The organism is Azospira sp., assembly GCF_030247495.1.
GTDB classification, from domain to species: domain Bacteria; phylum Pseudomonadota; class Gammaproteobacteria; order Burkholderiales; family Rhodocyclaceae; genus Azospira; species Azospira oryzae.
The window spans coordinates 57,405-110,914 of record NZ_JAOTRW010000010.1 but is presented as its reverse complement, the minus strand read 5'-3'; the positions used below and the strand labels follow the sequence as shown (position 1 = coordinate 110,914).

At 66.7% G+C, this 53,510-nt stretch carries 59 protein-coding genes and 1 riboswitch (1 of these 60 only partly in view); of the genes, 33 read left to right on the top strand and 26 right to left on the bottom strand.

The features are described 5' to 3' along the window. Positions 1-54: 54 nt before the first annotated feature. From OEL49_RS15380 to OEL49_RS15360, 5 genes are all read right to left on the bottom strand, one after another. Positions 55-459 (bottom strand): YchJ family protein, encoded by a 405-nt coding sequence (locus tag OEL49_RS15380; protein WP_014237380.1) that lies wholly within the window; start codon positions 457-459, stop codon positions 55-57. Positions 460-610: 151 nt separating this feature from the next. Next, positions 611-850 carry a hypothetical protein gene (locus OEL49_RS15375; RefSeq protein WP_014237381.1) on the bottom strand — a complete coding sequence of 80 codons (240 nt, stop codon included), beginning with the start codon at positions 848-850 and terminating at the stop codon, positions 611-613. Positions 851-940: 90 nt separating this feature from the next. Continuing rightward, positions 941-1,411 (bottom strand): putative toxin-antitoxin system toxin component, PIN family, encoded by a 471-nt coding sequence (locus OEL49_RS15370; protein ID WP_014237382.1) that lies wholly within the window; start codon positions 1,409-1,411, stop codon positions 941-943. 76 nt (positions 1,412-1,487) lie between these two features. Further along, positions 1,488-2,345: a UDP-2,3-diacylglucosamine diphosphatase gene (locus tag OEL49_RS15365; protein ID WP_014237383.1), complete on the bottom strand. Its 858-nt coding sequence runs from the start codon at positions 2,343-2,345 to the stop codon at positions 1,488-1,490. Positions 2,346-2,402: 57 nt separating this feature from the next. Continuing rightward, positions 2,403-3,530, bottom strand: a complete 1,128-nt coding sequence (locus OEL49_RS15360) for an NAD(P)/FAD-dependent oxidoreductase (protein WP_287875500.1) — start codon at positions 3,528-3,530, stop codon at positions 2,403-2,405. 131 nt (positions 3,531-3,661) lie between these two features. Between OEL49_RS15360 and OEL49_RS15355 the strand changes: the two genes are divergently transcribed. Further along, positions 3,662-4,510, top strand: coding sequence for a 3-hydroxybutyryl-CoA dehydrogenase (locus OEL49_RS15355; RefSeq protein ID WP_014237385.1), 849 nt, complete (start codon positions 3,662-3,664; stop codon positions 4,508-4,510). A gap of 97 nt (positions 4,511-4,607) precedes the next feature. Here OEL49_RS15355 and OEL49_RS15350 read toward each other — a convergent pair whose 3' ends face one another. Genes OEL49_RS15350 through upp form a run of 3 tightly spaced genes read right to left on the bottom strand, consistent with a single transcriptional unit; the run spans position 4,608 to position 7,676 of the window. Continuing rightward, entirely contained in the window at positions 4,608-5,759 is a 1,152-nt protein-coding gene (locus OEL49_RS15350; protein WP_014237386.1) for an META domain-containing protein, read from the bottom strand. Positions 5,760-5,797: 38 nt separating this feature from the next. Further along, positions 5,798-7,039, bottom strand: a complete 1,242-nt coding sequence (locus OEL49_RS15345; RefSeq protein ID WP_014237387.1) for a uracil-xanthine permease family protein — start codon at positions 7,037-7,039, stop codon at positions 5,798-5,800. Between the two features lie 10 nt (positions 7,040-7,049). Then, positions 7,050-7,676, bottom strand: a complete 627-nt coding sequence (gene upp / locus OEL49_RS15340) for a uracil phosphoribosyltransferase (protein ID WP_014237388.1) — start codon at positions 7,674-7,676, stop codon at positions 7,050-7,052. 151 nt (positions 7,677-7,827) lie between these two features. Between upp and OEL49_RS15335 the strand changes: the two genes are divergently transcribed. Beyond that, positions 7,828-8,790 carry a tRNA dihydrouridine synthase gene (locus OEL49_RS15335; protein ID WP_014237389.1) on the top strand — a complete coding sequence of 321 codons (963 nt, stop codon included), beginning with the start codon at positions 7,828-7,830 and terminating at the stop codon, positions 8,788-8,790. Between the two features lie 29 nt (positions 8,791-8,819). Here OEL49_RS15335 and OEL49_RS15330 read toward each other — a convergent pair whose 3' ends face one another. After that, positions 8,820-9,269 carry a bactofilin family protein gene (locus tag OEL49_RS15330; protein ID WP_014237390.1) on the bottom strand — a complete coding sequence of 150 codons (450 nt, stop codon included), beginning with the start codon at positions 9,267-9,269 and terminating at the stop codon, positions 8,820-8,822. After that, positions 9,266-9,859 (bottom strand): DUF6776 family protein, encoded by a 594-nt coding sequence (locus OEL49_RS15325; protein ID WP_014237391.1) that lies wholly within the window; start codon positions 9,857-9,859, stop codon positions 9,266-9,268. Before OEL49_RS15325 ends, OEL49_RS15330 begins: the two co-directional genes overlap by 4 nt. Positions 9,860-10,242: 383 nt before the next feature. Between OEL49_RS15325 and OEL49_RS15320 the strand changes: the two genes are divergently transcribed. Together OEL49_RS15320 and OEL49_RS15315 are read left to right on the top strand one after the other, a co-directional pair. After that, entirely contained in the window at positions 10,243-10,584 is a 342-nt protein-coding gene (locus OEL49_RS15320; protein WP_014237392.1) for a YkgJ family cysteine cluster protein, read from the top strand. Positions 10,585-10,654: 70 nt separating this feature from the next. Beyond that, positions 10,655-10,750, top strand: a riboswitch (cyclic di-GMP riboswitch). An 88-nt stretch (positions 10,751-10,838) separates the two neighbouring features. After that, positions 10,839-11,750 (top strand): HDOD domain-containing protein, encoded by a 912-nt coding sequence (locus OEL49_RS15315; RefSeq protein ID WP_014237393.1) that lies wholly within the window; start codon positions 10,839-10,841, stop codon positions 11,748-11,750. Between the two features lie 4 nt (positions 11,751-11,754). Here the strand turns inward: OEL49_RS15315 and OEL49_RS15310 are convergent, their stop codons facing one another. The 4 genes from OEL49_RS15310 to OEL49_RS15295 are packed head-to-tail and all read right to left on the bottom strand — an operon-like array spanning position 11,755 to position 15,349. After that, entirely contained in the window at positions 11,755-12,888 is a 1,134-nt protein-coding gene (locus OEL49_RS15310) for an ABC transporter permease (protein ID WP_014237394.1), read from the bottom strand. A gap of 4 nt (positions 12,889-12,892) precedes the next feature. After that, complete coding sequence (locus OEL49_RS15305) at positions 12,893-13,825, bottom strand: ABC transporter ATP-binding protein (protein ID WP_043799240.1); 933 nt, start codon at positions 13,823-13,825, stop codon at positions 12,893-12,895. 13 nt (positions 13,826-13,838) lie between these two features. Beyond that, positions 13,839-14,804 (bottom strand): HlyD family secretion protein, encoded by a 966-nt coding sequence (locus OEL49_RS15300; protein WP_014237396.1) that lies wholly within the window; start codon positions 14,802-14,804, stop codon positions 13,839-13,841. Further along, complete coding sequence (locus OEL49_RS15295) at positions 14,801-15,349, bottom strand: TetR/AcrR family transcriptional regulator (protein WP_014237397.1); 549 nt, start codon at positions 15,347-15,349, stop codon at positions 14,801-14,803. The genes OEL49_RS15300 and OEL49_RS15295 overlap by 4 nt, the downstream gene beginning before the upstream one ends. A gap of 157 nt (positions 15,350-15,506) precedes the next feature. On the opposite strand from OEL49_RS15295, the gene OEL49_RS15290 reads away from it, so the two are divergent. After that, a complete protein-coding gene (locus tag OEL49_RS15290; protein WP_014237398.1) occupies positions 15,507-15,728 on the top strand; it encodes an RNA-binding S4 domain-containing protein in 222 nt (73 codons plus the stop codon). A 94-nt stretch (positions 15,729-15,822) separates the two neighbouring features. Here OEL49_RS15290 and OEL49_RS15285 read toward each other — a convergent pair whose 3' ends face one another. The 5 genes from OEL49_RS15285 to OEL49_RS15265 form a co-directional block, all read right to left on the bottom strand. Next, entirely contained in the window at positions 15,823-16,791 is a 969-nt protein-coding gene (locus OEL49_RS15285; protein ID WP_287875494.1) for a hypothetical protein, read from the bottom strand. 341 nt (positions 16,792-17,132) lie between these two features. Further along, positions 17,133-18,500 carry an EAL and HDOD domain-containing protein gene (locus tag OEL49_RS15280; protein WP_014237400.1) on the bottom strand — a complete coding sequence of 456 codons (1,368 nt, stop codon included), beginning with the start codon at positions 18,498-18,500 and terminating at the stop codon, positions 17,133-17,135. A 396-nt stretch (positions 18,501-18,896) separates the two neighbouring features. After that, a complete protein-coding gene (gene acnA, locus OEL49_RS15275) occupies positions 18,897-21,593 on the bottom strand; it encodes an aconitate hydratase AcnA (protein WP_287875492.1) in 2,697 nt (898 codons plus the stop codon). A gap of 202 nt (positions 21,594-21,795) precedes the next feature. Then, positions 21,796-22,164 (bottom strand): hypothetical protein, encoded by a 369-nt coding sequence (locus tag OEL49_RS15270; protein WP_014237402.1) that lies wholly within the window; start codon positions 22,162-22,164, stop codon positions 21,796-21,798. Positions 22,165-22,458: 294 nt separating this feature from the next. Next, a complete protein-coding gene (locus OEL49_RS15265; protein ID WP_287875490.1) occupies positions 22,459-23,427 on the bottom strand; it encodes an MBL fold metallo-hydrolase in 969 nt (322 codons plus the stop codon). A 141-nt stretch (positions 23,428-23,568) separates the two neighbouring features. Between OEL49_RS15265 and OEL49_RS15260 the strand changes: the two genes are divergently transcribed. The 3 genes from OEL49_RS15260 (at position 23,569) to OEL49_RS15250 (ending at position 25,172) form a co-directional block, all read left to right on the top strand. Then, complete coding sequence (locus tag OEL49_RS15260; protein ID WP_287875488.1) at positions 23,569-24,033, top strand: MerR family transcriptional regulator; 465 nt, start codon at positions 23,569-23,571, stop codon at positions 24,031-24,033. Further along, the gene (locus OEL49_RS15255) at positions 23,966-24,358 is read left to right on the top strand and encodes a carboxymuconolactone decarboxylase family protein (protein WP_287875486.1); all 393 of its coding nucleotides are present in this window, start codon (positions 23,966-23,968) and stop codon (positions 24,356-24,358) included. The genes OEL49_RS15260 and OEL49_RS15255 overlap by 68 nt, the downstream gene beginning before the upstream one ends. A gap of 121 nt (positions 24,359-24,479) precedes the next feature. Next, entirely contained in the window at positions 24,480-25,172 is a 693-nt protein-coding gene (locus tag OEL49_RS15250; protein ID WP_287875484.1) for a hypothetical protein, read from the top strand. A 6-nt stretch (positions 25,173-25,178) separates the two neighbouring features. Here the strand turns inward: OEL49_RS15250 and OEL49_RS15245 are convergent, their stop codons facing one another. After that, on the bottom strand, positions 25,179-26,078 hold the full coding sequence (locus OEL49_RS15245) for a LysR family transcriptional regulator (RefSeq protein ID WP_287875482.1): 900 nt from the start codon (positions 26,076-26,078) through the stop codon (positions 25,179-25,181). A 121-nt stretch (positions 26,079-26,199) separates the two neighbouring features. Here OEL49_RS15245 and OEL49_RS15240 point away from each other — a divergent pair, with 121 nt between their 5' ends. The 7 genes from OEL49_RS15240 to OEL49_RS15210 all read left to right on the top strand — a co-directional run bounded on the left by OEL49_RS15240 (position 26,200) and on the right by OEL49_RS15210 (position 32,261). After that, positions 26,200-27,045: a DODA-type extradiol aromatic ring-opening family dioxygenase gene (locus OEL49_RS15240; protein ID WP_287875480.1), complete on the top strand. Its 846-nt coding sequence runs from the start codon at positions 26,200-26,202 to the stop codon at positions 27,043-27,045. A 14-nt stretch (positions 27,046-27,059) separates the two neighbouring features. Continuing rightward, complete coding sequence (locus OEL49_RS15235) at positions 27,060-27,599, top strand: cytochrome b (RefSeq protein ID WP_014237409.1); 540 nt, start codon at positions 27,060-27,062, stop codon at positions 27,597-27,599. A 50-nt stretch (positions 27,600-27,649) separates the two neighbouring features. Further along, complete coding sequence (locus tag OEL49_RS15230; protein WP_287875477.1) at positions 27,650-28,228, top strand: YceI family protein; 579 nt, start codon at positions 27,650-27,652, stop codon at positions 28,226-28,228. Between the two features lie 75 nt (positions 28,229-28,303). After that, on the top strand, positions 28,304-28,870 hold the full coding sequence (locus OEL49_RS15225; RefSeq protein ID WP_287875475.1) for a YceI family protein: 567 nt from the start codon (positions 28,304-28,306) through the stop codon (positions 28,868-28,870). 98 nt (positions 28,871-28,968) lie between these two features. Next, positions 28,969-30,405, top strand: a complete 1,437-nt coding sequence (locus OEL49_RS15220; protein ID WP_130458427.1) for a HAMP domain-containing sensor histidine kinase — start codon at positions 28,969-28,971, stop codon at positions 30,403-30,405. Positions 30,406-30,444: 39 nt separating this feature from the next. Next, positions 30,445-30,897 carry a hypothetical protein gene (locus tag OEL49_RS15215; RefSeq protein WP_287875473.1) on the top strand — a complete coding sequence of 151 codons (453 nt, stop codon included), beginning with the start codon at positions 30,445-30,447 and terminating at the stop codon, positions 30,895-30,897. Between the two features lie 2 nt (positions 30,898-30,899). Next, positions 30,900-32,261 carry a sigma 54-interacting transcriptional regulator gene (locus OEL49_RS15210; protein WP_287875471.1) on the top strand — a complete coding sequence of 454 codons (1,362 nt, stop codon included), beginning with the start codon at positions 30,900-30,902 and terminating at the stop codon, positions 32,259-32,261. Between the two features lie 35 nt (positions 32,262-32,296). Here OEL49_RS15210 and OEL49_RS15205 read toward each other — a convergent pair whose 3' ends face one another. Further along, positions 32,297-32,509, bottom strand: a complete 213-nt coding sequence (locus OEL49_RS15205) for a hypothetical protein (protein ID WP_287875469.1) — start codon at positions 32,507-32,509, stop codon at positions 32,297-32,299. On the opposite strand from OEL49_RS15205, the gene OEL49_RS15200 reads away from it, so the two are divergent. The 5 genes from OEL49_RS15200 to OEL49_RS15180 all read left to right on the top strand — a co-directional run bounded on the left by OEL49_RS15200 (position 32,508) and on the right by OEL49_RS15180 (position 37,735). Beyond that, positions 32,508-32,822 (top strand): hypothetical protein, encoded by a 315-nt coding sequence (locus OEL49_RS15200; protein WP_287875467.1) that lies wholly within the window; start codon positions 32,508-32,510, stop codon positions 32,820-32,822. The two genes, OEL49_RS15205 and OEL49_RS15200, sit on opposite strands and share 2 nt — an antisense overlap. Positions 32,823-32,849: 27 nt before the next feature. Further along, the gene (locus OEL49_RS15195) at positions 32,850-33,434 is read left to right on the top strand and encodes a glycine zipper 2TM domain-containing protein (RefSeq protein WP_014237416.1); all 585 of its coding nucleotides are present in this window, start codon (positions 32,850-32,852) and stop codon (positions 33,432-33,434) included. Between the two features lie 27 nt (positions 33,435-33,461). After that, positions 33,462-33,683, top strand: a complete 222-nt coding sequence (locus tag OEL49_RS15190; RefSeq protein WP_130458429.1) for a glycine zipper 2TM domain-containing protein — start codon at positions 33,462-33,464, stop codon at positions 33,681-33,683. 185 nt (positions 33,684-33,868) lie between these two features. Then, positions 33,869-34,810: a substrate-binding domain-containing protein gene (locus OEL49_RS15185; RefSeq protein ID WP_287875464.1), complete on the top strand. Its 942-nt coding sequence runs from the start codon at positions 33,869-33,871 to the stop codon at positions 34,808-34,810. Next, positions 34,811-37,735 carry a putative bifunctional diguanylate cyclase/phosphodiesterase gene (locus tag OEL49_RS15180; RefSeq protein ID WP_287875462.1) on the top strand — a complete coding sequence of 975 codons (2,925 nt, stop codon included), beginning with the start codon at positions 34,811-34,813 and terminating at the stop codon, positions 37,733-37,735. An 84-nt stretch (positions 37,736-37,819) separates the two neighbouring features. Here the strand turns inward: OEL49_RS15180 and OEL49_RS15175 are convergent, their stop codons facing one another. Further along, complete coding sequence (locus OEL49_RS15175; RefSeq protein ID WP_014237420.1) at positions 37,820-38,623, bottom strand: inositol monophosphatase family protein; 804 nt, start codon at positions 38,621-38,623, stop codon at positions 37,820-37,822. Positions 38,624-38,724: 101 nt separating this feature from the next. On the opposite strand from OEL49_RS15175, the gene OEL49_RS15170 reads away from it, so the two are divergent. From OEL49_RS15170 to OEL49_RS15115, 12 genes are all read left to right on the top strand, one after another. Then, positions 38,725-39,504: an RNA methyltransferase gene (locus OEL49_RS15170; protein ID WP_130458431.1), complete on the top strand. Its 780-nt coding sequence runs from the start codon at positions 38,725-38,727 to the stop codon at positions 39,502-39,504. 54 nt (positions 39,505-39,558) lie between these two features. After that, entirely contained in the window at positions 39,559-40,314 is a 756-nt protein-coding gene (gene cysE, locus OEL49_RS15165) for a serine O-acetyltransferase (RefSeq protein WP_014237422.1), read from the top strand. A gap of 60 nt (positions 40,315-40,374) precedes the next feature. Further along, positions 40,375-40,851 (top strand): Fe-S cluster assembly transcriptional regulator IscR, encoded by a 477-nt coding sequence (iscR, locus tag OEL49_RS15160; RefSeq protein WP_014237423.1) that lies wholly within the window; start codon positions 40,375-40,377, stop codon positions 40,849-40,851. A 16-nt stretch (positions 40,852-40,867) separates the two neighbouring features. After that, a complete protein-coding gene (locus OEL49_RS15155; protein ID WP_287875459.1) occupies positions 40,868-42,025 on the top strand; it encodes a cysteine desulfurase family protein in 1,158 nt (385 codons plus the stop codon). Positions 42,026-42,068: 43 nt separating this feature from the next. Further along, positions 42,069-43,277 carry an IscS subfamily cysteine desulfurase gene (locus OEL49_RS15150; RefSeq protein WP_130458434.1) on the top strand — a complete coding sequence of 403 codons (1,209 nt, stop codon included), beginning with the start codon at positions 42,069-42,071 and terminating at the stop codon, positions 43,275-43,277. Positions 43,278-43,299: 22 nt separating this feature from the next. Continuing rightward, a complete protein-coding gene (gene iscU / locus OEL49_RS15145; RefSeq protein WP_014237426.1) occupies positions 43,300-43,689 on the top strand; it encodes a Fe-S cluster assembly scaffold IscU in 390 nt (129 codons plus the stop codon). 34 nt (positions 43,690-43,723) lie between these two features. Further along, a complete protein-coding gene (iscA, locus tag OEL49_RS15140; RefSeq protein WP_014237427.1) occupies positions 43,724-44,047 on the top strand; it encodes an iron-sulfur cluster assembly protein IscA in 324 nt (107 codons plus the stop codon). A gap of 160 nt (positions 44,048-44,207) precedes the next feature. After that, positions 44,208-44,738: a Fe-S protein assembly co-chaperone HscB gene (hscB, locus tag OEL49_RS15135; RefSeq protein ID WP_014237428.1), complete on the top strand. Its 531-nt coding sequence runs from the start codon at positions 44,208-44,210 to the stop codon at positions 44,736-44,738. Beyond that, entirely contained in the window at positions 44,738-46,618 is a 1,881-nt protein-coding gene (gene hscA / locus OEL49_RS15130) for a Fe-S protein assembly chaperone HscA (protein ID WP_014237429.1), read from the top strand. Before hscB ends, hscA begins: the two co-directional genes overlap by 1 nt. Continuing rightward, positions 46,615-46,956, top strand: coding sequence for an ISC system 2Fe-2S type ferredoxin (gene fdx, locus OEL49_RS15125; RefSeq protein ID WP_014237430.1), 342 nt, complete (start codon positions 46,615-46,617; stop codon positions 46,954-46,956). Before hscA ends, fdx begins: the two co-directional genes overlap by 4 nt. A 10-nt stretch (positions 46,957-46,966) precedes the next feature. Then, entirely contained in the window at positions 46,967-47,161 is a 195-nt protein-coding gene (gene iscX / locus OEL49_RS15120) for a Fe-S cluster assembly protein IscX (RefSeq protein ID WP_014237431.1), read from the top strand. A 76-nt stretch (positions 47,162-47,237) separates the two neighbouring features. Then, positions 47,238-47,555, top strand: coding sequence for a hypothetical protein (locus OEL49_RS15115; RefSeq protein ID WP_014237432.1), 318 nt, complete (start codon positions 47,238-47,240; stop codon positions 47,553-47,555). Positions 47,556-47,632: 77 nt separating this feature from the next. On the opposite strand, the gene serB is transcribed toward OEL49_RS15115, so the two are convergent. The 4 genes from serB to OEL49_RS15095 all read right to left on the bottom strand — a co-directional run bounded on the left by serB (position 47,633) and on the right by OEL49_RS15095 (position 52,855). Beyond that, complete coding sequence (gene serB, locus OEL49_RS15110; RefSeq protein ID WP_287875454.1) at positions 47,633-48,475, bottom strand: phosphoserine phosphatase SerB; 843 nt, start codon at positions 48,473-48,475, stop codon at positions 47,633-47,635. Positions 48,476-48,502: 27 nt separating this feature from the next. Continuing rightward, complete coding sequence (locus OEL49_RS15105; protein WP_287875452.1) at positions 48,503-49,045, bottom strand: gamma carbonic anhydrase family protein; 543 nt, start codon at positions 49,043-49,045, stop codon at positions 48,503-48,505. Between the two features lie 19 nt (positions 49,046-49,064). Further along, entirely contained in the window at positions 49,065-50,141 is a 1,077-nt protein-coding gene (locus OEL49_RS15100; RefSeq protein ID WP_287875450.1) for a 3-deoxy-7-phosphoheptulonate synthase, read from the bottom strand. 137 nt (positions 50,142-50,278) lie between these two features. Next, positions 50,279-52,855 carry a PAS domain-containing hybrid sensor histidine kinase/response regulator gene (locus OEL49_RS15095; RefSeq protein WP_287875448.1) on the bottom strand — a complete coding sequence of 859 codons (2,577 nt, stop codon included), beginning with the start codon at positions 52,853-52,855 and terminating at the stop codon, positions 50,279-50,281. A gap of 171 nt (positions 52,856-53,026) precedes the next feature. Between OEL49_RS15095 and OEL49_RS15090 the strand changes: the two genes are divergently transcribed. Next, positions 53,027-53,510, top strand: partial view of an ABC transporter substrate-binding protein gene (locus tag OEL49_RS15090; protein WP_287875446.1) — the start only. It continues 707 nt past the right edge of the window; 484 of the gene's 1,191 nt are visible here — the first part of the coding sequence; its start codon is at positions 53,027-53,029; its stop codon lies beyond the right edge, outside the window.

Below are 53,510 nucleotides of genomic sequence, written 5' to 3'. Positions count from 1 at the left end.
GGCAACGAAATCGCACCAGGCCCGGGAAAGTTTCCCGGGCCTTTTTGTTCCGCCCTAGAGCGTCACTTCCCCATCCACGTAGAACCAGCGGCCGTCCCGGCGCTGGAAGCGGCTCGTTTCGCCCATGCGGAAGGCGCGGCCGTTGTCCTTGCCCCGGGCGGTGAAGCGGACCCGGCCCCAGCAGCCGTCCTGGTCCCCTTCCTGGCTGGCCTCATGCACCGTCAGCTCCAGCCACTTGGGCTGGGGCGGGGTGTGGGCGTCCAGGTCCGGCGGGCAGGTTTCCGCCGCCCAGGTGGCCACCAGGTAATCGCTCAGGCCCAGGGCGTAGGCGCTGTAGCGGGAGCGCATCAGGGCTTCCGGCGTCCCTGCCGGCTGGCCGCCGTGATAGACGCCGCAACAGCGGGCGTAGGGCTGGCCGGAGCCGCAGGGACAGGTGCGAACGGGAGCGGGCTTGGACATGGGGAGCAGGCGGGGAAAGGCGGAGTGGGCGGAATGAAAAAGCGGCAGGGCAAGTGCTGCCGCGTCAGGCGCAAGGTTGATGGTGCCAACTGCAAAAGGCAGAAACAACACTGCCGCCCATGGGCGGCAGCGCTGGCGGCGGCGCAAAGCCTTACATCATGCCGGCGACGGAGGCGTACATCTGGGTCGGCGACCGGCTGGGAGCGACGCTGCCGGACGGGCCTTGCTGCCCCAGGCTGACCTTGGTGGATTCTTCCACCGGCTCCCGGCGATCCTCGGCCTTGCTTTCCTGCTCCTTGCGCTCGACCTGGCGGGTCTCGGCCGTTTGCTGGGTCTGCTGCAACTGCTGGGTCTGGAGGGAGCTGCTTTGACTGCTGACTGCCTGAACCATGGGATGACTCCTGCGAGATAACACTTAAATCATAGGCCTATTTGCGACGGCGGCCAGGAGAATTTTCGCCGGCGGGCGGCAGGCCAGTCCCTAGGCGGCTTCCGGCGGGGCCGCCAGGCGCGCCAGGGCGGCCTGGGGGGTGAGTATCTGCAACTGGCCCAGGGCGCTGCGGCGGCGGGCCAGCTTGAGCACCAGCTTGTCCTTGGAGAGCAGCCAGTGGGCGCCGGCGGTAACCGCCAGTTCGATGAACTTCTGGTCGTCCCGGTCCCGGCACTTGGGCAGGGGCGGCGCTGTCACGTCGTCCGGCTGGCGCTGGGCCAGGGCGGCGTAGGCGGCGTAAATGGCGGCCTGCCGCGCCGGCTCCACCTTGAACTGGGGATAGGCCAGCACCCGGGCCAGTTCGTCCAGGGTGGCGCCGTTGGCCAGGGCCACGGCCCGGCCGGCGGCCAGTTCCCGGGCCAGGGGCTGCACCGAGGGTTCCTCGAACATGTAGAGGTCGAGGACCACGTTGGTGTCCAGCACCCAGCGTTGGGGCACGGACGGGGAATCGGTGGCGGGCATGGCGGCGGGGCAGGTCCAGAGCGGCGGAGGGCGACATTCTACCGGAGGGGCGCCGGCGACGGCCGTCCCAGCCTGCCTATTCGCCGGAGCGGGTGAGGCCGGGCACGGGCAGGGGCAGGTCCGGGAGATCGACTATCGGCGCGCCTTCCGGCTTGCCCTCCAAGCCGTCGAGCAGCGGCTGGCGGGCCTGGGCGGGACGGGCATTGCCCCATTCCACCAGCTCCAGGCTGCCGTCCAGGTGTTCGACGATGGCGGTGCAGGAATCCACCCAGTCGCCGCAGTTGATGTAGGTGACGCCGTCCATGGGGCGCAGGGCGGCCCAGTGGATGTGGCCGCAGATGACGCCGTCCAGGCCCCGCTCCCGCACCGCCCGGATCACCGAGTCCTCGAAGTCGAAGATGAAGTTGATGGCGGTCTTGACCTTGCGCTTGGCGTAACCGGCGAGGGACCAGTAGCCGCTCATGCCAAGCCGGCGCCGGACCCAGGAGAGGCTGGTGTTGATGCGCACCAGGGTGTTGTAGGCCATGTCGCCGAGGACGGCGACCCAGCGGTGGTAGCGGGTCACCTGGTCGAACTCGTCGCCGTGGATGAGCAGGAAGCGCTGGCCGGCGGCGGTGGTGTGGATGTGCTCATTGCGTACCTGGATGCCGCCGAAGTCGGTGCCGTCGTGTTCCCGCAGGGCCTCGTCGTGGTTGCCGGGGATCAGCACCACCTTGTCGCCGTGGCGGGCCCGGCGCAGTACCTTCTGCACCACCGTGTTCTGGGCCGTGGTCCAGTACACGCCGCGGCTCATGGACCAGAAGTCGATGATGTCGCCCACCATGTACAGGTATTCGGAGGGGTGTTCGCGCAGGAAATCGAGGAGGCGGTCCGCCTGGCACGCCCGGGTGCCCAGGTGGATGTCGGAGATGAAGATGGCTCGTACTTGCGGCATGGTTGGACGCAAGTGTGCCGGCCGAAAATGACGGTCTTGTGACGTTTCGGCGGCGTTTCAGTGAAGCCCGGGCAGTTGGGCGGCGACGGCTTCGGCGATGGCCAGGGAGGCGGTGAGGCCCGGGGATTCGATGCCGAACAGGTTGATCAGGCCGGCCAGCCCGTGCTGCTCCGGCCCCTGCAGGCAGAAGTCCGCCGCCGTCGCACCGGGGCCGCTGATTTTCGGGCGCACGCCGCTGTAGGCCGGCTGCAGGGCGTTGTCGGCCAGCTGCGGCCAGTAGCGCCGTACTTCGGCGTAGAAGGCATCGGCACGGCGGGGATCGACCCGGTAGTCCAGGGCTTGCGGGTCCCGGGTCGCCAGCCATTCCACATCCGGGCCGAAGCGGGCCTGGCCGCCCAGGTCCAGGGTCAGGTGCACGCCCAGGCCGCCGGGCTCGGGCAGGGGATAGACCAGGCGGGAAAAGGGGGCGCGGCCGGCCAGGGAGTAGTAGTTGCCCTTGGCGTAATGGGCCGGGGGGATGGCCGCCGGGGCCAGCCCTTCGATGCCGGCCGCCACCTGGGTGGCGTGCAGGCCGGCGGCGTTGATTAGGATGGCCGTGTCCAGTTCCAGGGGCGCTTCGCCGCCGATGCTGATCCGCCAGAGGCCGCCGTGGCGCCGGGCTCCCCGAAAGGGGCTGCGCAGGGCCAGGACGGCGCCGGCGCTTTCGGCTTCGCCCAGCAGGGCCAGCATGAAGCCGTGGCTGTCCACGATGCCGGTGGCGGGGGAGAGCAGGGCGGCGCTGCAGCGCAGGGCCGGTTCCAGGACCCGGGCCTGGGCGGCGTCGAGACGGCGCAGGTCCGTCACACCATTGGCCTCGCCCTGGCGCTGCAGGGCGTCGAGGCCGGCTTCCTGGGCCGCCGAGGTGGCGACGATGAGCTTGCCGCAGGCCCGGTGGGCCACCTGGTGGGTGCGGCAGAAAGCGTAGAGCAGTTCCCGCCCCCGCAGGCACAGGGCCGCCTTATGGGAGCCGCTCGGGTAGTAGAGGCCGGCGTGGATGACTTCGCTGTTGCGGGCGCTGGTCTCCTGGCCGAAAGCGGCGTTCTTTTCCACCATCACCGTGTCGATGCCGCGCCGCGCCAGTTCCCGGGCGCAGGCCAGGCCCACCACCCCGGCGCCGATCACCACTGCTCCCGTCCGTTCCGTCATCGCCCGCTTCCTGTCACTGGATCGGCGGATTCTAGCCGAGGGCTGGATTGCTGCGGTGCACTGCGGTAGAGTAGCGGCTCGCCATACGTCACAGTATGGAAATTACCCACAACGCATTCAGAGGGAAATACATGGAACTGAAGACTATCGGTATCGTCGGCGCCGGCACCATGGGCAACGGCATCGCCCAGGCATTCGCCGTCTCCGGCTTTGACGTCATCCTGACCGACATTTCCGAGGCCGCCGTGCAGAAGGGCGTGGCCACCATCTCCGGCAGCCTGGACCGCCTGATCAAGAAGGAAAAGATGACGGCCGAGCAGAAGGCCGCCGCCCTGGCCAAGATCCAGACCGCCATCGACGTGGCTGCCCTGAAGAGCGTGGACCTGATCATCGAGGCCGCCACCGAGAACTTCGAGCTGAAGACCAAGATCTTCAAGCAGCTGGATGAGCTGGCCAAGCCGGAAGCCATCATCGCTTCCAACACCTCCTCCATCTCCATCACCAAGCTGGCCGCCACCACCAAGCGTCCCGCCCAGGTCATCGGCATGCACTTCTTCAACCCGGTGCCCATGATGGCCCTGGTGGAAGTGATCCGCGGTCTGCAGACCTCCGATGCCACCTACGCCGCCGTGGAAACCCTGTCCAAGGCCGTCGGCAAGACTCCGGTGGAAGTGAAGAACAGCCCGGGCTTCGTGGTGAACCGCCTGCTCTGCCCCATGATCAACGAAGCCATCTTCGCCCTGGGCGAAGGCCTGGCCGATGCGGCCGCCATCGACGACGCCATGAAGCTGGGCTGCAACCACCCCATCGGCCCCCTGGCCCTGTGCGACATGATCGGCCTGGATGTGGAACTGGCCGTGATGCAGGTGCTGTTCGAAGGCACCAAGGACCCCAAGTACCGCCCCGCCCCCCTGCTGGTGGAAATGGTGGAAGCCGGTTACCTGGGCCGCAAGACCGGCAAGGGCTTCTACACCTACTGAGCCGCGGTCGCCATGGCCTGAGCGCAGCCGGGCTGCGGTCGTAAAAAAGGCGGCGGGGAGTTCGACTCCCCGCCGCCTTTTCTTTTGCCTGCCGCTTTTACTTGCCGACGCTGCCGGCCTGGAACACGGCAATGGCCTTGCCGTCGCCGTCCCGCAGCAGCAGGTGGCGGTCGCTGATCTGCCAGCTTTGCGCCCAGCCCAGGGCGTTGAGGAAGGCCTGCTCCTCGTCCATGTGGTGCATGCAGGCCATCAGGGTGCCGCCCATCTGGGAAAAGCCGATGCGCTGGCCCTTCAGTTCGTAGCTGCCGAGAATCCTGTTGCAGCCGCCGGCGCCGCTGACCCGGCCGTCGGCCTGGAGCAGCAGGTGGGGCGCCAGGTTGCCCCGGTGGCGGCTGAGGGGCTTGCCGTCCAGCTGAACCAGGCGCCAGGTGGTGCCGACCAGGGGCAGGGGCGCCGATGCTGCCGCCGGGCTGGCGGTGCCGCCGGCACCTGCCTTGGCCGTCGCCGGGGAGGCGGCCGGCCGGGCTGCTGCCACGGCGTCGCTGCCGGGGCAGCCGGCCTGGGGCCAGACGCCGTAGAAGCGGTCCACCACCACCTTGACCTGGCCGTCGCGACGGCTTGCCAGGTGGCCGGCGAAGCGCACCAGCTGGGCTTCTCCCACCTCCCGGCCGAGCTTGCCGGCCGCCGACTCCAGGACCCCGTAGGCCGCTTCGGCGGCGACGGGGAACTGGGGCGAGCCCGGAGCGCAGAGGCGGATGCTGCCTTCCTTGCCCTGGCGGCTGTAGAGGCCGGTGAGGGTGCCCGAGACCCGGGCCGGCAGGGCCTGGGGCAAGCGCACCAGTTCGTAGTTGTGACGGCTGGCGATGGAGCGGCTCTCGCCGTCAAGCAGACGCAGGCGTTCCGGGTTTTGCACGGAAAGGCGGGTGCTGTCGCTACCGGGGGCTTCCAGGGTCAGGACGTCGCCCTTGGCATCCAGGCTCCAGCGGCCGTTGCGGCGCACCGCGGCGGTGACGCCCTTGCCCCGGTAGGCCTGGCTCAGCTGGAAGCTGTGGTCCGCCTCCAGGTCCAGCTGCCAATCCACGCCGACACAATTGGCGCAGGGCATTTCCCCGATGTAGGTGGCGGGCAGGGCCGGCGGCGCCGCCTGGGCGGCGAGGCCCCAACCCAGGCCCAGCCCCAGGAGGACGAGGCGCAGAGGCTGAAAGGGGCGGCAGGAGGTCGGGACGGCAGGTTTTGACGGATGACCCATGGCTTTCCTTGTGCGGATGGCAGGACGGTTGTAAGGGATCAGATGGCCGGATCGGTGCCTTCCGGCGCCTGGGGCAGGATCAGGTTGAGCAGCACCGCCAGCACGCCGCACAGGCTGATGCCCTGCAGGCTGAAACTGCCGATGGTGACGCTCAGGCCGCCGATGCCGGTGACCAGGGTGACGGAGACGATGCACAGGTTGCGCGGATTCATCAGGTCGGTGCGGGCATCCATCAGGGTCTTCAGGCCGATGCCGGCGATGGAGCCGAACAGCAGCACCATGATGCCGCCCATGACCGGCATGGGAATGGTCTGCAGCAGGGCGCCGAACTTGCCGACGAAGGCCATGAGGATGGCAAAGCCGGCGGCCCAGGTCATGATCACCGGGTTGTAGTTGCGGGTCAGCATGACGGCGCCCGTGACCTCGCCGTAGGTGGTCACCGGAGGGCCGCCGAAGAGGCCCACCACATTGACCGCCAGGCCGTCCCCCAGCAGGGTGCGATGCAGGCCGGGGGATTGGGTGTAGTCCTTGCCCACCACCGAGCCCACCGCCAGGATGCCGCCGACGTGCTCGACGATGGGGGCGATGGCCACGGGAATCATGAAGAGGATGGCGGCCAGGTTGAACTCGGGGCTGCCGAACTGGGGCACGGCCAGCCAGGCGGCCTCATGTACCTTGGTGAAATCGACGATGCCGAAGAAGAAGGCGGCCACATAGCCCACGGCCACGCCCACCAGGATGGGCACCAGCTTGAGCAGGCCCCTGGCGCGGATGGCGGTGAGCATGGTGGCCACCAGGGCGATGGCGGCTACCGCCAGGGCCGTGTCGTAGGGCACCACCTGCTGCTCGCCGGCCTTGCCGGTAGCCATGTTCACCGCCACCTGGGCCAGGCCCAGGCCGATCACCATGACCACGGGACCGATCACCACCGGCGGCAGCAGGCGGTGGATGAGGCCGACGCCGCGCCACTTCACCAGGGCGGCGGCGACGTAGTAGAAGAAGGAGGCGGAGGCCAGGGCGCCCAGGGTGGCGGGCATGCCCCAGGTCTGCACCGAATAGATCACCGGGGCGATGAAGGCGAAGGAGGAACCCAGGTAGATGGGCACCTGGCGCTTGGTGCAGATCTGGAAGATGAGGGTGCCGACGCCGGCGCCGAGCAGGGCCAGGCTGGGGTTGAGGCCGGTGAGCAGGGGCACCAGCACGGTGGCGCCGAAGGCGACGAAGAGAATCTGGGCGCCGGAAAGGGCGGTACGCCAGGTCGGATCGGGTTTCTGGGTCATGGTCGCCGCCTTACTTGGTACCGAAAATCTTGTCGCCCGCATCTCCCAGGCCCGGGATGATGTAACCGTGCTCGTTGAGGTGGCTGTCGATGGCCGCCACATAGACGTCCACGTCGGGGTGGGCGGCCTGCAGCTTGGCGATGCCTTCCGGCGCCGCCACCAGGCAGATGGCGCGGACGTGGGCGCAGCCCTTGCGCTTCAACATGTCGATGGTGGCGATGAGGGAGCCGCCGGTGGCCAGCATGGGGTCGATGATGAGGGCCAGACGCTCGTCCAGGGAGCCGACGAAGCGCTCGAAATAAGGTTCCGGCATGAGGGTTTCCTCATTGCGGGCGATGCCCACCACGCTCACCTTGGCGCTGGGAATGAGGTCCAGGACCCCGTCCAGCATGCCCAGGCCGGCCCGCAGGATGGGCACCACGGTGACCTTCTTGCCCTTCAGGCGCTGCACTTCCACCGGTCCGGCCCAGCCGTCGATGGTGACGCTTTCCACTTCGAAGTCGCGACAGGTTTCGTAGGTGAGGAGGCGGGCCAGTTCGGCGGTGAGTTCGCGGAATTTCTTGGTGCTCATGTCGGCGGCGCGCATGAGACCGATTTTGTGCTGGACCAGGGGATGCTGGACTTCGATGACGGCCATGGTGATCTCGTAAAAACGGGGGCAAACCGCGCAAGGATAATCCATTGGCGTGTCCCTGGCGCGTGGCGCCGCGGAGATTCCGGACATTTCCTGCGCCGGGCGGCTGCGCCTTGGGTAGAATACGCCCTCTTTTTTCCGGTAAATCAGCGACATGGCAAGACTGGCGCTGGCCCCCATGCAGGGCCTGGCAGACGACGTGATGCGGGAGGCGCTGACGGCCATCGGCGGTTACGACTGGTGCGTCACCGAATTCATCCGCGTCACCGATGCCCTCCTGCCCGCCCGCGCCTTCCGCCGCATGGCGCCGGAACTGGACAACGCCGGCCGCACCGGCGCCGGCACGCCGGTGGCGATCCAGTTGCTCGGTTCCGATCCTGTCTGCCTGGCCGAGAACGCCGCCCGGGCGGCAGAGTTCGGCCCCCTGGCGGTGGACCTCAACTTCGGCTGTCCGGCACCCATGGTCAATCGCCACGGCGGCGGCGCCATCCTGCTCAACGATCCGGAACTGCTGCATACCATCGTCGCCACGGTGCGCCGGGCCATGCCGCCGGAAGTGCCGCTGACGGCGAAGATGCGTCTGGGGGTGAAGGATACGGCCCGCACCCTGGACTGCGCCCGGGCCCTGGCCACGGGCGGCGCCGCCGAACTGGTGGTGCATGCCCGGACCAAGGAGGAGGGCTATACGCCGCCGGCCCATTGGCACTGGATCGCCCGCATCGCCGAAGCGGTGGCGGTGCCGGTGGTGGCCAACGGCGAGGTGTGGAACGTGGCCGACTGGAAGGGAATCCGGGAGGTTTCGGGCTGTGCCGATGTCATGCTCGGCCGCGGCGCGGTGGCCGATCCGCTGCTGGCGCGGCGCATCAAGGGGGAGGCGATTGCCGGGGCCGAGGCCTGGGCGGTGGTGGAGCCGGCCCTGGCCGACTTCTGGCGGCGGGTCACCGCCAAACTGGAACCCCGGCATTGCCCGGGGCGTATCAAGCTGTGGCTGGGATTGCTGCGGCGGACCTGGCCCGAGGCCGAAGCCTTGTATCAGCGCATCCGCCCCGCCCGGGACTGCGCCGCGGTGGAGGCCGGCCTGGCTGCCGCCGGCATCCTGCCCGCGCCGGTGGCCTGAGGCCGAGGTCCGGCGTCGGCCATGGGCGCTCAGCCCGTGGAGCGCACCTTGGTGACGCGGCGGGGAGCCGCTTCGTCCTGCTCGACCTGGACCTCGGCCACCTTGTTGCACACCAGGTGGCCGGTGAGGGTGGCGCCTTCGCTGATGGTCAGCTCGCCGTAGCGCACGTGGCCGCCCTTGACCTTGGCGGAGGGGCCGAGGAAGAGGGTTTCCCGGGCCTCGATATTGCCGCTGACGGTGCCATAGACCACCACGTGGTCGGCCAGCAGGTGGCCTTTGACGAAGGCCTGCTGGTTAACCACGATGACCGGGGTCTCGCCTTCCTTGCCGCGCAGGTCGCCGCGCACGTTGCCGTCCACCCACAGGCCGCCGCAGAAATCGACTTCGCCGTGGACCGTGGTACCGGTGGGGATGACGCCCTTCATGGCGACGTCGGGCAGACCGTTGGCGCCGAAGCGCAGGGGTTTGGAATTTTTCATGATGTACGTCCCATCCTTGTCTGTTGGCTCAAGCGAACCCCGCTGGGTTCGAGAAGATCTACCGTGACGTTGCGCGGCGTGAAGCCGTCCGGTAGGGGGATGACACCTGCAGTTCTGAGGAAACGGCTGACTTCCACTTTCAACTTCGGGTCCGGGGCATCGCCGGCGGCGGGATAGCGCCAGGTCGCCGGTTTGCCCTCTTGTTCTCCGGCCACTGCGAATTGCAGGGTGCCGTTGAATTTGCGGCCGCTATTGGCCAGGGTCAGGCGGTAACGCAGCTGGCCCGGCAGTGCCGGGTCCTGGGCCACGCTAAAGGCCTTCAGTTCCAGTCCGTCCTGCTCGGCCGGGGAGGCATCCGGCGCTGCCGGGGGCAGGGGTGCGGGAGCTGCCGCCACGGCGGGCTCCGGCGGTGCCGGCACGGCCATGGCCACCGGGACCGGCTCCGCTGCCGGAGGCAGGGGGAAATGCTGACCGGCGCGGAAGGCCAGGGCCAAGGCCAGCAGTACGCCGCCGGCCATGGCCAGCTTCTGCAGCACGCGGTGCCACAGGGGTTTGGGGACTTCGATCCGGACGGTGGGGGTCGGCAGCATCGGTCGCGAACGGTCGTAAAAGTTTTATCAGTCAGTTAACCGCGGCCCGGATGGCTTGGCGGTTCAGCAGGGTGCGGCTTCCTGGCTGGGCACGAATTTCGGCTTGGCTGAGAAGACTTTGGGGGGCGGATTGTTTCCCAATTGACCCCATGCTTCAAGCTGTTTCTCAAGATATCGGCAGCATAGCCATGAAATTAAATGTTTTTTTCAAAAAAAACTACCTAGGGTGATTCCTAGGGGGAGAGGACGGTCGCTGCCGGCGGTGTTTTTTGCCCCAATGCTCCTGCTTTCAAGCGGCCCGGGCTTGGGTATGATGGGCGCCCGCAAGCCCTTGCGGCGCGTTCCCCGGGCCCGGTTGCGGTCCTTCTGATCCGAGTCATGTCATGGTCTGTCAGTCCTGCGGCGCCTGCTGCGCCGCCTACCGCGTCGATTTCCATCCGGCCGAGCTGGAGGGCGGGAATTTCGCCTGGGAGGGCGGCATTCCCCTGGCCCTGACGGTGCCCGTGACGCCCCATCTGGTGCGCATGACCGGCACCGATGCCAGCCCGCCCCGCTGCGTCGCCCTGAGCGGCGAGGTGGGGGTGGCCGTCTCCTGCAGCCGTTACGCCCAGCGGCCCTCGCCCTGCCGCGAATTCAATCCCCTGGCAGAACTGGGTATCACCGACGAGGCCTGCGCCCGGGCCCGGCAGAAGCACGGTTTGCCGCCCCTGGCGGACCCTGCCTGAGACCTTTGCCGCGGCGCTGGCGGGCCGCTCCCGATTGCCCCCCCGCCGGCCCCGGTGCTAATGTTGGCGCCATTGATAAAGGCAAACCCGTACGAAAGGCGGGGGCGCAAAGTCACCGGTCTACCGGGCGTCGGCAAGGGCGCTCCATGACGGCGGGACTGCCATAAGCAACGTGCCATCCCGGGCCGGTTGCGAGGAGACTTCGGCGCAAGCCACGTGTATTCCCTCTAACCATTGAGTTTGGGAGGTTGGTCATGTTTGCTGAAGTTCCGGAGCTTTCCCCGGGGGCGTCCGCTCCCCTTGCCATGGCAGCCAGCATCGAGCTGGAGACCGTCAACGGCATCCTCAGTACCGTCACCATTCCGCCGTGCCCCAGCGTGGTCCTCTCCCTGATGGAAGAGGCGCGCCAGGACGACGTGGATTTCCAGCGCATCAACCGTCTCATCAGCGGCGACGTCAGCCTGGCGGCGTCCATGATGAAGACCGCCAATTCCCCCTTCTTCGCCCTGCGCTCCAAGGTGCAGTCGGTGCAGCAGGCGGTGGCCGTGCTGGGCCTGAAGAACATCCTCAAGGTGGTGACCGGCCTGGAGCTGCAGCGCAGTCTGGGTAAGGGCGGCGGGGTCAGCATGGAGCGCTTCTGGGAACGCTCCAACCTGCACGCCGCCATCTGCGGCTGCCTGGCCCGGCGCCTGCCCGGCACCTCGGTGGAGGATGCCTACACCTTCGGCCTTTTCCACGACTGCGGCATTCCCATCCTCATGCAGCGTTTCCCCGACTACAAGGAAACCCTCATGGCCGCCAACCATTCCAGCCTGCCGGTGCCCGAGGTGGAGTTCGAGCGCCATGCCACCAGCCACGTCATGGTGGGCGCCATGCTGGCCCACAATTGGCAGCTGCCGGAGAAGATCGTCCGCGCCATCCGCGGCCACCACGATCTGACCCTGCTGGAGGACGAGCGGGAGCCGGCCGAGGTGCGCACCCTGATCGCCCTGTCCCTGCTGGCCGAGCACCTGGCCGCCCGCTACCTGGGCGTGGCGGAGGAGTCCGAGTGGCAGCTGTGGGGCGAGCAGGCTTTTGCCTACCTGGGTTTCGACGACGGCGAACTGGAAGAGCTGTACCCGGAACTGCTGGAGGAACTGGGCGACGTCATCGCCGCCCGGGGCTAGGTTTTCAGTCCAGGGTGCGGCGGAAGGTGCGCAGGCCGATACCCAGCACCACGGCGATGAAGGCCAGGATCGGCCAGACGCTGCTCCACACCATGTCGATGCCGTTGCCCTTGAGCAGGATGCCCCGCACCAGCACCAGGAAATGGGTGAGGGGCAGGACATTGCCCACCACCTGGGCCCACTCCGGCATGCCGCGGAAGGGGAACATGAAGCCCGAGAGCAGCATGGAGGGCAGGAAGAAAAAGAAAGTCATCTGCATGGCCTGCAGCTGGTTGCGGGCGATGGAACTGAAGGTGATGCCCAGGGTCAGGTTGGCGCAGATGAAGAGCAGCACCACGGCGTAGAGCAGCAGCAGGTTGCCGTGCATGGGCACGTCGAAAATGAAGCGGGCGGCGAGCAGGATCAGGGTCACCTGGATCAGGCCGATGAGGATGTAGGGCACGATCTTGCCGGTCATCACCTCCACCGGGGTGGCCGGCGTCGCCAGCAGGTTCTCGAAGGTGCCCCGTTCCCGTTCCCGGGTCATGGCCAGGCCGGTCATCAGCACCATGGTCATGGTCAGGATCACCCCCAGGAGGCCCGGCACCACGTTGTAGGAGGTGAGCCCTTCCGGGTTGTAGCGGCGGTGCACCCGCAGGTCCAGGGGCGGCGTCGCGGTCTTTTCCAGCCCCGGCAGGTCGGGGGCGAAAACTTCCAGTCCCAGTTTGTTGAGTACCGAAATGGCGCCGCCGGCGGCCATGGGGTCGGTGGCGTCCGCCTCCACCAGCAGGGTCGGCGCCTTGCCCCGCACCAGGTCCCGGTGGAAGCCGGGTGGGAAGGTGACGACGAACTGCACCTGGCTGCGGTCCAGCAGGGCGTTGGCCTCTTTTTCGTCCACGCTGCCGACGATCTTGAAATAGTCGCTGTTCTGCATCGCCGCCACATAGGAGCGGGCGAAAGGGCCCGGGTCGGCCATGACGATGGCGGTGGGCAGGTGCTTGGGGTCGGAGTTGATGGCGAAGCCGAACAGCAGCAGCTGGATGATGGGAATGCCGACGATCATGCCGAAGGTGAGCCGGTCCCGCTTCAGCTGGATGAACTCCTTGAGCAGGATGCCGAACCAGCGGGAGAGGGAAAACGAGTGGGAGAGTTGATTCATGGCATCACCCCTGGAACGGATCCGGACTGCCCTGCATGAGGTGGATGAAGGCATCCTCCAGAGAGGCAGGAACGACGGCCATCTCCAGGGGCTTGCCCTGGAGGAAGGCTTCCAGACTGGCTTGCAGCCTGGCCTCGTCGCGGCCGCTGACGTGGAGCACGTTGCCGAAACTGGCCACCAGATCCACCCCGGGCAGGCCGCGCAGTGCCTCCCCCAGGCCGTGCAGGCTGGCGCCGCTGATTTCCCGGGTGTGCAGGCCCTGGGCTGCCACCACCTGCTCCGCCGTGCCCGAGGCCAGCAGGGTGCCGTAGGCGATGTAGGCGAGACGGTGGCAGCGCTCGGCCTCGTCCATGTAATGGGTGGATACGAGCACCGTGATGCCGGCGGCGGAGAGGCGGTGGATTTCCTCCCAGAAGTCGCGCCGGGCCTTGGGGTCCACCCCGGCGGTGGGCTCGTCCAGGAGCAAGAGCCGGGGCCGGTGCAGCAGGCAGGAGGCCAGGGCCAGACGCTGCTTCCAGCCACCGGAAAGGGTGCCGGCCAGCTGGCTGCGACGGCCGCCCAGGCCCAGTTCCTCCAGGGCCCGGTCCACCGCCTCCCGGCGCCGCTCCATGCCGAACATGCGGGCGACGAAATCCAGGTTCTCGCCGATGGTGAGGTCGTCCCACAGGGAGAACCTCTGGGTCATGTAGCCCACCTGGCGCTTGATGGCGGCGCTCTCCCGTAACACGTCCAGACCCAGGCAGGTGCCCTGGCCGCTGTCCGGCGTCAGCAGGCCGCACAGCATGCGGATGGAGGTGGTCTTGCCGCTGCCGTTGGGGCCGAGGAAGCCGAAGATTTCCCCCTGCCGCACCTGCAGCGCCAGGTCCTTCACCACGTGCTTGTCGCCGAAGTGCTTGTTGATGCCGGTGACGTCGATGACCAGCGGGGGGGCGTTCATCCCGGCTTCCATCTCAGCGCTCCAGCAGGCGCACATCCACCGGCAGGCCGGGACGCAGGCTGGCGGCCTGCTCCGGGGCCGGCGCCGCCTCGATGCGGAACACCAGCTTTTCCCGGCTGCCCCGGCTGTAGATCACCGGCGGCGTGTATTCGGCCTGGGGCGCGATGAAGTCGATGCTGGCGCGGATGGGCTGGGTGCAGCCGTCGCAGGCCGCTTCCACCGCCTGTCCCGGCTTGAGCCCGGCCAGGGCCGTTTCCGGCACGTAGAAGCGCAGCTTGCGGCGGTTATCCGGCAGCAGGCTGGCCACGGCGGCGCCGGCGGGCACCCATTCGCCGGGACGGTAGTAGGTCTCCGTCACCTCGCCGGCGGCAGGCGCGCTGACGGCCTTCCGCTCCACCACCCAGCGCTTCTGGGCCGCCAGGGCGGCGGCGGCCTGCAGGTCGGCCTCGGCGCCTTTGACCTCGGCCTGGCGGCCCAGGGTGCTGCGGTAGGTGGCCAGCTGCTGGCGGGCCGCCTCCTCCTGGGCCACGGCCTGGTCGAAGGCGCTCTGGGCTTCGTCCAGCTTGGCCTGGGCGACGAAGTTCTGCCGCGCCAGGGCCTGCTGCTGGTCGAGGCGGGTGCGGGCCAGGCGGCGGCCCGCTTCGGCCGCCCGCAGATTGGCTTCCAGCCCGGCGATCTCCGGCGCCCGGCGCGGTTCCTTGAGGTTTTCCGCCTTTTCCCGGGCGGCGGCGATGCGGGCCTCGGCCTCGGCCAGGGCCTGGGCATCCGGGTCCGCCGCCACGGCAAAAAGGGCCTGGCCCTGGCTCACCCGGCTGCCCCGGGGCGTCTCCAGGGACTTCAGGTAGCCGGCCTGGGGTGCCGCCAGGTAGAGGTATTCGCCTTCCACGTAACCCGGGTAGGCGGGGGCGGCATCGCGGCCGCAGGCAGCCAGCAGGGGCAGGGCGGCGGCGAGCAGCAGGGGCAGGGTGGCGCTTTTCATGGTGCGGGACTCCCCGGGGCGGTGGGATGGGGCAGGAGGGCCAGAAGCTGGCGCAGGCCCACGGCCAGCTCCGCTTCGGATTGGGGGCTCTGGCGGCCCAGGTTCATCACCGCCAGGCCGACGATGGCGGCGTGGAAGACCAGCACCTGGGGCGCCTCCGGCGCGTAGCCCAGGTGGCTCAGCAATTGGGCGATGGATTGGCGCACGTGCTCCACCAGGCGGCTCACCGCTTCCCGCAGGGACGGTTCCTGATCGGCGGCGGCCACCAGGCCCAGCAGCATGCGCACCCGAGGCAGGAAGCGCATGGCGGTGGACAGGGCCTGGGCCGGGTCGGCCTCCGGGCTGCCCAGCTGGCGTGTCAGGGCGTCATTCACCGACTGTTCGGCGATGGCCAGCAGCAGTTCGTTGCGGGTGGGGAAGTAATAGGTGAGATGGCTCTGGCTGACCCCGGCCGCCTTGGCGATGCGGGGCTGGGTGAGGGCCGCCAGGCCCTGTTCGTGGAGCAGGGTGACGCCGGCGGCGAGGAGCCGTTGCTTGACGCTCATGGTCGGTGGATGCCGTGGGTGAATACTGTTTGGTAACTCTACCAAAATTTGGTGGGCTTACCAAAAATATTTCGCCCGGGCCGGTGGTGGCTGCCGGTTGAGTCTGGGACAATGCGGCCCTTGGCTTTAGCGGCCGTTATTTTCTGAAGGATTTTTCATGGCCATCGTTTTTCCCGTGCGCGGCGAATACATCCAGCTTGATCAACTGCTCAAGGCGGCCAGCCTGGTGTCTTCCGGCGGCGAGGCCCACATCATGGTGGACGAGGGCCAGGTGAAGGTGGACGGCAAGGTGGAAACGCGCAAGCGGGCCAAGCTGCGCCCCGGGCAGAAGGTGCAGTTCGGCGGCGAGACCATCCAGCTGGTGGCCGAGGAGGCCTAAGCGACCCTAGAGCGATTCAATTACCCGTTCCTTTAATGCATAGCTATGAAAAGCTAACGTTACGAACGACAGACCTGTATGGCACCAGCGAGAGTTATCCGATTCTCCATGCCGCCAACCCGGGTGTTCTTGCTATCGCCTCATTCAGCAGCCGTTGAAATTCAAGGATGTCATTACCTCGAAAGTCGATTACGGCGACATTTCCATCTACGTTACGCACATTGAGTCGTAACACGCTTTCATCACGAATGGTCTGCACGGAGAAAGAGAACTCTTTGAAATGCCATTTGTTATTTACAACCAGCATTCCTGGTTGCGGCAAAATATTTTCTGGAAGCTGCCCGAACAAGAAGTCTGGGAGACTAGCATGTATAGACAAGTGTTCATTGATAGCCATGGTTGTCAGTTCGACAACCTCGCTTAACTCAAGACCTGGCAGAGCTAGATCGGGCGGAGAAAATAACTGGATCCTCGTCCCTGCTCCTTTAGTTGGAACATCAAGGGCCCAATACATAAAGATGAGTTGCAGATGGGGAAACTTGAAGCAACGCACCTCTCTCGGAAACGACTGTGGGAAAACCACCGAAACTTCTGGGTTGGCGACAAAAAGACAATACCCTAGCGATTGAATTGACCAGTCGAATACCTGCCCAGGCCATAAATCGATAAAAAACGTTTTCCCATATTTTGGCTTCTTAGGATCAATAGTTAGTCTCGGACTTCCAACGTTTTCACCAACGTCTAGCAGTATCGGAAAAAGCCTCAACCCATGTTTTACATCTAGAGCACTTTGAACCTCTCGGGATTCTTCTTTCCCATCTCTCAGTGTTTTGTAATTGACACTGATTGAGCCGATTTTTGATTTCAAATTGGGATGAATCGTGATGGCCATTCCCCTGATTTTTTGGAGATCGGGAGTCTGGGATGTTTTTAGATCACCATTCAAATCGAGGGCCTCAGAAGACAATCGCGAAGAAACGATTACGTCGCCACTACTGCGGCTCTCAATCTTTAGAAAATTTTGGACCCCGTTAGCCGTATTCACGACAAAACGATATTCCATCTATCTTCCCCTCTACATGAAACCATTAGATTAAACGATGCCTTTGGTATTTGACTATGCAGTTGACCTGCAGAATCCAAATAGAAATCAATGAGCAGGCGATAGTCTGATCGGCTAGTTGCGTGAGAGGAAGGAACTAAAGAGCTATATAGAAAAGACCGGAGGTTAGGCTCAGTTAGGGCCGATCCTTTTGGTTTGGTACTGCTTTGGTTGCTAGTGACTTCGTAGGCCAAGTCCCGCGTGGCGAAGAAGCACTGAAGCAAGACAAAGGGCCGGCAACTTGCGTTGCCGGCCCTTTGTCTTGCGGCCTGCCGGATTGGCAGTTGACCAATCGACCGAGGCTAGAGGTCGGGGGCGCTGATGCCCAGGGCTTCTTCGGCCCAGGCCAGGGCCAGCTGGCTGGTGTTGCCGAGGCTCGCCGGATCGATGCCCAGTTCGCCGGCGATGTCCGCCGCCTGGGCGCTGCGGCCGTGCTCCACGGCCAGGGCCAGCTGCAGGAAGCGGGCGTAGGGCCCCTCGCTGCGCAACAGGACGTCCGTCACCTCGTCCGCCAGATTGATCAGCTGCAGCACCTTGGTCAGGGGCATGGCCAGCAGCACGTCGAAGAGGGAGAGCAGGCCCACCAGGAACAGCTCGTCGCAATCCTTCTTGGCCAGCACGCCGTCGGCCACGGTTTCGAGGAAGCGGGCCCGGGTCATGGCCACTTCCAGCAGGGCCTCGTCCCGGTCCCGGGGCGTGCCGACGCGGAACATGGCGACGGTGAGCCAGCGGTACAGGCGCTGCCGGCCCAGGACCATGATGGCCTGTTCCAGGCTGGCCACCGGCGCCGACAGGCCGGCTGCCGGGGAGTTGGCCAGGGCCAGCACCTTGAGGGCGATGCCCGGGTCCTTCTTGGCCACGGCGCCCAGGTCCGCCAGGTCGGCCTCGGCCCGGATCAGGTTGAGCATTTCCATGAGCACGACCCGGGAGTTGTCCAGCTTGCCTTCGGGTTCCTCGCAATCGGCCAGCACGGTGAACGGGCCGAGGCAGTAGTCGAAGCCCCAGGCCGCGCACATGCGGCGTTCCGGCCAACCGGGCACGCCGTCGGCGGCCAGCTCCAGCTGGGGTGCGGCTGCCTTCAGGCCCCGGGCCAGGCGCTGGAAATCGGTGAGGTCGTAGTCGTCCAGGCGGAGCAGGGCCAGGTCCGCCAGGGCCAGCAGGGGCGCGTGTTCCGGCAGCAGGGTGAGGCCGCGCAGGGCGAGGCGGCAGCCATCCGCCCTGGCCTGCTGCAACAGGGGCAGCCAGGCCTCCACGTCGGAACCTTCCACATCCAGCAGCAAGGTGCTGCGGGCGGCCCGCAGGGGCAGATGGCCGCCAGCGGCCAGGGCGGCGCGGGAGATCGGCACCAGGGCCAGGCGGCGGGTGGCGAAGGCGGGCAGGTCGATCCCTGCCAGGGCGGCGAGGAAAGCGCTTTCCGCCGGCGCGTCGGCCTGGGGTGACGTTTGTCCGGCGGCGCTGCCGGCGGTGGAAAAGCGGTAGCCGCAGAGACGGTTGCGGCTGTCGATGATTTCTTCACGCCGCAACATGGCTTCGGCGGCGGCGCGTTGCCGTTGCTGGGCCGCCACGGCCGGATCGACGACGGGCGTCGTCACCAGGGCGGAAAGGGGCAGGGGCTGGAGCGGGGTGTCGTCCTGGCCGGTGAGACGGCCGATGAGTTTGCCAAAAACCATGGGTCGGGGATTTTATTGTGGGTTGTTGTAACCCGTTATTTTACGTCCCTCGCCGGGGTGGAAAGCTGTCAAAAGTTGGCAGTCGGGGAGGTAAATCTTATCCCCGATTCACCGGAGCAAGTCTGTGGATAGGCCGGGGATAAGCGCGCCAGCCCCCTGATTCATCGCTGTTTTTGCTCTTCGCCTAAAAAAAAGGCAATCGGGGCAAAACCGGGGGATTGGCCGCAGATCGAGCATTGGCGCGGGGTTCCGCCGGTGGATAAAACGCCTTTATCCACCTTTTAGGGGAACAAGCCTGTGGAAAAGCAGTGGGCAAATCACCTAAGTGCGTCACCCGCCAGGGTTTTTGGCCTCCGCCTAAAAAATAGGCGGAGACCTTGTTATCCGGCTTGCCGCCTAGCTCAGCAACTGGCGCAGCACGTAGGGCAGGATGCCGCCGTGGCGGAAGTATTCCACCTCGATGGGGGTATCGATGCGACACAGCAGGGGCACTTGCTCCACCCGTCCGTCGCTGCGGGTGATGCGCAGCATCAGGTCCTGCTGGGCTTGCAGGGGACCGTCGGCGCCGGGCAGGTCGAAGTGCTCGCTGCCGTCCAGGCCCAGGCTGGCGGCGCTGGTGCCGGCCTTGAACTGCAGGGGCAGCACCCCCATGCCCACCAGGTTGGCCCGGTGGATGCGCTCGAAGCTGCGGGCCACCACGGCCCGCACGCCGAGGAGCCGGGTGCCCTTGGCGGCCCAGTCCCGGGAGGAACCGGTGCCGTATTCCTCGCCGGCGAAGACCAGGGTGGGGATGCCCCGCTGCTGGTAGGCGCTGGCGGCCTCGAACACCGTCACCTGCTGCCCGTCGAGCAGGGTGTAGCCGCCTTCCACCGGGCTGCCGTCTGCCTTGGGCGGCAGCATCAGGTTCTTCACCCGCACGTTGGCGAAGGTGCCGCGCACCATGACCTCGTGGTGGCCGCGGCGGGAGCCGTAGGAATTGAAGTCCAGGGACTTCACGCCCTGGGCGGTGAGCCACTGGCCCGCCGGGGTGGCCGCCTTGAAGGAACCGGCGGGGGAAATGTGGTCGGTGGTGACCGAGTCTCCCAGCACCAGCAGGGCCCGGGCGCCGTTGATGGGCGCCAGGGGCGGCGGCTCGACAGTGAAGCCGTCGAAGAAGGGCGGCCGGGCGATATAGGTGGAGGGCGGCCAGTCGTAGATTTGTCCCTCCGGCGCCGGCACCGCGTTCCACAGGTCATGGTCCCGGGTGAAGTCGGCGTAGAGGCGGCGGTAGGTGGCCGGGTCCTGGGCGAAGGGCAGCACGGTGGCGATTTCCTCCGAACTGGGCCAGATCTCCCGCAGGTACACCGGTTGGCCGTCGCGGCCCGTGCCCAGGGGCGTGGTGGTGAGATCCACATTGACCCGGCCGGCGATGGCGAAGGCCACCACCAGGGGCGGCGAGGCCAGGTAGTTGGCGCGGATGGCGGGATGGATGCGGGCCTCGAAATTGCGGTTGCCGGAGAGCACGGCGGCCACCACCAGGTCCCGCTCGGCGATGGCCTGGTTGAATTCGGGCGCCAGGTCCCCCGCATTGCCGATGCAGGTGGTGCAGCCGTAGCCGGCCAGGGCGAAGCCCAGTCGGGCCAGGGGCGCCAGCAGGCCGGCCTTTTCCAGATAGTCGGTGACCACCCGGGAACCGGGGGCGAGGGAGGTCTTGATGTGGGGCTGCACCGAGAGACCTTTGTCCACCGCCTTTTTCGCCAGCAGGCCGGCGGCGATCAGCACCGCCGGATTGGAGGTGTTGGTGCAGGAAGTGATGGCGGCGATGAGCACGTCGCCGTGGCCCAGGTCCACGCCCGCCCGGGCCGTGGGCTGGCGCTGCGGCAGTTGTTCGGCCGGCTTGCCGAAGCCGTTGGCGCTGGTGGGCTGGCTGAACAGGGTGTCGAAACTGCGGCCCATGTCGGACAGATCGATGCGGTCCTGGGGCCGCTTGGGGCCGGCCAGGGAGGGCACGATGGTGGCCAGGTCCAGGCTCAGCTGGGTGCTGTAGTCGATGTCGCCTGCCCGGGGGGCGCCGAACAGGCCCTGGGCGCGGAAGTAGGCCTCGAAGGCTTCCACCTCGGCCTCGTTGCGGCCGGTCTGGCGCAGGTAGTCCACGGTTTTTTCGTCCACCGGGAAAAAGCCCAGGGTGGCGCCGTACTCGGGCGCCATGTTGGCGATGGTGGCCCGGTCGGTGAGGGACAGGCTGGTGCTGCCGGGGCCGAAGAATTCGACGAACTTGCCCACCACCTTTTCCCGGCGCAGCAGTTCGGTGACGGTGAGCACCAGGTCGGTGGCGGTAACACCTTCGTTGAGGCGGCCGCGCAGTTCCACGCCGACCACGTCGGGAGTGAGGAAATACACCGGCTGGCCGAGCATGGCCGCCTCCGCTTCGATACCGCCGACACCCCAGCCGACGACGCCGACGCCGTTGATCATGGTGGTGTGGGAGTCGGTGCCCACCAGGGTGTCCGGGAACAGCAGTTCGCCCTGGCGGCGCACGCCGCGGAACAGGTATTCCAGGTTCACCTGGTGCACGATGCCGATGCCCGGCGGCACCACCTTGAAGGTGTCGAAGGCCTGCATGCCCCATTTCATGAACTGGTAGCGCTCGGCGTTGCGCTGGAACTCCAGCTCCATGTTGCGGCGCAGGGCCGTGGGGGTGCCGTACTCGTCCACCTGTACCGAGTGGTCCACCACCAGGTCCACCGGCACCAGGGGCTCGATGCGCTTGGGGTCCGTGCCCTGGGCCGCCGCCGCGTCGCGCATGGCGGCCAGGTCGCAGAGCAGGGGCACGCCGGTGAAGTCCTGCAGCACCACCCGGGCGACGACGAAGGGAATTTCCTCGGTGCGTTCCGCCCGGGGCTGCCAGTTGGCCAGCTGGAGCACGTGCCGGGGCGTCACCCGGCGGCCGTCGCAGTGGCGCAGCAGGGCTTCGAGGACGATGCGCAGGGAGACCGGCAGGCGGGAGACGGGGCCGATGCCGGCGGCCTCCAGGGCGGGCAGGGAGTGGAAGAGGCCGATGGGCCCCCGGGCGGTGGCCAGGGGCTGCAGGGTGGAAAAGGAATCGGTGGTCATGACGGCTCCGGAAAAGGGGAGGGACATGGGTACTGAGTCCGCCGCCGGCCGAATGTTCCTGAAATGTGGCTGCGCATGTTACGGCCCCCCGCGCGGGCGTGTCTGTCAGCCGTTGCCGTGCCTTAGGGCCGGCGCCGGAGCAAAACGCCGGGCAACAAAAAGGGCGGCCCGCGGGCCGCCCTGGGGTGTGGGGCGTTCGTCCTCAGCCGGCGTTGGCGCGGCCGATGGCGGCGGCGAGGCGCTCGGTCTGCACCATGGCGCTGATGCCGATCAGCAGGTGGGCGGCCTGGACCAGCCAATGGTAGTCGCCGGGCAGCAGGGCGGTCTGGAACACGCCCAGGGCCAGCACCACGACGCCCCAGGTGGCGCCGAGGATGGCCAGGGCCGGGGCGGCCTTGAGACCGAGCAGGGACAGCAGCCATAGGGACAGCACCAGCAGGGCGCCGGTGCCCATGTGGGCGTGGAGCAGGGCGCCGCCCTGGCCGAGCCAGAGCAGGATGCCGAGAATGAGGGCGGCGGTGCCGGCCAGGCGGGCCGTGACGATGGCGATGCGGGTAAGGGTTTGCTGCATGTTGCGTTCTCCTTTGATGATTATGGTTTGTTGTCGCGCCGTCCCCGGCCGGGGACGGAGACGCGGCCTTTTCGCCTTTGCCGGCGTTACGGGCCGTGCTGATTCTATGCTGCAATGCCGGAAATGCCGAAGCCCTTTCACACTGCGCCCGGCACCTCGGCTGCAAGCCGCGCCCCTGGCCGATCCTGGCGATGGCATGCTGAAGATAAAGGACTGGTGCCGCTTTCAGGGTAGGTGCCATGAAAAACGGGAATGGATCGCTCCATTCCCGTTGTCGTGGGGGCGGGCCGGAAGTTAGGGACGGGCCGGCAGGGGCGCAAACTCCACCGGCACCCAGGCGTAGCTGCCCTTGCCTTCGGCGCGGACGTGGCCGAGGCCGGGGAAGGGCAGGTGCATGCCGCCCACCAGGACCTTGCTGGCGGCGGCTTCCTTCATGATGGCCTTGCGCGTGGCGATGGCCTGCTTCTGGTCCACGTCGAACTCGATGGAGACGCCGGGTTTGGCGAACTGCACGGCGTGGGCATGGACCAGATCGCCCCAGATGAGCAGCTTCTGGCCTTTGGACTCCACGGCGAAGGCAGTGTGGCCGGGGGTGTGGCCGTTGGCCTTGACCGCCCGGATGCCCGGCACCAACTCGCTGCCGGCGGTGAAGGTGGCCCATTGGCCCTTGGCCAGGTAGGGCGCGGCGCTGTCCCGGGACAGCTTGAAGAAGGGCTGCATGCCTTCCGGCGCGGCGGCGGCCACCTTTTCCGAGAGCCAGAAATCATTGTCTTCCTGGGCCGCCAGGATGCGGGCCTTGGGGAAGATGGGTTGGCCGCCGGCGTCGTTGAGGCCGCCCATGTGGTCGGCGTGGAGGTGGGTCAGCACCACTGTGTCCACCTGCTCCAGGCTGTAGCCGGCCGCCTTCAGGTTGGCGGCGATGTTGCCGAGGGAGGGGCCGAACAGCTTGGCGGCGCCCGTATCCACCAGCACCAGGTTCTTGCCGGTGTTGATCAGGTAGGCGTTCACCGCCGTCTGCATCTTCGGGTTGCCGACAAACATGCGGGCCAGCAGGGAGTTCAGGTCCTGGGGCCGGGCGTTCTTCAGCAGCTTGGTCTCCAGCTCGATGGCGCCGTCGTAGAGGGCGGTCACCTCGAAGTCGCCCAGCTGGGTGCGGTAGTAGCCGGGCACCTGGGTCTGCACCTGGGGCGCTTCGGCCCGGGCCAGGGGCGCGAGGAAAAGGAGGGCGGTGGAAAGGGCGAGCAGTGAGCGGCGCAGTTGCATGGGGAAATCTCCTGTTATGGGTTTGGGATGATGGGAGAAGGAGGGGAGTGTAGCCTATGACGCGGGGCTCGCCGCAAGGACTGTTTCCCCGCCTTTTTGTCCCTTGACCTGGAGTGCGCTCCAGCTTTTAGGATGCCTGCCATGAAGCCCTATCTCTCCATCCAGGAAGCGGCCGCCAGCACCGGCCTGAGTCCCGACACCCTGCGCTACTACGAGCGCATCGGCCTCATCGGCGCGGTGCCCCGGGGGCCGGGGGGACAGCGACGCTACGTGCCTGACGACATGGCCTGGCTGGCCTTCCTGTTGCGCCTGCGCGGCACCGGCATGCCGGTGCGGCAGATGCAGGAATTCGCCGAGCTGCGCCGCCGGGGCGAAGCCACCGCCGGGGCGCGCCGGGAAATGCTGGAGCGGCACCTGGAGGGCGTGCGGCGGAACATCCGCCAGCTGGAGGAAACGGCGGCGGTGCTGGCCGGCAAGGTCGAGCATTACCGGCAGCTGGAGGCTTCATCCATCCAACCCAAGGCACAAGGAGCCTCCCATGGAAAAGTCCGAAGCGATGCAAAACGAGCGTTACGCCAGAGGCCTGGCAAAGCTGCAGGAGATTGACGGCCAGGCCGGGGAAAAGGTGGTGGCCAGCCTGGCCGGCATTGCCCCGGATTTCGCCCGCTACCTGATCGAATTTCCCTTCGGCGACATCTACAGCCGCCCGGGCCTGGACCTGCGCTCCCGGGAAATCGCCGTGGTGGCGGCCCTGACGGCTCTGGGCAATGCGGCGCCCCAGCTCAAGGTGCACATCCAGGGCGCCCTCAACGTGGGTGTGAGCCGTCAAGAAGTGGTGGAGACCATCATGCAGATGGCCGTCTATGCCGGCTTTCCGGCGGCCCTCAACGGCCTGTTTGCGGCGCAGGAGGTGTTTGCCGAAGCCGGGTGAGCGGGACGGCGGCGATGTTCCCCGGGGCGGGCGTCCCGGATGCCCCTTGTCGTTGTAAGGGGCGGCAGGTTATGGTCCTGCTCTTGCACATGTCATGGTCCGGAAAATGTCGCGCCACCCCATGTATCCTTCCGTCCGCCTCGCCTTGTTGTTGCTCAATACCTGGTCCTTCTTCACCGGCCTGGCAGCCTTTTATCTCTACTGGTTTCTTTCCATGGCTGGCACCGGGGCGATTACCGAGGGCCTGGCGGCCGATATCGGCCAATTGAACGATGTCGGCATCCTGCGGCAACTGGCCCTCAGTTTGCTGCATGCAGCGGTCGATTTCCGTCAAAGCGGAATCACCCTGGCGGTATGGGGCCTGTCCCTGCTTATGCTCTCGAGCGGCCTGTCCTTGCTGCTGCTGTTCCGGGAAATGCGCCGTCCAGCGCAGCCCAGGGAACCGGAGACGACGGATGCAGGAAGCGGCTTCGTGGCCGAGCTGCTGCAGGGGCGCCTGCCGTTGTGGAAGGCCTTCTGGCTTGTCTATGTTCCGGAGCCCTTCCTCGCCAGCCTTGTCGTCAATGTCCTCATCGGGAACCTGGACGGAAAGACCCAGGTACTGCTGTCCATGTTCGTGTTTCCATTGACCGTCGGTTTAGTGTGGACGCTGCTTTTGAGCGTGACGGTCCTGGTCTGGCGTTGCAGCGACAATACCGCCCGGCCGGTTTGGGGCAAGGTGGCGCGGGTGCTGCTGGTACTGGTCATTGCCGTACCGCTGCTGCAGTTCCTGATCCGCATGGTGCCTTTCCTGGGGCTGCTTTCCCGCAGCTGACGGGGGCTAGTTCTCCCAGGGCGCCTGCTCGAAGGCCGTCGCCAGGAAATTGACCAGGGCCCGCACCTTGCCCGAGAGGTGCTTGCGTGAGGGATAGACGGCGTAGATGCCCAGTTCCCGCTGCTTGTACTGGGGCAGGATGGGCACCAGGCGGCCGCTGGCCAGGTCCTGGTGGCAGAGGAAGGTGGGCTGGAAAACGATGCCCTGGTGGTCCAGGGCGGCGGCGCGGCAGGTGTCGCCGTTGTTGGCGTGGAAGCGGGGGCGGAGATTTACGCTTTCCATGCCGTGGGGGCCTTCCAGTTCCAGGGTGTCGCCGCTGGGGGAATAGCTGTAGCCGATGAACTGGTGCCGGGCCAGGTCGGTCAGGGTCTGGGGCGTGCCGTGGGCCGCCAGGTACTGGGGCGAGGCGCAGAGCAGGATGCGGGTGCTGGCCAGGCGCCGGGAAACCAGGGAGGAGTCGGGCAGGCGGGTGATGCGAACCGCCAGGTCGTAGCCTTCCTCCACCAGATCCACCACCCGGTCGTTGAGGCTCACATCCAGGCTCACTTCCGGATGGGTGGCGAGAAAGGCGCCCCACAGCGGCGCCAGGTGCAGCACGCCGAAGGAGAGGGGGGCATTGACCTTGAGCTGGCCCACGGCCCGGTTGGTGGTGAGGCCCACGGCGCTGTCCGCGTCCTCCAGTTCTTCCAGGATCTGCTTGCTGCGTTCCAGGTAGAGGCGGCCGGCCTCGGTGAGGGACAGGCGGCGGGTGGTGCGATGCAGGAGGCGGGCGCCCAGGCGGCTTTCCAGGTCCTGCACCAGGCGCGATACGGCGGCCTTGGAACTGCGCAGCTGGTCCGCCGCCTTGACGAAGCTGCCGCTGTCCACCACAGCAACGAAGGCTTCCATTTCCCGGAATCTGTCCATTTTGTTCCGAATATCAAAACAGTTAGTCACCGGATTGTATATTTATCTTCAATCGTCGGTTCAATAAAGTACGTTTCATCGCGGCCACACCTGTTGCCGCCCACTTTAGAGGGACCGCACCATGACCCTGCCCACCCTGTTCATTTCCCACGGCGCGCCGACCTTCGCCCTGGAGCCCGGCATCATCGGCCCCCGGCTGACGGCCCTGGGGCGGCAACTGCCCAAGCCCCGGGCGGTGGTGGTGGTGTCCCCCCACTGGATCACCGCCGGCCTGGAAGTGGCCACCAGCCCCCGGCCCGAGACCATCCACGACTTCGGCGGCTTCCCGGAGGCCCTGTACCAGTTGCGCTACCCGGCCGCCGGCGCCCCCGAGGTGGCGGCCGAGGTCCTGGAGGCCTTGGCCCGGGCCGGCTTCCCCGGCCGCAGCAATCCCCACCGGGGCCTGGACCACGGCGCCTGGGTGCCTCTCATGCACCTCTACCCGCAAGCCGACGTGCCGGTGGTGCAGCTGTCCCTGCCCATGACCGGTTCGCCCCAGGTGCTGCTGGCCCTGGGTCGAGCCCTGGCGCCCCTGCGGCAGCAGGGCGTGCTGGTGCTGGCCTCCGGCAGCATCACCCACAACCTGATGGACTTCCGCCTGGGCGGCGGCGAAGCGGCCTACGCCCGGGAGTTCATGGAGTGGGTGGCTGACACCATCGCCGCCGGCGACCTGGAGGCCCTGCTGGACCTGCGCCGCCGGGCACCCCACGCGGTGCGCGCCCATCCCACCGACGAACACCTGCAGCCCCTGCTGGTGGCCATCGGTGCTGCCGGCGAGGACTGGGCCGCCGCCCGCCGCCTGGAAGGGGGCCTGGTCTATGGCGTGATCGGCATGGACAGCTATGCCTTCGGCGTCACCGCCGGGGGCGCAAACCAAATCGACCATTCCGCGTCTACCCCGGTGTCCGCCGCGGTAGCTGCCCATTGAAGCGAGGAATCACCATGAACCACAGCACCGACCGTTACAGCAGCACCGCCAAGGCCCTGCACTGGCTGATGGCCCTGGGCCTCTTCGGCGCCCTGGGCGTCGGCTTCTACATGACCGGCCTGCCCCTGTCGCCGCAGAAGCTGCAGATCTACTCCTGGCACAAGTGGGCCGGAGTCAGCCTGTTCCTGCTGGTGCTGCTGCGCTTTGCCTGGCGTCTCGGCCACCGGCCGCCGGCTCCCGTGCCCATGCCGGCCTGGCAGCGCCTCGCCGCCGAGGGCGTGCATCACCTGCTGTATCTGCTGATGTTCGCCATCCCCCTCACGGGCTGGCTGATGAGTTCGGCCAAGGGCTTCCAGACCGTCTATTTCGGCGTGCTGCCCATCCCCGACCTGATCGGCAAGGACCCGGATCTGGGCAACCTGCTGAAGACCGTGCATGTGAGCCTCAACTTCCTGCTGCTAGCCCTGGTGGCCGCCCATGCCGGCGCCGCCCTGAAGCACCACTTCCTGGACCGGGACGCCACCCTGCGCCGCATGCTGCCGGGCCGCTCCTGAGCCGCACCAAGAAAAACGCACGCCAACCCCAACGTCACGGAGATAACACCATGATCAAACAAACCCTCGGCGCCGCCGCCCTGGCCGCCGCCGTCTTCGCCCTGCCGGCCCAGGCCGTCGAGTTCAACGCCGTGCAGGCCGACAAGACCCAGATCGCCTTCACCTACAAGCAGATGAACGTGCCCGTGGATGGCAAGTTCAGGAAGAGCGCCGCCAGCATCGCCTTTGATCCGGCCAAGCCCCAGGCCGCCAAGGCCAGCCTGGAGATCGACCTGGCCAGCATCGATGCCGGCTCCCAGGAGGCCAATGACGAAGTGGCAAGCAAGCTGTGGTTCAACACCAAGGCCTTCCCCAAGGCCACCTTCGTCTCCAGCAGTGTCAAGGCTCTTGGCAACAACCGCTTCGAGGTCACCGGCAAGCTGAGCATCAAGGGCAAGACCCTGGATGCCACCGCCCCCTTCACCTTCAAGCAGGAGGGCACCAACGGCGTCTTCGACGGCGCCTTCGTGCTGAAGCGGGCCGACTACGCCATTGGCGAAGGCATGTGGGCCGACTTCGGCACCGTGGCCAATGAAATCCAGATCAAGTTCCACGTCGTGGCGGCGGCTGCCGCTGCGGCCAAGAAGTAAGCCGTACCGCTGTATCGCCCCAACCCCAAGCCGTACCCAGAGAAATCTTAGAAAACCCCTTACAGGAGATTCACCATGATCAAGCAACTCGTCGCCGTCGCCATCGCCGCTTCCTCCTTCGCCGCCGTGGCCGCTCCCGAAACCTATGTGATGGACGGCAGCCACACCTTCCCCCGCTTCTCCTACAGCCACTTCGGCTATTCCACCCAGCTCTCCCATTTCGACAAGACCAGCGGCAAGATCGTGATCGACAAGGCCGCCAAGAGCGGCAGCGTGGAGGTGACCATCGACATGAAGTCCGTCAATACCGGCTCCGCCCTGTTCAACGGCCACATCCAGGGCGAGGATTTCCTCGACACCGCCAAGTTCCCCACCGCCACCTACAAGTCCACCAAGGTGAACTTTGACGGCGACAAGGTTGTGTCCGTGGACGGCAACCTGACCATCAAGGGCATCACCAAGCCGGTCACCCTCAGCGTCACCTCCTTCCAGTGCATGCCCCATCCCATGCTGAAGAAGGACGCCTGCGGCGCCAACGCCACCGCCGTCATCAAGCGCAGCGAATTCAACGCCGGCAAGTACGCTCCCTATGTGGGCGACGACGTCACCCTGACCATCGCCGTCGAAGCCATCAAGGAATAAGCCTCCCCGAGGCTGCCTCCGGGCCCGCCGATGCAAGGCGCATCGGCGGGCCTTTTTGCCTTTAGAATGGGCCTCCCCAGATATCGCGCCGGCCCGTCGTGTCTCCCCGCTTCTATCCCAAGTCCTTTCTCAAGCTGCTCTCTCTGGCCTTTCTCGCCGCGGCCCTGCCCCTGGTGGTGGCCCTGGTGCAGACGGCCATGGAGGTGAACCTGCTGGTGCAGCAGAGCCGCCAGGCCGTGGGCCAGACCGCCCAGGCGGCCCGGGCCAGCCGCCAGCTGCTGGAACAGACCGTGGCCCTGGAACGCTCCGCCCGCCAGTACCTGGTGCTGGGAGAGCCGTCCCTGCTGGCGGACTACGACACCCTGCGGGCGGGCTTTCGCACCACCTTCAGCGAGCTGTCCCTGCTGCCCCTGGATGAAGCCCAGTTGCTGGAGCTGAACCGTACCATCGACACCGAGGCCGCCCTGCGCGAGCGCCTGGAGAAGATCCAGGGCGGCAAGGCCCGCCTGGCCGAAGACTATGCCGCCCTTTCCGACCTGGCCCGGGGCGTGCAGCGCATCAGCGACGCGCTCACCGACCGGGAAATGAGCCGCCTCGGCGAACTGGCCGGGGAGGCGGAACAGCGCCTGTGGAAGCAGCTGCTGGCCATGCTGGTGCTGGGCCTGGTGGTGTCGGCCCTGGCCGCCGCCCTCATCGCCCGGCCGGTGCGGGAACTGGAGGCCGCCGTCTCCCGCCTCGGCGGTGGCGACCTGCAGGCGCCGGTGGCGGTGCACGGCCCGGCCGACCTGGAGCGCCTGGGCCAGCGCCTGGAATGGCTGCGCCAGCAGCTGAACGAGCTGGAGGCCCAGAAGGTGCGCTTCCTGCGCCATGTCTCCCACGAACTGAAGACGCCCCTGACCGCCCTGCGCGAAGGGGCGGAGCTGCTGGCCGACGGCGCCGCCGGTTCCCTCTCCGAAGGCCAGCGGGAGATCGTCGCCATCCTCCAGGGCAAGAGCCGCCAGCTGCAGACCATGATCGAGCGCCTGCTCAATGCCCAGCGGGCCCTGGATGAACTGGGGCGCCTCGAATTCGTGCCGGTGGACCTGGCCCGGCTGGTGGGCCGGGGGCTGGACGACCACCGTCTGGCAGCCCAGGCCCGGGGCCTGCGTTTCCAGGCCGAATGCGAGCCCCTGACGGTGTGGGGCGACCGGGACAAGCTGGCCACGGTCCTCGACAACCTGCTCTCCAACGCGGTCAAGTACTCTCCCGAGGGTGGTATGATCGCCGTCGCCCTGAAGTCCGAAGACGGCCTTGCCTGCCTGGACGTGCGTGACCAGGGCCCCGGCGTCGCCCCCAACGACCGGGAACGCATTTTCGACTGGTTCTACCTGGGCGGCAGCCGCCCCGCCGCCGCCAGCGTCCCCGGCAGCGGCCTCGGCCTCGCCATCGCCCGGGAACTGGCCCAGGCCCACCGGGGCCGGCTCGAAATGCTGCCCGAAGGCCCTCCCGGGGCCTGTTTCCGTCTCAGCCTGCCCCTCGCTGCCGCCGGGCGCTGAATCCTCCCTAGCCGAACTGCCTTGTCTTACCGCATACCCATGAAATTCCCATCCCTGCTGCTGAGCCTCTGCCTCTTCCTGGGGGCCTGCAGCCATGTGCCGCCGGCGCCGGTGGACGAAAGCCGCCTGGTGCTCGATACCCTGGCCCTGGCCCAGAAGACTGCCGCCGCCAACGCCGAGGAACAGAAGCGGGAGCTGGCGTCCGCCCAGCAGGCCTACAACCGGGAACGCAGCCTGGGCAACCGCCTGCGCCTGGGAGTGCTGCTGGCCTTGCCCCAGCCGGCCCTGGAGGACAAGTCCCGGGCCCTGGCCCTGCTTGAACCCCTGGCCGGCCATGCCGGTCCCGCCGGCCAGCTGGCGACCCTGGTCCAGGGCCAGCTCAACGAGCGCCTGAAGGAAGGGCGCCGGGCCCAGCAGCTGAAGGAACAGCTGGACGAACTCAAGTCCATCGAGCGCCAGCTCATCGAACGCAGCCGCAAGGGGAGGCAATAGCCATGGCCGAACTGCTGCTGGTGGATGACGACGCCGACATCCTCAAACTGCTGGCCCTGCGCCTGGCCACCGCCGGCCACCGGGTGCGCACCGCCGACAGCGGCGAGCAGGCCCTGGTCATGTTCCAGGCCCAGCGGCCCCAGCTGGTCATCACCGACCTGAAGATGGGCGGCATGGACGGCCTCGCCCTGTTCGACGAGATCCAGCGCCGGGCCCCGACCCTGCCGGTGATCGTGCTCACCGCCCACGGCACCATTCCCGAGGCGGTAGATGCCACCCGCCGCGGCGTCTTCGGCTTTCTCACCAAACCCTTCGACGGCAAGGCCCTGTTGGAGCAGGTGGAGCAGGCCCTGCGCTTGGCGTCCCCCGCCGGCCAGGGCAGCGGCGAGAACGAGCCCTGGCGCGCCGATCTGGTGGGCGGCAGCCCGGCCATGCAGGAATTGCTGGAGCGGGCCCGCCTGGTGGCGGCCTCCGATGCCAGCGTCTTCATCGCCGGCGCCAGCGGCACCGGCAAGGAACTGCTGGCCCGGGCCATCCACCTGGCCAGCCCCCGGGCGGATAAGCCTTTCGTCGCCATCAACTGCGCCGCCATCCCGGAAAACCTGCTGGAGTCCGAACTCTTCGGCCACCGCAAGGGCGCCTTCACCGGCGCCACCTACAACCACAAGGGCCTGTTCCTGGAGGCGGACGGCGGCACGGTCTTCCTCGACGAGATCGGCGACATGCCCCTGTCCCTCCAGGCCAAACTGCTGCGGGTGCTGCAGGAGCGCCAGGTGCGCCCCGTGGGCGCCACCCAGGCGGTGCCGGTGGATGTGCGGGTGGTTTCGGCCACCCACCGGGACCTGGACGAACTCCTGAAAAGCGGCCAGTTCCGCGAAGACCTCTACTACCGCCTCAATGTGGTCTCCCTGGCTCTGCCCCTATTGGCGGAGCGGCGGGAGGACATTCCCCTGCTGGCCAACCATTTCCTGCAGCGCACGGCCAGCCGCTACGGCAAACCCGTCACCGCCTTCGCCCCGGATGCCATGGAAGCCCTGGTGACGGCGCCCTGGCCGGGCAATGTGCGGCAGTTGCAGAATGTGGTGGAGCAGGCGGTGGCCCTCTCCCCGGTGAGCGGCGGCCTGGTGCCGGCGGCCCTGATCCAGGGGGCGCTGCGCTCCGGTGACAGCGCCTTCACTTCCCTGGACGAGGCGAAGAAGGTGTTCGAGCGGGATTACCTGGTGCGCCTGCTGCGCCTCACCGAAGGCAGCGTCACCCAGGCGGCCCGCCTGGCCCAGCGCAACCGCACCGAGTTCTACAAGCTGCTGGAACGGCATCAGCTGGATGCCAAGCAGTTCAAGCCCGGGGCCGGCGACAGCGCCTGAGGGGCGTCGGGCTGGCCCGACAAAATAAATCCGTTTTAAATCAATTGGCTGCGATCAAGGCTGGCAGCCCCTGTCGGGCCGCCCCGAAATTCCGGGGCCGGCCCGTTCTGTTTGTTTTCTCCTAACCAACTGATCTTCAAGGAAGTTTTTTTCCTGGCACGGCCGTTGCAATAACGGTTGCAAGCCGCGCTCCCAAGGCGGCGCTTTTTGCCCAGGAGAATAAAAATGAAGTTCAGGAAAGTTGTCATGCTGGCCCTGCTGATCGGTAGCACCGGTCTGTTCAATGCGGCCCATGCCCACGGTGGCATCGACGGCGATGCCGTGGTTGGCGGCGCCCTTGGCGGTGCGGCCGGCGCCGCCGTCGGTTCGGCCATCGGCGGCCGTGACATGGCCATGGTCGGTGGCGCTCTCGGTGCGGCTGCCGGCGTTTCCCTGAATACCCGTTCCCGTTACGACGATGGCCGCCGCCGTGGCTATTACGACGACCGCTACGACCGGGGTTATCACCGCGGCCACTACAAGCATCGTCACCGTCACCACCACGACCGCCACGACTGGTAAGCCAGTTCCCCCTGCCAAGGAGCGACCATGGATTCCACTTTCGAAATCGGCCATTCCCCGACCCCGGCCCCGGTGCGGGCCCGTCGCCTGCATCCCCTGCTGACGGCGGCCGCCGTCTCTCTCACCGTCTTCAGCCTGCTGGGCATCGGCGCCATCACCGGCCTTATCCCCTCGGCGTCTTCCCAGCTGCAGGAGAAGGGGGCCGATAAGGACGCCGCCAAGGCGGAGGAGGGCGGCAAGCCCGCCGCCAAGGGGGCCGCCAGCGCCAAGTCCACTTGCGCCAACTGCGGCGTGGTGGAAACGGTGCGCATGGTGCAGCTGGAAGGCAATGCCAGCGGCCTGGGCGCCGTGGCCGGCGGCGTCACCGGCGCCCTGGTGGGCAACCAGTTCGGCCGGGGCGGCGGCAATACGGCCATGACCCTGATCGGCGCTGCCGGCGGGGCCTATGCCGGCAACAGCATCGAAAAGAACATGAATCGCCAGACCGCCTACCGCATCACCGTGCGCATGGATGACGGCGCCTACCGCACCATTTCCCAGTCCCACGTGCCCGCCGTGGCCGCCGGCGACAAGGTGAAGGTGGTGAACGGCAACGTCAGCGCCATTCCCTGAACCCATCCCAACCCCGTGGAGAACAACATGAAAACCGCAAAATCCTTCGCCCTCGTCGCCGCTGCCGTCCTGGCCATGACCCTGTCCGCCTGTAGCGGCAATCCCACCCGGCAGCAGGTCGGGGTGGCCACCGGCGCCGTCGTCGGCGGTGTCGTCGGCTCCGCCCTGACCGGCGGCAGCACGGCGGGTACCGTGGCCGGCGCCGCTGCCGGCGGCCTGGTGGGCAACGAGCTGTCCAAGCGTCGCTGACGCCGAGCCGAATCCCTTTGAGCCGCGCCCGGTTTCCGGGTGCTTGTGTAAGCCGATGGTAGGCGGGGGCGCCTACCATCGGCTCTTTTTTTGGTGCACCGCCGCAGCCGGCCCCGGGTCATGCTAGTATTTTTGTCATAGAAAAAAATACCATCGGCAATGCCCGTCGGCAGGGAGCGAGTGGGATGTTTCCGAATCACAAAATAAGGGCCTGGTTGTTCCCGGTCCTGCTGCTTTGGTGCCTAGCTGCCGCAGGGGGAGCCCAGGGGGGCGAACGCCCCCGCCTGGTGGCCTTCGCCCAGGACACCCTGGCCAACGACTACCGCCTGGCCCAGGTACGGGCCCTGGTGGAGGCGTTCAATCGCCAGCCCGGCGTCAATTTCGTCTTTTCCGATGCCCAGGGCGAGACGGCCCGGCAGGTGGCCGACGTGGAGGACTTCGTCGCCCGTGGCGTCGATGTGCTGATCGTCAGTCCCCGGGATTCCCGGGCCTTGGCGCCCGTGCTGGCCAAGGCTTATCGCCAGGGTATCCCGGTGGTGCTGCTGATGCGCCGGGTGGAGGGGGACGCCTATACCACCTGGGTGGGGCCCGACGACGGGCAGATCGGTGCCGCTGCCGCCGCCTTCATCGCCGCAGAATTGCAGGGCCGGGGCACGGTGCTGGTGCTGCAGGGCATTCCCGGCGCCAGCACCTCCCAGATGCGCACCGCCGCCTTTGTCGAAGCCTTGCGCCGCCACCCCGGCCTGCGCCTGCACAGCATCCGCCCGGCCAATTACCTGCGGGCCGATGCGGTCAAGGCCGTGGAGGAGGCGCTGGAGGAAGGGCGCCCCTTCGATGCCATCTACGCCCAGTCCGACAGCATGGCCAGCGGCGCCCGCCTGGCCTTGCGCAAGCACGGCATCGATCCGGGCCGGCTGGTCATCGTCGGCATCGACTACATCCGGGAGGCGCGCCAGGCCATCGCTGACGGCGAGCAGCGGGCCTCCTTCACCTATCCCCTGAGTACCGAAGCGACGGCCCGGGTAGTGCGGGACATCCTCGCCGGACGCCCGGTGCCGCGGCGGGTGGTGGTGCCCAGCCAGCTGGTGACGCGGCAGGGCAGCGCCCGCCAGGAGCCGGTTTTCTAGATGACCGCCCCCAACTGGCTCCCCAGCATCAAGGCCAAGCTGCTGGCCCTGCTCCTGCTCAGCATCTTCCTGGTGCTGACGGTGGTGGGCACCCTGCTTTCCGTCGGGGTGGAGCGCTTCCACCGGGAGGAAACCCGGGAGGTCTTTGCTACCGCCCAGCGGGCCCTCAGTGCCGAAATCCGGGCCCGCCAGGCCTTCCTGCTGCAGATGGCCGGGCGCCTGGCGGCGGACGAGGCCCTGGTGGCCAGCCTCAACCTGGTGTCCCGCTATTCCGATCCCCTGCACTACGATCCCCTGGTGTTCGACGGGGAGAAGAAGCGCCTGGCCGGGGATCTGGCCCGTCTTTCCAGCGCCACCGACCACCTGTCCCTGGTGGTGGTGGACAGCCGGGGCCAGTGGGTGGCTTTCGGCCGGGTGGAGAAAAACGGCCAGGAGGCGGGCTTCCTGGCCTTCGACAATGCGGGTGCCCCCCTGGCCTGGCAACAGGACTCCCTCTCGCCCAACCAGTGGCACGCCGGACGCACGCCGGTGGAGGTGGAGTTCCTCGCCGGCCTGGCCCGCAATGCGCCGCCGACCCAGGCCATGGTCCGCTCGCCCGACGGGCTGATGCTGCTGGCCAGCGCCCCGGTGATCCGCCACTTTCCCCGGGGCGAGCCTCTCACGGTCGGGCGGGTGGTGGTGGCCCAGACCCTGGGCCAGGGCTTCCTGGAACAGGTGACCCGCTACACGCCGCTGCACTTTGGCCTGCTCTTCGCCCAGGGGCAGGTGGTGGGGGACATCCAGGCCCTGGCTTCCGAGGTCGATCTGAGCCGGGCGGCGCCGCTCCTGAAAAATGCCGGCAATCCCTTGAGCGGCTGGCAGGAGACGCCCCGGCACTTTCTCATGCTGTTTTCCCTGCCCCTGCTGGGCAACGAACTGGCCTATCCGCTCCTGGTCCTGGAAAAGGAGGGCGTAAACAAGCAGGTGCGGGAAACCCTGGGGGTGTTGCTGCTGGTGCTGCTGCTGGCCGGGGCCCTGGTGGTGCCCCTCAGCCAGGCCCTGGCCAACCGGGGTATTTCCCGGCCGGTGCTGAACCTGCTGGCCAGCGTGGAGCGGGTCAAGGCCGGCCAGTATGACGGTATCGCCGGGCAGGCGCCGGGCAGCGTCGAGTTCGCCAGCCTTTTCGATTCCCTGCAGGACATGGCCCACACCATCCGCAGCCGGGAGGACCAGCTGCGCCTGTGGGCCAGCGTGCTGGAACAGAGCCGGGAAGCGGTCTTCGTCACCGATGCGGAAAATCGCATCCTGCTGGTGAACCGGGCCTTCGTCGCCGTCACCGGCTACACCCTGGAAGAGGTGAGAGGGCGGACACCCCGTTTTCTCCAGTCAGGCCGCCACGATGAGGCGTTCTACGTCAATCTGTGGCGCAGCCTGCGGGAAACCGGACACTGGCAGGGGGAAATCTGGGACCGGGCCAAGGATGGCCGCATCCATCCCCAGTGGGCCGCCATCAGCGCTGTGGCTGATGCCGCCGGGACGGTCAGCAACTACATCGCCATCTACTCCGACCTTACCGAGCACAAGGCGGCCCAGGACCGTATCCAGTTCCTGGCCCAGCATGATCCTCTCACCGGCCTGCCCAACCGCATGCTGCTGCAGGACCGGCTCACCGTGGCCATTGCCGCCGCCGCCCGGGAGGGGCACGAGGTGGGGGTGCTGTTCATCGACCTGGACCGCTTCAAGACCATCAACGATTCCCTCGGCCATTCCGTCGGCGACGAGCTGATCAAGGGCGTCACCAAGCGCCTGCAGGATGCGGTGCGGGAATCGGATACGGTGTCCCGCCTGGGGGGCGACGAGTTCATCGTCGTCCTGCACCGCATCCGCCGCTCCGAGGACGCGGCCCATGTGGCCGACGCCGTCCTGGCCCAGCTGACGGCGCCCTTCAACATCGCCGGCAAGGAGCTGCGGGTGACGGCCTCCATCGGCATCAGCGTCTTCCCTGCCGACGGCGAGGACGAGGAGGGGCTGATCAAGAATGCGGACACGGCCATGTTCCATGCCAAGGAACGGGGGCGCAACAACTACCAGTTCTTCCGCCCGGAAATGAACGCCCGGGCCGGGGAGCGCCTGGCCCTGGAGAACTCCCTGCGGGGGGCGGTGCAGCGCAAGGAATTCGTGCTTTTCTACCAGCCCCAGGTGGAGATCCGCAGCGGCCGCCTGGTGGGGGCCGAGGCCCTGATCCGCTGGCGGCGGGGCGACTCGGGCTTCGTTTCGCCGGCCGACTTCATCCCCCTGGCCGAGGAGACCGGCACCATCCTGGAAATCGGCGACTGGGTCCTGGCCGAAGCCTGCCGCCAGCAGGTGCAGTGGGACCAGCAGTGGCCGGCCATGGGCCTGAAACCGGTGCCGGTGGCGGTGAATCTGTCGTCCCTGCAGTTCCGCCAGAAGCACTTCAAGGAAAACCTGCTCGACATCGTCGGCGACTATCCGCTACCCGCCGGGCGCATCGAACTGGAACTGACGGAAAGCATCGTCATGGAGGAGCCGGAGCAGGTGGGCGCCGTCCTGGCCGAACTGAAACAGGCCGGCCTGCGCCTGTCCATCGACGACTTCGGCACCGGCTATTCCAGCCTGTCCTACCTGAAACGCTTCCCCCTGGACAAGCTGAAGATCGATGCCTCCTTCGTCCGGGACATCGTCAACGATTCGGCCGATCTGGCCATCGTGCACGCCGTCGTCTCCCTGGGCCACAGCCTGGGGCTGAAGGTGGTGGCCGAAGGGGTGGAGCACGAGGCCGAACTGCTGATCCTCAACGCCATGGGCTGCGACATCGCCCAGGGTTACCACTTCTGCCGGCCGGTGCCGGCGGAGGAATTCCAGGCCTGGGTTGCCGCCTATGTGCCGGTGCCGCTACGGGGCGGCGTCCCCATGCCGGAAAGCTGAGGCAAAACGATCGCGGAAAAGAGAAACGGCGCCCGCAGGCGCCGTTTTTTCATACCCGTAGCGGGCGAGGTGTGCCTTGGCGCCTCAGCGCGGCAGGTTGCTGCCCCGGTTGGACTGCACGGTCTGCAGCAGCTGGGCGAAAATTTTCGGGCTGCCCGCCACCACGTTGCCGCTGTCCAGGTAGCCGGGTTCGCCGGCCAGGTCAGTAGCCAGGCCGCCGGCCTCGGTGATGAGCAGGGTGCCGGCAGCCATGTCCCAGGGGGAAAGGCCGAATTCCCAGAAACCGTCCAGGCGGCCGCAGGCCACCCAGGCCAGGTCCAGGGCGGCGGCGCCCGGGCGGCGGATGCCGGCGCAGGTCTGGGTCAGTTCCTTGAAGATGTTGAGGTAGGCATCCACGTGGTCGAAGCTGCGGTAGGGGAAACCGGTGCCGATCAGGGCGTCCTGCAGCTTGGCCCGCTTGCCGACGCGGATGCGGCGGTCGTCGAGGAAGGCGCCGGCACCCTTGGTGGCGGTGAACATCTCGTTGCGGATGGGGTCGTAGACCACGGCCTGGGTCACCTGGCCGCGGTGGGCCAGGGCGATGGAAATGGCGTACTGGGGAAAGCCATGGATGAAGTTGGTGGTGCCGTCCAGGGGATCGATGATCCACTGGTATTCCTCATCCCGTCCGACGGAGGCGCCGCTCTCCTCTGCTAGAATCCCGTGATTCGGGTAAGCCTCGCGCAGGGTTTCGATAATGGCGGCTTCGGCAGCCCGATCCACTTCGGTGACAAAGTCGCTCTGCTGCTTGGCAACGACCTTGAGCAGGTCGATGTCGTTGGAGGCGCGGTTGATGATCTGGCCGGCGCGACGGGCGGCCTTGACGGCGATGTTCAGGGTTGGATGCATGGCTTTTGTAAAGAACTCGAAGGGGCAGTTTCCGGGCTTCCGGTCTTGTAGACCCGGCCGGCGACTGCCCTAAGCATTTGGATAAACCGGCATTTTACACCATGAACCCCATTAGCCCCATTGAGATGCTCGGACGCATCCGCGTCGTGCTGTGCAACACCAGCCATCCCGGCAACATCGGCGCCGCCGCCCGGGCCATGAAAACCATGGGCCTGTCCCGCCTGACCCTGGTCAATCCGAAACAGTTTCCCGACGACGAAGCCACCGCCCGGGCCTCCGGCGCTGCCGACGTGCTGGAGCACGCCCGCATCTGCACCAGCCTGGAAGAGGCCTTGCAGGGCACCGTCCTGGCAGCGGCCCTGTCGGCCCGGCAGCGGGACCTGGGGCCCATTCCCCGGCCGGCGCGCCAGGCCGTGCCCGAGCTGCTGCAGTGGACGGCCCAGGGCGACATTGCCCTGGTCTTCGGCGGCGAGACTTCCGGCCTCACCAATGCGGAGGTGGAACAGTGCCAGCGGCTGGTGACGGTGCCGGTGAACCCGGATTACGGCTCCCTCAACCTGGGGGCCGCCGTCCAGGTGCTGTGCTACGAGGTGCGCCAGGCGGCCTTTGACGGGGCGCCCCCGGTCAGTTCCCTGGCCACGCCCTTTGCCACGCCGCCGGCCAGCCATGAGGAGGTGGAAGGTTTCTACGCCCACCTGGAGCGCCTGATGACGGCCACCGGCTTCCTCAATCCCAACAGCCCGCGCCGCCTCATGCCCAAGCTGCGCCGCCTGTTCGGGCGGGCGGCCCTGGAGAAGGACGAGATCAACATCCTGCGCGGCATCCTGGCGGCGGCGGAGAAGCCCCTGCCCGGGGCCAAGATTAATCGGGACAATAGTTGATAAAAATAGTGGGATATTTTAAGATAACCCCACAAATCCAAGGAGTATTGATCCATGTTTGCCCGCCTGCGTGAAGACATCCACTCGGTTTTCGACCGCGATCCCGCGGCCCGGTCCGTGCTGGAGGTGCTCACCTGTTATCCGGGCATTCATGCCATCACCCTGCACCGGCTGGCCCATTGGCTGTGGGGGCATCGCCTGCGCTGGCTGGCCCGTTTCGTCGCCCACATCGCCCGCTTCCTGACCGGCATCGAGATTCATCCGGGGGCCACCATCGGCCGCCGATTCTTCATCGACCACGGCATGGGCGTGGTGATCGGCGAGACGGCCGTCATCGGCGACGACGTCACCCTCTATCACGGCGTCACCCTAGGGGGCACATCCTGGAACAAGGGAAAGCGCCATCCCACCCTGGAGAACGGCGTCGTCATTGGCGCCGGGGCCAAGGTGCTGGGGCCCATCACCATGGGTGCCGGGGCCAAGGTGGGTTCCAACGCCGTGGTGGTGCGGGATGTGCCCGGCGGCGCCACCGCCGTCGGCAATCCGGCCCGCATCATCCAGGGCGAGCAGGAGCAGAAGCGGGAGGAGAAGGCCGTGAAAATGGGCTTTTCCGCCTACGCCGTGGCCCAGCAGAACCAGGACGATCCCCTGGCCAAGGCCATCCACGGCCTGCTCGATCACGCGGTGGAAACCGACCGGCGCATCGAAACCCTGCTGCACAAGCTGGAACAGGCCGGCGTGCGGGTGGAGGACGAGCTGGCGGTGGCCGACCGTTTCGATCCGAAATACCTGAGCAAAATAGTTGACTAATAAATCCGGGTATCAGTATAGTTGACTTAAATTCTCAGGTATTTCCTGGAGGGCCTAAAAATGCGCTTGACCACCAAAGGACGTTTCGCCGTTACCGCCATGATCGACCTCGCCATCCGTGGCGGTGAGGGTCCGGTGACCCTGGCCGGCATCAGCGAACGGCAAAAGATTTCCCTGTCTTACTTGGAACAGCTGTTCGGCAAGCTGCGCCGCCACAACCTGGTGGAAAGCGTGCGCGGCCCCGGCGGCGGCTACTGTATCGCCCGGCCCCTGGAGCAGGTGACGGTGGCCGACATCATCCGTGCCGTGGATGAGCCCCTGGACGCCACCCAGTGTGGCGGCAAGGAAAACTGCCACGAAGAACACCGCTGCATGACCCACGACCTGTGGTCCACCCTCAATGCCAAGATGTATGAATACCTGGCCTCGGTGAGCCTGCACGACCTGGTGAGCAAGCAGCAGGACAAGGTGGCCCTGCTCACGGGGCAGCGCCTGGGTCCCCGGCCCCGGGTCAAGGAAGTCCTGGTCCGCGCCTGAAAGCTGGATCGCCGCCATGTTCGCCCCGGTCTATCTGGACCATAACGCCACCACCCCGCTGCATCCCGAGGTGCTGGAGGCCATGCTGCCCTATCTGCGCGAGCAGTACGGCAATGCCTCGAGCCGCCACGAGTACGGCCGGGCGGCGCGGCGGGCGGTGGACGAGGCCCGGCAGCTGGTGGCGGCGGCCACCGGCGCCCATGCCACCGAGGTGGTGTTCACCAGCGGCGGTTCCGAAAGCAACAACCTGTTCCTCAAGGGCGCCGCGGCCAGCCTGCGGCCCGGCCTGCTGGCGGTCTCCGCCGTGGAGCACCCCTGTATCGCCCGTCCGGCGGAGCAGTTGGCCCGGCAGGGCTGGGAAGTGGCTACCCTGGCCGTTGATGGCGAGGGCAGGGTGGAGCAGGGCGCCTATGCTGAACTTCTGGCCCGGCGTCCGGCCCTGGTGTCGGTGATGCTGGCCAACAACGAAACCGGCGTGCTGCAGGATGTGGCCGCCCTGGCCCAGGCGGCCCGGCCCACCGGCGCCTGGTTCCACAGCGATGCGGTGCAGGTGCTGGGCAAGCTGGAGCTGGATTTTCGCGCCCTCAACGGGGCCGGCGTCCACGCCCTCAGCGTTTCCAGCCACAAGATCGGCGGCCCCAAGGGTGCCGCGGCCCTGGTCCTGGACAAGCGGGTCGAGCTGCAGCCCCTGATCGCCGGCGGCGGACAGGAACGGAACTTGCGTTCCGGTACGGAAAACGTCCCCGCCATTGTCGGGTTCGGTGCAGCCTGTGCCCTGGCGGCCCGTAACGTGAAGGAAAACCGACGCCGGCTGGCGGATTTGCGACAGCAACTGGAAGCCGGTCTGCATCACCAGGGTGCCAGGATTTTCGGTGCCGGCGCCGAGCGCCTGCCCAACACCAGCTACTTCGCCTTTCCCGGTGTGGATGGCGAAACCCTGGTGGGCTACCTGGACCGGGCCGGTTTTGCGGTGGCCAGCGGTGCGGCCTGTTCCTCGGCCAATCCGGAGCGTTCCCGGGTCCTCATGGCCATGGGCGTGGCGCCGGAACTGGCCCGGGGCGCGGTGCGGGTGAGCCTGGGGGCCACCAGTACGGCGGCCCAGATTGAAGAATTTCTCGGGGTGCTGAAGGGCACCCTGGAACGCCTGACCAGCCTCACGGCCATGGCGTCGTAACGGACAACAAGAACGTGCAAAACCTTTTTGGAGCGACGAGAACATGAAACTGCCCATCTACCTCGACTACTCGGCCACCACGCCCGTGGATCCGCGCGTGGCGGAAAAGATGATCCCCTTCCTGGTGGAGAAGTTCGGCAACCCCGCCTCCCGCTCCCACAGCTACGGCTGGGAAGCCGAGGCCGCCGTGGAAGAGGCCCGGGAGCAGGTCGCCGCCCTGGTGAATGCGGACCCCAAGGAAATCGTGTGGACCTCCGGCGCCACCGAATCCAACAACCTGGCCATCAAGGGCGCTGCCAATTTCTACGCCGGCAAGGGGAAGCACATCATCACCGTCAAGACCGAGCACAAGGCCGTGCTCGATACCGTGCGCGAAATGGAGCGCCAGGGCTTCTCCGCCACCTACCTGGACGTGCAGGAAAACGGCCTGATCGACCTGGAAGTGCTGAAGGCCGCCATCCGTCCCGACACCGTGCTGGTATCCGTGATGTTCGTGAATAACGAAATCGGCGTGGTCCAGCCCATCGCCGAGATCGGCGAGATCTGCCGCGAGAAGGGCATCATCTTCCACGTCGATGCGGCCCAGGCCACCGGCAAGGTGGATATCGACCTGGACAAGCTCAAGGTGGACCTGATGAGCTTCTCCGCCCACAAGACCTACGGCCCCAAGGGCATCGGCGCCCTCTACATCCGCCGCAAGCCCCGCGTCCGCCTGGAAGCCCAGATGCACGGCGGCGGCCACGAGCGCGGTTTCCGCTCCGGCACCCTGGCCACCCACCAGATCGTCGGCATGGGAGAAGCCTTCCGTCTGGCCAAGGAAGAGATGGTCGAGGAAAATAAGCGCATCGCCGCCCTGCGCGACAAGCTGCTGAAGGGACTTTCCGACATGGAAGCGGTCTACGTGAACGGGGACCTGGAGCACCGTGTCGCCCACAACCTGAACATGAGCTTTGCCTACGTGGAAGGCGAGTCCCTGCTGATGGCGATCAAGGACGTGGCCGTTTCCTCCGGTTCCGCCTGCACCTCCGCCAGCCTGGAACCTTCCTACGTTCTGCGTGCCTTAGGGCGGGAAGACGAACTGGCCCACAGTTCCATCCGCTTCTCCATCGGCCGCTTCACCACCGAGGAAGAGGTGGATTTCGTGGTCAAGCTGCTGCACAGCAAGGTGGGCAAGCTGCGCGAACTGTCCCCCCTGTGGGACATGTTCAAGGAAGGCATCGATCTGAATACCGTCCAGTGGGCTGCCCACTGAACCTGAATAAGGAGCAATCATCATGGCATACAGCGTCAAGGTCCTGGACCACTACGAAAATCCCCGCAACGTCGGTTCCTTCACCAAGGAGGAAGAGGGCGGCGTCGGCACCGGCATGGTGGGCGCCCCCGCCTGCGGCGACGTCATGAAGCTGCAGATCAAGGTCAACAAGGAAGGCGTCATCGAGGACGCCAAGTTCAAGACCTACGGCTGCGGTTCCGCCATTGCCTCCTCCAGCCTGGTGACCGAGTGGGTCAAGGGCAAGAGCCTGGACCAGGCCCTGGAGATCAAGAACACGGACATCGCCGAAGAACTGGCCCTGCCGCCGGTGAAGATTCACTGCTCCATCCTGGCGGAAGATGCCATCAAGGCGGCGGTGGCCGACTATAAGAAGAAGCACGGAGACAACTGAGCTTTATTGTCCAGTTTTCCAAGGGGAACACATCATGGCGGTTACACTGACCGAGCAGGCGGCCAAGCACGTGGCCAACTACATCACCAAACGCGGCAAGGGCATCGGCCTGCGCCTGGGCGTCCGCACCAGCGGCTGCTCCGGCATGGCCTACAAGCTCGAGTTCGCTGACGAACTGGCCGAAGACGATCAGATTTTCGAGTGCCACGGCGTCAAGGTGCTGGTGGATCCGAAGAGCCTGCCCTACCTGGACGGCACCGAGCTGGACTATGCCCGTGAAGGCCTGAACGAGGGGTTCAAGTTCAACAACCCCAATGTCAAGGATCAGTGCGGCTGCGGCGAAAGCTTCAAGGTCTGAGGCGGCTTGCCTGGGCGTCATTGCCCGGGCTTGCCGTGCTGCTCGCACTGTCCCGCAGGGATTCCCTGGGGACATCTTCTTGGGGCGCGCCTAGCCCTGGCTGCGCTTTGCCCGCGGGTGGAGCCTGATCCGCCCAAAAAACAATACAATCGGGGCCGCCATGGATTTCAACGCTGATCATTTCACCCTTTTCGGGCTGCCCCGGGTCTTCAATGTGGACCTGGGCGTGCTCGATGCCCGCTTCCGCGAGGCCCAGGCCCAGGTGCATCCGGACAAGTTCGCCGACGCTTCCGAAGCGGACCGGCGTCTGTCTATGCAATGGGCGACCCGGGTCAACGAGGCCTACCAGGCCCTGAAGAAACCCCTGCCGCGGGCCCAGTACCTGCTGCATCTGGCGGGCCAGGACGTGGGCGCCGAGAACAACACCGCCATGCCCGTGGATTTCCTCATGGAGCAGATGGAATGGCGCGAAGCCGTGCAAGAGGCGCGGCAGGCCGGCCAGGTGGATGAACTGGAAGACCTGCATTTCCGCCTGCGGGACCAGATTGCCGAACGCTATGCGGAACTGGGCGCCCTGTTCGACCAGCAGGCCGACTACCCGGCAGCGGCCGACCTGACCCGCCGCCTGATGTTCCTGGAAAAGCTGCAACACGATATTGACGAGGCCCTGGTGGCCCTGGAAGACCAATAATGGCCCTACTGCAAATCGCCGAACCCGGCCAGTCCGAACTGCCCCACGAACACAAGCTGGCGGTGGGCATCGACCTGGGTACCACCAATTCCCTGGTCGCCACCGTGCGCAGCGGCATGGCCGTGGTCCTCAACGACGAGGACGGCCGCGCCCTGCTGCCTTCCGTGGTGCGCTACACCCCGGAAGGGGAGGTGGTGGTGGGCATCGAGGCCCAGGCCGAGCAGGCCCGGGACCCGAAGAACACCATCGTCTCCGTCAAGCGTTTCATGGGCCGGGGCCTGGAAGACATCGGCCACGTGGAATCCGCCCCCTACGATTTCCAGGTGGCGCCGGGCATGGTGCGGCTGAAGACCCGGGCCGGGGTGAAGAGCCCGGTGGAGGTCTCCGCCGACATCCTCAAGGTACTGCGCACCCGGGCCGAAGCCGCCCTGGGCGGCGAACTGGTGGGCGCCGTCATCACCGTGCCCGCCTACTTCGACGACGCCCAGCGCCAGGCCACCAAGGATGCGGCCCGCCTGGCCGGCCTCAACGTCCTGCGCCTGCTCAACGAACCCACTGCCGCCGCCATCGCCTACGGCCTGGACAACGGCTCCGAGGGCATCTACGCCGTCTACGACCTGGGCGGCGGCACCTTCGACATTTCCATCCTGCGCCTCTCCAAGGGCGTTTTCGAAGTCATGTCCACCGGCGGCGATTCGGCCCTGGGCGGCGACGATTTCGACCAGCGCATCCTCTGCTGGATCAGCGAGACCGCCAAGCTGGCGCCCCTGGCTGCCATGGACGCCCGCCTGCTGCTGACCAAGGCCCGGGAAGCCAAGGAATACCTGACCGGACACAATGAGGCGCCGATCACCGCCAAGCTCACCAGCGGCGAACTGGTGAACCTCAAGCTTTCCGCCGAAGTCTTCAACGACATTACCCAGACCCTGGTGGCCAAGACCCTGCAGCCCTGCAAGAAGGCCCTGCGGGATGCGGGCCTGCGTCCCACCGACGTCAAGGGCGTGGTCATGGTGGGCGGCGCCACCCGCATTCCCGCCATCCAGAAGGCCGTGGGCGAGTTCTTCCGCCAGGAGCCCCTGACCAACCTGGACCCGGACAAGGTGGTGGCCATCGGCGCCGCCACCCAGGCCAACCTGCTGGCCGGCAACCGTAATCCCGGCGACGACTGGCTGCTGCTGGACGTGATTCCCCTGTCCCTCGGCCTGGAGACCATGGGCGGCCTGACCGAGAAGGTCATCCCGCGCAATTCCACCATCCCCGTGGCCCGGGCCCAGGAATTCACCACCTTCAAGGACGGCCAGACCGCCATGGCCATCCACGTGGTTCAGGGCGAGCGGGAGCTGGTGTCCGACTGTCGTTCCCTGGCCCGCTTCGAACTGCGGGGTATTCCCCCTATGGTGGCCGGGGCGCCGCGCATCCGCGTCACCTTCCAGGTGGATGCGGACGGTCTGCTCTCCGTCACCGCCCGGGAACAGACCTCCGGCGTGGAGGCCTCCGTGGCCGTGAAGCCGTCCTACGGCCTCACCGACGACGAAATCACCGGCATGCTGCAATCTTCCCTGGAGCACGCCAAGGACGACGCCTTCCGCCGCGCCCTGCAGGAAGCCCGGGTCGAGGCCGACCGCCTGCTCGAAGCCACCGAAGCGGCCCTCAAGGAAGACCCCCATCTGCTGGATGCGGGCGAACGGGCCCGGGTCGATGTGGCCCTGGAAAAGCTGCGCACCGTCATTCAGGGCGAGGACCGCCATGCCATCAACCACGGCATGGACCTGCTGGCCCTGGAAACCAATGAATTTGCCGCCCGCCGCATGGACCAGAGCATCAAGCGAGCCCTGGCCGGGAAGCGGGTGGACGACGTGAAAATCGGAGAAGAAGAATGACCCAGATCATCGTCCTGCCCCATGAGGAGCTGTGCCCCGAGGGCGCCGTGATCGAGGCCGAACCGGGCACCAGCGTCTGCGATGCCCTGTTGCAGCACGATATCGAAATCGAGCATGCCTGCGAGAAGTCCTGTGCCTGCACTACCTGCCACGTGGTGATCCGGGAAGGCTTCAATTCCCTGGAACCGGCCGAGGATCTGGAAGAGGACATGCTGGACAAAGCCTGGGGCCTGGAGCCCAATTCCCGCCTGTCCTGCCAGGCCATCGTCAAGGCCACGCCCCTGGTGGTGGAAATCCCCAAGTACACCATCAACATGGCCAAGGAAGGCAAGCACTGAGGAGAGCGCCATGAAATGGACCGACATCAACGATATTGCCATCGAACTCGCCGACGCCCATCCGGACGTGGACCCCACCAAAATCAATTTCGTGGACCTGATGAACTGGGTCATGGCCCTGCCCGGATTCAACGACGATCCCAAGCACTGCGGCGAGAAAATCCTGGAAGCCATCCAGGGCGCCTGGATCGAAGAGGCCGAGTAATTTGGGTGATGCGGGTGAATTGACTCCGCTCGCAGCCGAGGTGGAACGAAGCAATCAGGACAGGGAAGGCACGACCATGGAACAGCGCTTCAGCGACCAGCAACTGGAACGGATCATTGACGAGGCAACCATTTACATGTGTGCCTGTCCGGCCCAGGTGGCGGCGGCCATCCGCGACCTGCGCGGGCTCTATCGCTACCAGCAGGACTGTCTGGAGGCGCCGAGCAGCGAGCGGCCGGTGCATCAGCTCATCGCCGCCTCCACCAACACCGCCCATGCGGAACTGGAAGAGTGCCTGGACCGGGTGCTCGACCTGGAGGGCTGGGATCGCCAGACTCTGCGCATGCCCGAAGGCCTGCGCCGCAAGCGGGAAGAATCCCTGGCCGGCTTGTAGCCCGGAGATGTATTTTCCGCCCAAAGAAAAAGCCCCGCACTGCGGGGCTTTTGTTTTGCTGCCGGAGCCGGGGCGCTTCAGGCTTCGAACAGGTTGAGCAGGCTGTCCAGGCCGCCGTGGCTGATGGCCACCGAGGCCTTGGCCCGGGTTGCCGGCTTGGCGTGGAAGGCCACGGAAAGGCCGGCTTCGGCCATCATCAAGAGGTCGTTGGCGCCGTCGCCGACGGCGATCACCTGCTCCCGTTCCAGGCCCAGTTCGTCCCGCAGCCGGTTGAGGTGGTGGGCCTTGGCCTGGGCGTCCACGATGTCGCCCACTACCTTGCCGGTGAGCTTGCCGCCGGAGATTTCCAGTTCGTTGGAGGTGGCGAAGTCGAAGCCCAGTTCGATGCGCAGGCGTTCGGTGAAATAGGTGAAGCCGCCGGAGAGGATGGCGGTGCGCAGGCCGGCCGTCTGGGCCGCTTCCAGCAGTTCCCGGGCGCCCTCGGAGAGCAGCAGGCGTTCGCCATAGACCCGGGCCAGGACCCGGGCGTCCAGCCCCGCCAGCAGGGCCAGGCGGCGGCGCAGGCTTTCCCGGTAGTCGATTTCGCCGCGCATGGCCGATTCGGTGACGGCGGAGACTTCCGCCTTCTTGCCGGCGAAGTCGGCCAGTTCGTCAATGCACTCGATGGTGATGAGGGTCGAGTCCATGTCGAAGCAGATGAGGCCGTAGTCGGCCAGCTTGCGGCCGGCGGGTACGAAGGCCCAGTCCAGCTTTTCGGCTTCGATCAGGGGCAGCAGGGCGTCGAATTCGGTCGTGCGGCTGGCGTTGCGGAAGCACACCACCCGGGGCGGCCGGGGTTCCACGGCAGCGGCCTGGGTGGCGGCGGCAATGCGGTCGAGGAGAAAGGTCGGCAGGGCGCCGTTCTGGATGATGAGGTTCATGGTGGTGAGCGGTGATCGGGGTGGAACTCAGGTCGTCTGGGGCGACGACAGGTAATTGTTTTTCACCCGCACGTAGTGTTCGGCGGAATAGCGCAGGTAGGCGATTTCGTCAGGCGTGAGGGGCCGCACCCGGACGGCCGGGCGGCCCACGTAAAGGTAGCCGCTCTCCAGGGTCTTGCCCGGGGACACCAGGCTGCCGGCGCCGAGCATGACCCGGGGCTGGATCACCGCATCGTCCATGACCATGGAACCCATGCCGATCAGGCATTCGTCGCCGATGCGGCAGCCGTGCAGGATGGCGCCATGGCCCACGGTGACGTGGTCGCCGATCAGCAGGGGCGAGCCCTCCGGCTTGGCGGCATTCTTGTGGGAGACGTGGCCCATGGAGAAATCCTGGATGTTGCTGCAGGCGCCGATCTCGATGCGGTTCACGTCGCCCCGCAGGACGGCGTTGCACCACACCGACGAGTCCCGCCCCAGCCGCACGTCGCCGATGAGCTGGGCCGAGGGGTGCAGGTAGCAGGACTCGCCGACGGACGGAAAAGTGTCCAGGTAGGGGCTGAGGAGCATGGGCAGGGCCGGGAAAGGCTTAGCCGGCCTGCCGTTCCGGCAGCACGTCGCGCAGCAGGGTGGCGGCGTCGCGGATCATCTTTTCCGTGGTGGCCCAGTCCACGCAGCCGTCGGTGACGGAGCAGCCGTACTTGAGCTGGGACAGGTCGGCGGGGATGGACTGGTTGCCGGCCTCGATGTTGGACTCGATCATCACCCCCACCATGGACTTGTTGCCCAGACGGATCTGGTTCACCACGTCGGACATTACCAGGAGCTGCAGCTCGGGCTTCTTCAGGCTGTTGGCGTGGGAGCAATCCACCACCACGTTGGGGATCAGCTTGGCCTTGGTCATGGCCTGTTCGGCCACGGAGACGGAGACCGTGTCGTAGTTGGGCCGGCCGCCGCCGCCGCGCAGCACGATGTGGCCGTAGGCATTGCCGGTGGTGCGCACGATGGCCACCTGGCCCTGGTCGTTGAGACCGAGGAAACTGTGGGGCTTGGAGGCAGAGAGAATGGCGTTGATGGCGATCTCGGTGTTGCCGTCGGTACCGTTCTTGAAACCCACCGGGGTGGACAGGCCGGAAGACATTTCCCGGTGGGTCTGGGATTCGGTGGTGCGGGCGCCGATGGCGGTCCAGGAAATGAGGTCGCCGTAGTACTGGGGCGAATTCGGGTCCAGGGCCTCGGTGCCGGCGGGTAGGCCGATTTCATTGACCTGCAGGAGGAACTCCCGGGCCTTGGCCATGCCCACGTCCACGCGGAAGGAGTCGTCCATGAAGGGGTCGTTGATGTAGCCCTTCCAGCCCACGGTGGTGCGGGGCTTCTCGAAGTAGACGCGCATCACCAGCAGCAGGGTGTCGGAGACCTCGTCGGCCAGGGCCTTGAGGCGGCGGGCGTAGTCCAGGCCGGCGACGGGGTCGTGGATGGAACAGGGGCCCACCACCACGAAGAGGCGGTGGTCCTTGCGGTCCAGGATGTTCTTCAGGTCCTGCCGGCCCTGGCGCACCACGGCGGCGGCCTTCTCGGAGAGGGGCTGGCTGGCCAGCATTGCCGCCGGGGTCGGCATGGGGTCGAAGGCGGCGATATTGATGTTGTCGATGTCGGGGGTGGTCATGGTCGTTATGGGCAGCACTGGTTCCGGTTGCAATCGGGAGGAGCCGGCGCCCACCGGAACGGACGCCGCCAAGCCGAGGATGGGAGTTTAACCCTTCCGCCGTCCCTTGCGCACCCTAATGCCGCGATAGCCGGTGCTTATTGCGGAGCCAGCCAGCGGCGCAGCAGGGTGACCAGTTCCTGCTCCGAGAAGGGCTTGGCGAGGAAGTCGTTCATGCCCGCCTCCCGGCACTGGGCCCGGCTCTCGTCCGGGTCGCCGGCGGTGAGGGCGATGATGGCCGTCGGCGTGCCCCGTTCCCGGGCTCGCCAGGCCCGGGTGGTGGCGCAGCCGTCGAGCCCGGGCATGCGGCAGTCCATCAGCACCAGGTCGAAGTCGGCCTCGGGGCCCAGTTGCAGGGCCTCTTCGCCGGAAGACGCGCTCTGTACCTGGCAGCCCAGGGCTTCCAGCAGGTAGGTGCTGGCCTCCCGGATTTCCGGGTTGTCGTCCACCAGCAGGATGCGGCCGCTGAAGCGGGGCGTCCGGGCTGGATTGGTCTCTCGGCCCTCCAGCCATTTGCCGATGGTGGCGATGAGGGTCTGGGCGTCCACCGGCTTGGGCAGGTAGTCATCCATGCCGGCGGCCAGGCATTTTCCCCGGTCGCCGCGCATGACGAAGGCGGTCAGGGCGATGATCGGGGTGCGCCGCCGCTGGCCTTCCTGGATGCGGATCTGGCGGGTGGCCTCGTAGCCGTCCATGCCGGCCATCTGGCAGTCCATGAGGATGGCGTCCGGCTGCCAGCTTTCCGCCAGGGTCACCGCCTCCAGGCCGTTGGCCGCCTGGCGCACCTGGCAGTGGGCCTGGGCCAGGTATTCGGCCAGCACTTCCCGGTTGGCCTCGGTGTCGTCCACCAGCAGGATGCGGGTGTCCCGGGGCAGGGCGGTGATGGGGCTGCCCGCCGGCAGCACGGGCACCGGGCTCACCGTGGGGTCGCTCTCCGGCAGTTCGATGTCGAACCAGAAGCAGCTGCCTTCGCCGCTGTTGCTGCTGACGCCGATGCTGCCGTGCATCAGTTCCACCAGCTGCTTGCAGATGGTCAGGCCCAGGCCGGTGCCGCCGAAGAGGCGGGTGGTGGAGGAATCGGCCTGGGTGAATTTGTCGAAGATGGTTTCCTGCAGTTCCGGCGGCACGCCGATGCCCGAGTCCCGCACCTCGACCCGTAGGTGCTGGCGGCCGGGGGCGATGCGGGTGCATTCGATGTCCAGCTCGACCCAGCCGCTGTTGGTGAACTTGATGGCGTTGTTGAGCAGATTGGCCATGATCTGGCGCAGGCGCACCGGATCGCCATGGATCTTGGGCGGGATGATGCCCTTGATGTGGTAGCGGAACTCCAGCCCCTTCTGGGCCGCGGCGGCGGCCTGGACCTCGGTCAGTTCGCCCAGCAGCAGCACCAGGTCCACCTCCTCCGGATGGATCACCAGCTTGCCGGCCTCGATCTTGGAAATGTCCAGGATGTCGTTGAGGATGGCCAGCAGCTGCTTGGTGCTGCCGTAGGCCAGGCGGATGTAGCGCTCCTGCTTTTCGTTGAGGGGCGTGTGCAGGAGCAGGTCCAGCACCCCCAGGATGCCGGTGAAGGGGGTGCGGATTTCGTGGCTCATGTTGGCCAGGAATTCGCTCTTGGCCCGGTTCGCCGCCTCCGCCTTTTCCCGGGCATGGCGCAGTTCGCTTTCCGCCGCCTTGCGTTCGGTGACGTCCTCGAAGGTCCACACCACGCCGCGGCTGAGGTCGTCCGGATTGATGGCCTTGCCCGACACGGCGCACCAGAAGCACTCGCCGTTGCGCCGCCGCATGATCAGCTCCTGGCGCATCACCTGGCCCTGTTCCAGTATGGGCATGATGTCCTGGGTGGCGCTGACGAAGCTTTCCCGGCTCGGGTACAGCTCCTCGGCCCGCAGGCCGATCACCTCCTGGGAGCCGTAGCCGAACATGGCGGCCATCTGCCGGTTGGCCAGGACCACGTGCCGGTCTTCGTGGTTGCTGGTGTCCAGGTAGGCGATGCCGATGGCCGAGGCGTCCAGAGTGGTCTGCTGGATCGCCTCCACTTCCTCCTTGGCCCGCAGCAGGGCGCTCTCGGCCCGGCTGGCCCGGGTCAGGGCCCAGCCAAGCATGGACATGAGGGCGATGAAGCCGACCACGATGGCGGCGATGAACAGGCGCATCTGCTCCATGCGCTCGGCCAGGGCCGCGTTCATGGAAGAGAGCATGCCCCAGCGGTCCAGTTCCGCCGCTTCCAGGTCGTCGGCCAGGAGGCGGGACTCCTGCACCAGATGGGGCAGGTCGGCGGCGGGCGTGCCGCTGCCTTCCAGGTACTGGTTGGTCTTCAGCTTCAGGTTGCGGATGCGCTCGGAGAGCCGGGCGCGCATTTCCGGATTGCTGTCCCGGCCTTCGGCGCTGTAGTTCTCGGCCAGGGCCAGGGCTTCCCAGGCGGCGGCCACGTGCTTGCGCCGCGCATCGGGGGAATCTGCGGCCCGCTCCAGCAGCTCCTGGCTCTGGCCGATGAAGTAGCGCGCCTTGAGCAGGGTGCGGGCGCCGTGGACGCTGTCGAAATTGGCGTCGAGGAAGACTTCGTGCAGGGTGTTGAAACGGGCGAAGCCGAGCACCAGGATGAGTCCCGCCAGGATGGCAAAGCCGTAGATGACGAAGGGGAGTCGCTGGGAGGCTCTGGGTCGTGGCGGCACGGATTGGGTCCCCGAATGGAAATCAGCGGTTGTGACCGCCGCTTGTCGCTTTTATGATGTTTGGCATTTTCCACTGAGAAGCCGCCAATGGACAAGCTGTTCCCCGCTCCCCGGTCTTTGCAGATTGCCGCCGGCCGCCCCGCCGGTCTCCGGTCGTGGGCTGGAAAGGCAATGCTGGCCTTGTCTCTGGCAATTTTCAGCCTGGCCGCCCGGGCCGATTTTTCTGACGGGGAAATCCGCGTCGGCCTGCTCGTGGATATGCAATCGACCTATGCCCACATCACCGGCAGCGGTTCCGTGGCGGCGGCGCGCATGGCCATCGAGGATGTGGGCGGCAAGATCAACGGCAAACCCATCCGCCTCTTCTTCGCCGACCACGGCAACAGCGTCGCCCAGGGCTCGGCAGTGACCAAGCGCTGGCTGTTCGAGGAGGGGGTGGACGTCATCGCCGACGTGGCCAGTTCCCCCATCGCCCTGGCGGTGCAGGAAATCAACCGGCCCAAGGGGGCGGTGGTCTTCTACAACGGCGTCATGAGCACGGAAATCACCGGCAGCCGCTGTGCCGCCACCGGGGTGCACTGGATGTACGACAGCCAGGCCTACACCACCGCCCTGGGCCGGGAACTGACCCGGAGCGGCGCCAGGACCTGGTATT

Bases quoted from the DNA above. Each gene is read 5' to 3' on its own strand.
- OEL49_RS15205 (WP_287875469.1), bottom strand. From the start codon at position 32,509: ATGACAACTTTCCTGAACTTCATTTTTATTCTCCTGGGCAAAAAGCGC.
- iscU (WP_014237426.1), top strand. From the start codon at position 43,300: ATGGCATACAGCGTCAAGGTCCTGGACCACTACGAAAATCCCCGCAAC.
- OEL49_RS15375 (WP_014237381.1), bottom strand. From the start codon at position 850: ATGGTTCAGGCAGTCAGCAGTCAAAGCAGCTCCCTCCAGACCCAGCAG.
- OEL49_RS15180 (WP_287875462.1), top strand. From the start codon at position 34,811: ATGACCGCCCCCAACTGGCTCCCCAGCATCAAGGCCAAGCTGCTGGCC.
- iscR (WP_014237423.1), top strand. From the start codon at position 40,375: ATGCGCTTGACCACCAAAGGACGTTTCGCCGTTACCGCCATGATCGAC.
- OEL49_RS15230 (WP_287875477.1), top strand. From the start codon at position 27,650: ATGATCAAACAAACCCTCGGCGCCGCCGCCCTGGCCGCCGCCGTCTTC.
- OEL49_RS15100 (WP_287875450.1), bottom strand. From the start codon at position 50,141: ATGACCACCCCCGACATCGACAACATCAATATCGCCGCCTTCGACCCC.
- OEL49_RS15265 (WP_287875490.1), bottom strand. From the start codon at position 23,427: ATGCAACTGCGCCGCTCACTGCTCGCCCTTTCCACCGCCCTCCTTTTC.
- OEL49_RS15260 (WP_287875488.1), top strand. From the start codon at position 23,569: ATGAAGCCCTATCTCTCCATCCAGGAAGCGGCCGCCAGCACCGGCCTG.
- OEL49_RS15105 (WP_287875452.1), bottom strand. From the start codon at position 49,045: ATGCTCCTCAGCCCCTACCTGGACACTTTTCCGTCCGTCGGCGAGTCC.
- OEL49_RS15315 (WP_014237393.1), top strand. From the start codon at position 10,839: ATGTTTGCTGAAGTTCCGGAGCTTTCCCCGGGGGCGTCCGCTCCCCTT.
- OEL49_RS15255 (WP_287875486.1), top strand. From the start codon at position 23,966: ATGGAAAAGTCCGAAGCGATGCAAAACGAGCGTTACGCCAGAGGCCTG.
- iscA (WP_014237427.1), top strand. From the start codon at position 43,724: ATGGCGGTTACACTGACCGAGCAGGCGGCCAAGCACGTGGCCAACTAC.
- OEL49_RS15210 (WP_287875471.1), top strand. From the start codon at position 30,900: ATGGCCGAACTGCTGCTGGTGGATGACGACGCCGACATCCTCAAACTG.
- OEL49_RS15270 (WP_014237402.1), bottom strand. From the start codon at position 22,164: ATGCAGCAAACCCTTACCCGCATCGCCATCGTCACGGCCCGCCTGGCC.
- upp (WP_014237388.1), bottom strand. From the start codon at position 7,676: ATGGCCGTCATCGAAGTCCAGCATCCCCTGGTCCAGCACAAAATCGGT.
- OEL49_RS15170 (WP_130458431.1), top strand. From the start codon at position 38,725: ATGAACCCCATTAGCCCCATTGAGATGCTCGGACGCATCCGCGTCGTG.
- OEL49_RS15200 (WP_287875467.1), top strand. From the start codon at position 32,508: ATGCTGGCCCTGCTGATCGGTAGCACCGGTCTGTTCAATGCGGCCCAT.
- OEL49_RS15285 (WP_287875494.1), bottom strand. From the start codon at position 16,791: ATGGAATATCGTTTTGTCGTGAATACGGCTAACGGGGTCCAAAATTTT.
- OEL49_RS15355 (WP_014237385.1), top strand. From the start codon at position 3,662: ATGGAACTGAAGACTATCGGTATCGTCGGCGCCGGCACCATGGGCAAC.
- OEL49_RS15115 (WP_014237432.1), top strand. From the start codon at position 47,238: ATGGAACAGCGCTTCAGCGACCAGCAACTGGAACGGATCATTGACGAG.
- OEL49_RS15225 (WP_287875475.1), top strand. From the start codon at position 28,304: ATGATCAAGCAACTCGTCGCCGTCGCCATCGCCGCTTCCTCCTTCGCC.
- acnA (WP_287875492.1), bottom strand. From the start codon at position 21,593: ATGACCACCGATTCCTTTTCCACCCTGCAGCCCCTGGCCACCGCCCGG.
- OEL49_RS15150 (WP_130458434.1), top strand. From the start codon at position 42,069: ATGAAACTGCCCATCTACCTCGACTACTCGGCCACCACGCCCGTGGAT.
- OEL49_RS15295 (WP_014237397.1), bottom strand. From the start codon at position 15,349: ATGAGCGTCAAGCAACGGCTCCTCGCCGCCGGCGTCACCCTGCTCCAC.
- OEL49_RS15235 (WP_014237409.1), top strand. From the start codon at position 27,060: ATGAACCACAGCACCGACCGTTACAGCAGCACCGCCAAGGCCCTGCAC.
- OEL49_RS15325 (WP_014237391.1), bottom strand. From the start codon at position 9,859: ATGCTGCCGACCCCCACCGTCCGGATCGAAGTCCCCAAACCCCTGTGG.
- fdx (WP_014237430.1), top strand. From the start codon at position 46,615: ATGACCCAGATCATCGTCCTGCCCCATGAGGAGCTGTGCCCCGAGGGC.
- OEL49_RS15310 (WP_014237394.1), bottom strand. From the start codon at position 12,888: ATGAATCAACTCTCCCACTCGTTTTCCCTCTCCCGCTGGTTCGGCATC.
- OEL49_RS15335 (WP_014237389.1), top strand. From the start codon at position 7,828: ATGGCAAGACTGGCGCTGGCCCCCATGCAGGGCCTGGCAGACGACGTG.
- OEL49_RS15345 (WP_014237387.1), bottom strand. From the start codon at position 7,039: ATGACCCAGAAACCCGATCCGACCTGGCGTACCGCCCTTTCCGGCGCC.
- OEL49_RS15215 (WP_287875473.1), top strand. From the start codon at position 30,445: ATGAAATTCCCATCCCTGCTGCTGAGCCTCTGCCTCTTCCTGGGGGCC.
- OEL49_RS15155 (WP_287875459.1), top strand. From the start codon at position 40,868: ATGTTCGCCCCGGTCTATCTGGACCATAACGCCACCACCCCGCTGCAT.
- OEL49_RS15240 (WP_287875480.1), top strand. From the start codon at position 26,200: ATGACCCTGCCCACCCTGTTCATTTCCCACGGCGCGCCGACCTTCGCC.
- OEL49_RS15365 (WP_014237383.1), bottom strand. From the start codon at position 2,345: ATGCCGCAAGTACGAGCCATCTTCATCTCCGACATCCACCTGGGCACC.
- hscB (WP_014237428.1), top strand. From the start codon at position 44,208: ATGGATTTCAACGCTGATCATTTCACCCTTTTCGGGCTGCCCCGGGTC.
- OEL49_RS15245 (WP_287875482.1), bottom strand. From the start codon at position 26,078: ATGGACAGATTCCGGGAAATGGAAGCCTTCGTTGCTGTGGTGGACAGC.
- OEL49_RS15185 (WP_287875464.1), top strand. From the start codon at position 33,869: ATGTTTCCGAATCACAAAATAAGGGCCTGGTTGTTCCCGGTCCTGCTG.
- OEL49_RS15305 (WP_043799240.1), bottom strand. From the start codon at position 13,825: ATGAACGCCCCCCCGCTGGTCATCGACGTCACCGGCATCAACAAGCAC.
- hscA (WP_014237429.1), top strand. From the start codon at position 44,738: ATGGCCCTACTGCAAATCGCCGAACCCGGCCAGTCCGAACTGCCCCAC.
- serB (WP_287875454.1), bottom strand. From the start codon at position 48,475: ATGAACCTCATCATCCAGAACGGCGCCCTGCCGACCTTTCTCCTCGAC.
- OEL49_RS15330 (WP_014237390.1), bottom strand. From the start codon at position 9,269: ATGAAAAATTCCAAACCCCTGCGCTTCGGCGCCAACGGTCTGCCCGAC.
- OEL49_RS15280 (WP_014237400.1), bottom strand. From the start codon at position 18,500: ATGGTTTTTGGCAAACTCATCGGCCGTCTCACCGGCCAGGACGACACC.
- OEL49_RS15350 (WP_014237386.1), bottom strand. From the start codon at position 5,759: ATGGGTCATCCGTCAAAACCTGCCGTCCCGACCTCCTGCCGCCCCTTT.
- OEL49_RS15370 (WP_014237382.1), bottom strand. From the start codon at position 1,411: ATGCCCGCCACCGATTCCCCGTCCGTGCCCCAACGCTGGGTGCTGGAC.
- OEL49_RS15290 (WP_014237398.1), top strand. From the start codon at position 15,507: ATGGCCATCGTTTTTCCCGTGCGCGGCGAATACATCCAGCTTGATCAA.
- OEL49_RS15175 (WP_014237420.1), bottom strand. From the start codon at position 38,623: ATGCATCCAACCCTGAACATCGCCGTCAAGGCCGCCCGTCGCGCCGGC.
- OEL49_RS15380 (WP_014237380.1), bottom strand. From the start codon at position 459: ATGTCCAAGCCCGCTCCCGTTCGCACCTGTCCCTGCGGCTCCGGCCAG.
- iscX (WP_014237431.1), top strand. From the start codon at position 46,967: ATGAAATGGACCGACATCAACGATATTGCCATCGAACTCGCCGACGCC.
- OEL49_RS15250 (WP_287875484.1), top strand. From the start codon at position 24,480: ATGTATCCTTCCGTCCGCCTCGCCTTGTTGTTGCTCAATACCTGGTCC.
- OEL49_RS15320 (WP_014237392.1), top strand. From the start codon at position 10,243: ATGGTCTGTCAGTCCTGCGGCGCCTGCTGCGCCGCCTACCGCGTCGAT.
- OEL49_RS15190 (WP_130458429.1), top strand. From the start codon at position 33,462: ATGAAAACCGCAAAATCCTTCGCCCTCGTCGCCGCTGCCGTCCTGGCC.
- OEL49_RS15360 (WP_287875500.1), bottom strand. From the start codon at position 3,530: ATGACGGAACGGACGGGAGCAGTGGTGATCGGCGCCGGGGTGGTGGGC.
- OEL49_RS15300 (WP_014237396.1), bottom strand. From the start codon at position 14,804: ATGAAAAGCGCCACCCTGCCCCTGCTGCTCGCCGCCGCCCTGCCCCTG.
- OEL49_RS15195 (WP_014237416.1), top strand. From the start codon at position 32,850: ATGGATTCCACTTTCGAAATCGGCCATTCCCCGACCCCGGCCCCGGTG.
- cysE (WP_014237422.1), top strand. From the start codon at position 39,559: ATGTTTGCCCGCCTGCGTGAAGACATCCACTCGGTTTTCGACCGCGAT.